The organism is Streptomyces sp. NPDC001492, assembly GCF_053597275.1.
The window spans coordinates 167,866-225,205 of record NZ_JBSFHW010000005.1; the positions used below are offsets into that span (position 1 = coordinate 167,866).

The following is a 57,340-nucleotide window of genomic DNA, read 5'->3' on the forward strand; positions in this document are numbered from 1 at the left end:
GTGAGACCGTCGGCGACCGGGATGCCGAAGTCGGGCGTGCCGTCGGCCTTCCAGTAGATCTTCTGGACGCGGGTGCGGCGGTTGGGGTCGTTGAGCGGGGAACCGCTGATGTCCTTGTAGCCGCGGTCGTGGTAGACGAGGATGTCCGACTGGCCGTCCTCGGAGACCGTGAACTGGTTGTGCCCGGGGCCGTACTGGCTGGTGGCGGCGTTGGTGGCGAAGACCGGGCCGGCGCTCTTGGCCCACGACGAGGCGCTGAGCAGGTCGGCCGAGGCGGACGCGGTCAGCATGCCCATGCAGTAGTTGGCGTCGGTGGCACTGGCCGAGAGGGTCAGGAAGACCTTGCCGCCCCGCTGGATCACGGCCGGGCCCTCGTTGACCGTCTCGCCTCCGGCGGTCTCCCACGCGGCGGTCGGCCTGCTGATCATGACCGGGGTGCCGGTGATGGTCCAGGGGCTGGACAGCTGCGCGATGTAGATGTTGGTGCCGCGGCCGACGTCCGGGTCGTTCTGCGCCCAGGCGAGGTAGCGGGTGCCGTTCACGGCGAAGGTCGTCGCGTCCAGCGAGAAGGTGTCCAGCGGCAGCGCGATACGCCCCTTCTCCGTCCAGCTCCCCGTGATCGGGTTCGCGGCGGTGCACTCCAGGACGTAGGGCCGGATGTGCCAGATGTCGTCGGCATCACCGGCGGCGAAGTAGATGTACCAGTTGCCGTCGATGAAGTGGATCTCCGGGGCCCAGATGTGTGCGCCCATCGCACCGCTGGCGTGCTTGGTCCAGATGGTCGTCTCGGTGGCCGAGGACAGCCCCTGGATCGTGGTGGCTCGGCGGAGCACGATGCGGTCGTACTCCGGCACGGTGGCGGTGAAGTAGTAGAAGCCGTCGGTGTGCTTGAAGATGTGCGGGTCGGCCCGCTGCTCGGCGATGGTGTTCGTGTACGTCACGCCTGGTGACGCGGGCACGGCGGCGTGGGCGGTACCGGCCGAGACACCGGTGATGGTGGCGGCGGCCGAACCGGCGATCAAGCCGAGGACCGATCGACGGGTGAGCGCAGGTCTCACGGATTGCTCCCTCTGGTGCGGGCGGCGCAGAGAAACCGTCCGCTCAACTTCCGGTATTTCGAACGCCGTTCGTGAATTCGGCCAGAACATAAGTCCTGCGCTCGTCCCCGTCAATGCTTTGATCAAGGAAGCGTCCGACGAGTTGGTCGACGCCCGCCACGGCGGGGGTGGGAGGTCCGGCACGCAACCAGCGGCACACGTGGCCAAACGGTGGCAGCCAGCGCTCCCGCGCGCCGGTGGCCCTCTCCCATGGCGCGGCGGTGGTGTCGACGACGGTCAGATTCGCCGGCTCGACTGATGCGATTGATACGACTGGTTCAGCCGACACGACGGAAATCTGCTCTCGCACGGGACGGCATTTCCGTTCCACCGGCGTGAGGTTCTGGCAACTCCCCTTTATTCCGGATGACTTCGTTCGGAAATCCCCCAGGGCTGGAGTTGGTCTCCACGGACAGCGGCGAGGTGTCGAGACCTCGGCGCCCGGCATGGAGGATGTCATGCCCGAGATGTATTTTCAGGTGCGCTGGCCCGATGGGGTGACGCAGCGCTGCTATTCCCCCTCCACGGTGGTCGAGGACTATTTCGTTCCCGGCGGTCAATATGCGCTCGCGGATTTTGTCGAGCGCAGCCGCACGGCACTCGATATCGCCGGGGAACGCGTGAAGGAGAAGTTCGGTTTCTTCTGTACCGGTGCCTCCGAGCAGCTCGCGCAGATCGAGCGGACCGCCGCCGCGTACGCCGCCGTCAGCGATGCCAAGGTCACGGTCGAATCCCTGACCGGGGCCGACGGGAGCACGCGGTGAGCCCGGTGGCCCCGCTCGTCGGCTCGCACTATCCGGTGGTCGTCGTCGGCGGCGGTCAGGCAGGCCTCTCGATGAGCTACTGCCTCAACCGGCGTGGTGTCGAGCACGTCGTCGTCGAGGCGAACCGGGTCGGGCACGAGTGGCGTGAGCGGCGCTGGGACTCCTTCTGCCTGGTGACCCCCAACTGGCAGTGCAAGCTGCCTGGTTATCCGTACCAGGGCGACGATCCGGACGGGTTCATGGTCCGTGACGAGATCGTCCGGTACCTGGAGGACTATGTGGCGTTCTTCCGGCCACCCCTGGTGGAGGGTGTGACGGTCACCCGGCTGCGGCGCTCGCCGGGCGGAGTGTTCGAACTGTCCACTACCGCCGGCGACTTCACCGCCGAGCAGGTCGTGGTCGCGACCGGCCCCTACCACACGCCGTCCGTCCCGCCGATGGCCCAGCGCCTGCCTGACGGCATCACCCAGGTCCACTCCTCCCGCTATCGCAGCCCCGACCAGCTCCCCGAGGGCGCTGTCCTCGTGGTCGGCACCGGCCAGTCCGGCTGCCAGATCGCCGAGGACCTCCACCTCGCCGGTCGCCAGGTGCATCTGGCTGTCGGCAGCGCCCCTCGTGTGGCCCGCTTCTACCGCGGCCGCGACTGCGTGGCCTGGCTCGACGACATGGGCCACTACGACAAGTCCATCGACGAGTTCGGCGACGCCGGCGCCGTGCGGATGCGGGTCAACCACTACGTCACCGGACGCGACGGCGGCCGCGACATCGACCTGCGCGCCTTCGCCCGCGACGGCATGCGGCTGTACGGGCGGCTCACCGCAGTCACCGGTACCGACCTGGAGTTCGCCGACGACCTGAAGGTGAACCTGGACCACGCCGACGCCGTCGCCGAGGGCATCAAGGACGCCATCGACGTCCACATCACCGCGCACGGCATCGACGCCCCGACCGAGCCCCGGTACGTCCCGGTGTGGGAGCCGAACGAGCAGCCGCGCGCACTGGACCTGGAGGCCGCCGGTATCACCTCGGTGATCTGGTCGACCGGCTTCCGGCGCGACCACCGGTGGATCGAGGCACCCGTCTTCGACGGTCGCGGCTACCCCATGCACTGGCGCGGCGCCACCAGCACGCCCGGCCTGCACTTCCTCGGTCTGCCCTGGCAGTACTCGTGGGGTTCGGGCCGCTTCGAGGCGGTGGGCCGGGACGCCGAGTTCCTCGCGGACCACATCGACGCCTCGCGCCGCCTGGCCGACGTGTGCGGCACGCTCACCGGAGCCCCCAGCGAACTCGCCTCCGCCCTGCCGATCGGCTGAGGAACCACACCACGCGGTTGAGGAACCACACCCTGCGGCTGAGGAATCCCACCATGGTCCACGACGCACACCGCCACATCGGCGTCCTGCCCGCCTATCCCTTCTACGGCGGCCCACCCGTCAACCCGGACACCACCGCCCGCGCCACCGTCAAGCAGCTCATCGCCGACCTGGACGCGGAGGGCACCGAACGGGCCCTGGTCATCCCCAACTACGGCGTCCCGGACCCCGCGATCGCCTTCTCCTTCAACGAGCTGGCGCTGGAGGCCGCGCAGAGCGACGACCGGATCCGCGCCGGGCTGTGGGTGTCCCCACGCCCGGAGGACACCCAACGCACAGACCAGGCCCTCCAGTTGGCGGGCGAGCCCGGGGTCAAGGCCCTCAAGCTGAGCTTCCTGCTGGGCGGCCGCCCCACGGACCCGGCCTGCCGCCCCCAGCTGGACCGCATCTTCGCCGAGGCCGCCCGGCACGGCCTCGTCGTCCATGTGCACACCTCTCCCGGCGCCGCCTCCGACATCGACGAGGTCGGCCATCTCGTCGACTGGTACGCCGACCAAGTGCCCGTCCATCTCGTGCACTTCGGCGGCGGGATGAGCGGCCACATCAAGCTCGTCGGCTCCCGGTTCTTCGACTGGATCAGCGCCGGCAAGCGCGTCTACACCGATCTCTCCTGGGCCATCGGCTTCACTCCCCGCTGGCTGGCCCAGGAGATCGAGCGCCGCGGCATCGGCCACGACCGGGTGCTCTTCGCCAGCGACCAGCCGTGGGGCGACTTCACCGGCGAGTACGCCCGCCTCGCCGAAGCCACCGGCGGCGGCGAACTCGGCGACCTGGTCTTCCGGGACACGTTCGCCGCGCTCTACGACTGACCGACCCCACTGTCTGACCGCCCCACTTCCTTCCCGTCCGCACAAGGAGACAGCCATGTCCGAAACCGTCGTCACCGCCGAACTCTCCGACGTCGAGCAGAAGTCCCTCGACGAGATCCCGCACCCCTCCCTCCCCGAGGGCACCAGCATCTACGGCTCCACCAAGGTCTTCCCCGACTACCAGGCCGAGAACGGCGAGACCTACTTCACCCTCGTCCACGGCATCGCCCACGAGTCGTCGGTGTCCTTCGTCGCCGTCCTCCAGGCCACCCGCGCCCTGCGCAAGGGCTTCGAGACCGCGATCTACTTCTACGGCCCCGGCTCCCTCAACTGCCTCGCCACCCGCGGCTTCCCGACCACCGGCAACTCCGCCTTCCCCGGCGAGCACAACATCAACAACCAGCTCAAGACGTTCATCGCCGAGGGCGGCAAGGTCTACTGCTGCCGCTTCGGCCTCTCCCTACACGGCGCCCGCGAGGAGGACCTCATCGAGGGCGTCATCCCCACCCACCCCCTCGACGTCCAGGACGCGCTGATCCACTACGCGCGCAAGGGCGCCATCATCAACTCCACCTACCAGCTGTAGGGAGCACGACGTGAGCGTTGGCACCGGTGACAGCGGTACGGCGGTGGACGTGCGGATCATGACCCGCGCCGAACTCGCCCTGCGCGGCGTCGCGTCGGACGCGCCCCTGCGGCGTCCGGACGGCGCGGGCCCCAGCGACGACGGACACGTCCTCGTCGACGGTGCCAACGCCGCGCTCCCACGCAACCCCGACAGTCCCTACTCCGTACGCGACGGCAAGGTGTGGCTCGGCGACGAGGACACCGGTCTCACCTACACCGCCGTACACCGCCCGAAGTTCTACGACCTGACCACGGCCGACGGTGTCCGCTACGAGCAGATCGCCCGTCTGCACGGCTCGGACGTCCTGGCCACCACCGTCGTACAGACCTGCATCCGCTACGCCGAGTCCGACCGCTGCCGCTTCTGCACCATCGAGGAGTCCCTGCGCTCCGGCGCCACCGTGGCCGCCAAGACCCCGGCACAGCTCGCCGAGGTCGCCGAGGCCGCCGCACGCCTCGACGGCGTACGGCAGATGGTGATGACCACCGGCACCACCACCGGATCCGACCGCGGCGCCCGCACCCTCGTACGGTCGGTCCGGGCCGTACTGGCAGCCGTGCCCGGCCTGCCGATCCAGGTCCAGTGCGAACCACCCGGCGACCTCGCCTGGATCCGCGCCCTGCACGACGCCGGGGCCACCGCCATCGGCATCCACGTCGAGTCCCTCGACGACGCGGTACGCCGGCGCTGGATGCCCGGCAAGTCGACGGTCCCGCTGGCCGAGTACGAGGCCGCGTGGGACGAGGCGGTGCGCGTCTTCGGACCGAACCGCGTCTCCACCTACCTCCTCGTCGGCCTGGGCGAGGATCCCGACGAACTCGTCGCCGGGGCGGGCAGGCTGATCGACCGGGGGGTGTACCCGTTCGTCGTCCCGTTCCGCCCGATGAGCGGCACCCTCGCCGCCCGAGACGGCGTCGGGGCACCGGACGCGCACCTCCTGACGTACGTCACCGAGGGCGTCGCCGCGAAGCTGCGTGCCGCGGGAATGAGCGGCGCCGACCAGAAGGCCGGCTGTGCGGCCTGCGGCGCGTGCAGCGTGCTCCGGACAGCGGGCGGGTGAGCGCCGTGAACCTCGACGGCTCCGTGACCGTGCCGACCGTGGACGCTCCACAGGACATCCTGGCCCTGCTGGGCGACCGCAACACGCTCGCCCGTCGGCCCGCCTTCCACATCGAGGAGGCGGACGGCACGGCGGACCTGGCCGCCTACCGGGAGCTGCGCCGTGCCGCCTTCGTCCAGGAACAGGGACTCTTCTCCCATCACGACCTGGACGACCACGACACCGACCCCCGCACCGTCGTCCTGGTCGCGAAGGACCCGGAGGGCACCGTGGTCGGCGGGGTGCGCCTGTGCCCGGTCGACGACGGCCCCGACCTCGGCTGGTGGCAGGGCGGGCGCCTGGTCGTCGCCCGCCGGGCCCGCGGTCCGCACGGCATCGGCGCGGCGCTCGTCCGGGCCGCCTGCGCCCGCGCCGAGGCGGAGGGCGTGCTGCGGTTCGACGCGACCGTCCAGGCACGCAACGAGGTGCTGTTCCGGCGGCTCGGCTGGCAGCGGGTGCGGGAGACGACGGTCGCGGGCGCGCCGCACGTCCTGATGCGCTGGCCGATCGGCCGCATCGCCGCCCTCGCGGCGGCCACGAAGTCCCCCCTCGGACCGCTGCTCACCGCGCTGGCACCTCCCCGTGGCTTCGTCGGTGACGACGGCGCGCCCGTCCCCGGCACCGACGTGATCGCGGCGTGCGACGCGATCGTGCCGTCCATGGTCGAACGGGACCCCGAGTGGGCGGGCTGGTGCGCCGTCCTCGTGAACGCCAACGACCTCGCGGCGATGGGCGCAGCCCCGCTCGGGCTGCTGGACGCGGTGGGCGCCCGCGACGCCGCGCACGCCGCCCGCGTACTGGCCGGACTGACCCGGGCGACACAGGCGTACGACATCCCGGTGCTCGGCGGGCACACCCAGCTCGGCGTCCCGGCCGCCCTGTCGGTGACCGCGCTCGGCCGCACCGACCGGCCGGTGCCCGGTGGCGGCGGCCGCCCCGGACACGCCGTACGCCTCACCGCCGACCTCGGCGGAAGCTGGCGCCCGGGCTACCGGGGCCGACAGTGGGACTCGACCAGCCACCGCCGTGGCGACGAACTGCGCACGATGACCGGCGCGGTGGCCGCTGCCCGGCCTGCCGCCGCCAAGGACGTGTCGATGGCGGGCATAGCCGGCACCCTCGGCATGCTGGCCGAGGCGAGCGACTGCCGCGCGGTGCTCGACGTGGCCGCCGTGCCCCGGCCGGAGGCCGCGACCGTGGGCGACTGGTTCACCTGTTTCCCGGGCTTCGCGATGCTCACGGCCGAGGAGCCGGGCGCACCGCCCCTGCCCGCCGGACCCGCCACGGGTGCGGTGTGCGGGGAGCTCACCGACGGAGAAGGCGTCGGGCTGCGCTGGCCCGACGGAGAGATCACCGAAGCGGTCATGTCCACCGTGACCGGGATGGGGGCCGCATGACCACCCTGCGCATGGCCGCCGTCGCCGCCGAGTTCGGCCGCGACCTGGAGGAGGACTTCCAGATCGCCGAACGGCTGATCAAGGAAGCCCGGGAGGAGGGCGTACGCCTTCTGGCGCTGCCCGAGGCGTGCCTCGGCGGGTATCTGCTCAGCCTCGACGATTCCACCGAACTCGACGAGGGCCCGCCCGCGCTCGCCCTCGACGGCCCCGAGATCCGCCGACTGGCTTCCCTGGCAGGGGAGATGACGGTCGTCGCCGGATACTGCGAAGCGGCCGGCGAAGCCCGCTACAACAGCGTCGTCTGCGTCACCGGCGACGGCGTCCTCGGCAACCACCGCAAGGTCCACCAGCCGCTCAGCGAGGACGCCAGCTACTCCTCCGGGGACCGCTTCCACGCCTTCGACACCCCGGTCGGCCGGATCGGCATGATGATCTGCTACGACAAGGCGTTCCCGGAGTCCGCCCGCGCGCTCGCACTCGACGGCGCAGAGATCGGGATCTGTGTCTCCGCCTGGCCGGGATCCCGTACGAACGCGGCCGCCAGCCTCGAAGAGGACCGCTGGAAACGCCGCTTCGACCTGTTCGACCGGGCCCGCGCGCTGGAGAACCAGATCGTGTGGCTGTCGGCCAACCAGGCGGGCACGTTCGGGTCGCTACGCTTCGTCGGCAGCGCCAAGGTCGTCGACCCCGGTGGCGAGATCCTCGCCGACACGGGCGTCGCGGCCGGCGTCGCCGTCGCCGAACTGAACGTCGCACAGGCACTGGAGACCGCCCGGCGGTCGATGGGACACCTGCGCGACCGGCGGCCCGAGACCTACGACATACCCACAGGAGCAGTCAGCGCATGAGCACGATCCGGATCGCGGCCGCGGCCGCCCACTTCGGCCGCGACCTGGAGTTCGACCTCGCCCGGATCGGGAAACTCATCGACGACGCACGGCGCGAGGGGGCCGGTCTGCTGGTCCTGCCCGACGCCGCGCTCGGCGGCTACCTCGCCGACCTGCGCCACCCCGACCCCGACGCCCTGCCGCCGGCCCTGAAGCCGGACGACCCGCTGATCCTCCAGGTCGCCCGTCTGGCCGCCGAGATGGTGGTCTGCCTCGGCTACTGCGAGGACGGCGGCGACGAGCGCTACAACGCCGCGGTCTGCGTCAGCGGCGACGGTGTCCTCGGCCGCCACCGCAAGGTCCACCTGCCGGCCGGCGAGGTCGCCGCCTACGCGCCCGGCGACCGCTTCGACGCCTTCGACACCCCCGTCGGCCGCATCGGCATGCTCATCGACTACGACAAGACGTTCCCCGAGTCGGCCCGTTCTCTGGCGTTGGACGGCGCCGAGATCCTCGCCTGCCTCTCCGCCTGGCCCACATCCATCACCAACCGCGCCCCGCGCATGGCCCAGGACCGCCAGGCGAAGCTCTTCGACCTGTACGACCAGGCACGCGCCGCCGAGAACCAGGTCGTCCTCGCCTCCTCCAACCAGACCGGCACCATGGGCGGCATGCGGTTTCTCGGCCAGTCCAAGGTGGTCGGCCCGGGCGGTGACATCCTCGCCCGCACCTGGTCCAAGGCCGGCCTGGCGGTCGCCGAGGTCGACGTCGCCGAGGAGATCGACCGCGCCCGCCGCATCCTGCGCCACCTCGACGAACGCCGGCCCGACGCCTACCGGGAGGACCGCACGTGAAGATCGCTCTGCTGAGCTACTCCACCAAGCCGCGCGGCGGCGTCGTCCACACCCTCGCCCTGGCCGAGGCGCTCGCCGCGGCCGGGCAGGACGTCACGGTGTGGACGCTGGGCCGTGGCGGCGACGCAGGCTTCTTCCGGCCGGTCGACCCTGCCGTACAGCTGCGAATCGTGCCGTTCCCCGACGGCCCGCCGGAGGAGACCGTCGGCGAGCGGATCCTGCGCTCCATCGCCGTCCTGGGCACGGCCTTCGACCCCTTCGCGGAGGCGTACGACATCGTCCACGCCCAGGACTGCATCAGCGCCAACGCGGTCGGCGGCCGCTGCATCCGCACGGTCCACCACATCGACCACTTCACCACCCCCGAACTGGCCGTCTGCCACGAGCGGGCCATCGTCGAGCCGTACGCGCACATCTGCGTGTCAGCGTCCGTCGCCACGGAACTGGCCGACGGCTGGGGCATCAAGGCGGCGGTCATCCCCAACGGTGTGGCCTACGACCGCTTCGCCACCACCGATCCGGCCGCCCGCGCGAACTGGCGGGCCCGTCTGGGCCGTTACGTCCTCACCGTCGGCGGCATCGAACCCCGCAAGGGTTCGCTGGACCTGCTGGAGGCGTACGCCCTGCTGCGCTCCGCGCACCCGGACGTACGGCTGGTGATCGCGGGCGGTGAGACCCTCTTCGACTACCGCGACTACCGAGCCCGCTGGGAAACGCGCACAGCCGAACTCCGCGTCGAACCAGTCGTGTTGGGCCAGGTCGCCGAGGACGAGCTGCCGCCCCTGGTGGCCGCCGCCTCCGCCTTCGCCTTCCCCTCCGTCAAGGAGGGCTTCGGACTCGCCGCGATGGAGGCACTCGCCGCGGGAGTTCCGCTGGTCGTACGCGATCTGCCCGTACTGCGCGAGGTGTTCGACAGCGCCGCCCGTTTCGCGACCACCCACCAGGCCCTGGCCGCCGAGCTCGGCGCCGCACTCACGGACGACACCCCCGCGCGCCGGGCGAGAGGCCGCCGACTCGCCGCCCGCCACACCTGGGCCAGCGCTGCGGAACGCCACCTGGCCTTCTACGGCTCCGGCCGCCACCGTGGCGCAGAACCGGTGCACGGCGTCGTCGACACAGCGGATTAGCCGGACTCGGCATTGCCACGGCTGCCGCCCATACCCTTGATCAACTCGTACAGGACGAAGGGACAGGGCCTCCGCGACAGCGACCAGACCCGTTTGCTGTCCGGTGAGAAGTGGGTGACGGCCCGCTTCTGCGAAAAGGACATCCTGTCGTCCGCACTGCGGGTCATCCAGGTCGGCGAGCACCGCTGACCGCGTGGGACAGGGTTCAGCCCCACCGCACGCCGCCGGGCGGCACCGGCCCGCCCGTGAACGCGTCCAGGAGGATCCGCCCGCCCAGCGGCCGGCCCAGTGTCACCGTCTTCCGCGCGCCGAGCAGCTGGGCGGTGCAGGGGCCGTCCTTGGTCCCGACGATGGACGCGGACAGCACGACGCTGTCGTGCGTCTCCAGGACGTGCAGCGCGGGACCGTCGTCGCAGGCTCCGTGCGCGGCGAGCACGGTGACGGTCCGACCGTCGTCGGCCACCCCCACCAGCCGCTGGAGTGGCCACAGTTCGTCGCTGGGAGACTGGGCCGCCGGTGCGATCGGGGGCTTGGGCGGCTTCGACGGACCGATGGCCACCCGCTTCAGCGGGGTGTCGTAGCCGTCGAGCGTGAACAGCCAGGCCGGGACGGTCGCCGGGCCGCGGCCGGTGGCCACGGTCGTCTCGCCCAGCCTGGCGCCGGTGACGGTGAGGCGCGGACCGTCGTCGGAGCCGCGGGCCAGGCTGTCGTAGGCCTTGCCTGCGCCCATCAGCGGCAGAGTGAGCGAGCGGCCGTCGTCCCACTTCACCACGCCGTTGGGCTCCGGGGTGTCGGGGAGGGTGGTGCGCAGCACGAAGTTCTGGGTCGTGTACGCGCGTTTGTCGGCGTCGGTGTGGAAGGCGCCGTCGGGCAGCTGGATCGCATCGCCCATGGGGTAGTAGCCCTTCGCCCACACCTCCGCGGCCTGGGAACCGTGCCAGGCGTCGGCGACCGCACGCGCGCGGGCCGTCGAGCCGCCGTGGCTGACGGCCTTCTCGCTGCCGCAACCGACGGCGGCACCGCCTGCCACGGTGAACAGGGCCAGTGCGGACAGCAGTTTGACGGCGCGTGTGGTGTGCCTGCGCATGGGTCCCCCAGGGCTGACGGTGACGAACGCGGTGCCGTTCCTGTGACGCTCCGGCACCGCGTCGCGTTCGGCCCGTCCGCCGGCAGCGGTTCCCGGGGTCACACGGGGCGGGTGCGCCCCTCCCAGTACGGGTCCCGCAGCCGTCGCTTGTAGAGCTTGCCGTTGGGGTCGCGGGGCATTTCGGTGATGAAGTCGACGCTCTTGGGCCGCTTGTAGCCGGCGAGTCGTTCGGCGCAGTGGTCGAGGATCGAGGCGGCGAGGGCTGGGCCCGGCTCATGGCCCGGGGCCGGTTCGACGACCGCCTTGACCTCCTCGCCCCAGTCGTCGTGCGGGATGCCGAAGACAGCGGCGTCGGCGACGGCGGGATGGGCGAGCAGGGCTGACTCGATCTCGGCCGGGTAGATGTTGACCCCACCCGAAATGATCATGTCGATCTTGCGGTCGCGGAGGAAGAGATAGCCGTCCTCGTCGAGGTAGCCGAGGTCGCCGACGGTGAAGTAGTCGCCGATGCGGTTCTTCTTCGTCTTGGCCTCGTCCTTGTGGTAGGCGAAGCCGCCGGTGTGCATCTTCATGTAGACGGTGCCGAGTTCGCCGGGCGGCAGCCGGTTTCCCTCGTCGTCGAAAACGGCGAGCTCGCTGATGGGCCAGGCCTTGCCGACGGTCCCGGGCTTCTTCAGCCAGTCCTCGGCGGTGGCGAAGGCGCCGCCGCCCTCGCTGGCCGCGTAGTACTCCTCCACGCTGTGGCCCCACCAGTCGATCATCGCCCGCTTCACATGGTCCGGGCAGGGGGCGGCGCCATGGATGGCGTGCCGCATGGACGAGACGTCGTACGAGCGACGCACGTCCTCCGGCAGTGCGAGCAGGCGGTGGAACTGGGTCGGGACCATGTGGGTGTGGGTGCACTTCTCCCGGTCGATCAGCCGGAGCATCTCCTCGGGCGTCCACTTGTCCATCAGGACCAGCCGGTGGCCGATGTGCAGGGACGCGCCCGCGAACTGGAGCACGGCGGTGTGGTAGAGCGGCGAGCAGACGAGGTGGACGTTGTCGTCGTACGGCTTGATGCCGAAGATGCCGAGGAAGCCGCCGAGATAGGCCTCCTCGGGGGTCTTGCCGGGCAGCGGGCGGCGGATGCCGCGCGGGCGGCCGGTGGTGCCCGACGTGTAGTTCATGACCCAGCCGAGCTCACGGTCCGAGGGCACCGACTCCGGCTGTCCGTGGAGGAGTTCGGCGTACGGGCGGAAGCCCTCGACCGCGCCGACCGCATACCGGTGGGTGCCCGGCAGGCCCGCCTCGTCGGCGGCGTGCCGCGCGGGGCCGGCGAACCGTTCGTGGGAGATGAGCACCTTGGCACCGGAGTCGGCGACGATCCAGCCGATCTCCGGACCGACGAAGTGGTGGTTGACCGGGACGAGATAGAAACCGGCCTGGCTGGCGGCCAGATAGGCGGTGAAGAACTCGATGCCGTTGGGCAGGACGACCGCGAAGGCGTCGCCGCGTTCCAGTCCGGCGGCGCGCAGACCGTGCACCAGACGGTTGGCGGCGGCATGCAGGCGTCCGGCACTCCACTGCTCGCCGTCGGGTGCGACGAGGACCGTGCGGTCGGGGTCTGCGGCGGCCTGGGCCCAGAATCCGGCGGGGGGCGTACTCGTCACTTGCCGCTCCTTCCGGCGATGCGGTTGATGCGGTCGACGGCCTGCTCGAAGCCGCGGGTGAGGTCGTCGAAGACGGCCTGGACGGTGCGTTCGCTGTTCATGCGGCCGACGATCTGACCCACGGGGGTGCCGAGCAGGGGTTCGACCTCGTACTTCTGGATGCGGGTGAGGGCCTCGGCGACCAGGAGCCCTTGCAGGGGCATGGGGAGGGTGCCGGGCCCGGCCGGGTCGTCCCAGGCGTCGGTCCACTCGGTACGGAGCTGGCGGGCGGGTTTCCCGGTCAGGGCGCGCGAGCGGACCGTGTCGCCGGAGCCTGCGGCGAGCAGTTTCCGCGTCACCGCGGGCGAGGAGAGGTCGGCCTCCGTGCAGGCCAGCCACAGGGAACCCAGCCACACACCCTGGGCACCGAGGGCGAGCGCGGCAGCCACCTGCTGTCCGCTTCCGATGCCCCCGGCTGCCAGCACGGGCAGTGGATCGACGGCGTCGACGACCTCCGGGGTGAGCACCATGGAGGCGATCTCGCCGGTGTGCCCGCCGGCCTCGTAGCCCTGAGCGACGACGATGTCGATGCCGGCTTCCTGGTGCTTGACGGCGTGCCGGGCACTGCCCGCGAGGGCCGCGACGAGCACGTTGTGCTCGTGGGCGCGGGCGACCACGTCGGCGGGTGGGGATCCGAGGGCGTTGGCGAGCAGCCGGATGGGGTAGTCGAAGGCCACGTCGAGCTGGTTGCGAGCGACCTGCTCCATCCACCCGGTGATACGCCAGCCGGAGGCCTCGCCCTCGGCCAGTTCCGGGACGCCGTACTTGGCGAGGGTGTCCTTGACGAACTGCCGGTGCCCCTCGGGGATCATCGCCTCGACGTCGGCCTCGGTCACGCCCTCCACCTTCTTGGCGGGCATGACGACATCGAGGCCGTACGGCCTGCCGTCGATGTGGGCCTCGACCCAGTCGAGGTCGCGCTTGAGCTCGTCGGGGGCGGTGTAGCGGACCGCGCCGAGCACTCCGAACCCGCCGGCCCGGCTGATGGCCGCGGCGACGGCGGGGAACGGCGTGAAGCCGAAAATGGCGTGCTCGACTCCCAGTTTCTTGCTCAGCTCCGTCTGCATGGGCGCAGGATGCCGCAGTCCTCCGGCCGACGGAAGAGCTTTTCTGATACACCGTCAGATTTATTGACCGGCAGGCCTTGTTGACATGCTTCACCACCGACACGAGGGTTTCTCGGGTGATCGACGACGCAGCGGGAAGAGACGCGAGCGACCGCCGGATGCCGACGCGTCGCCAGATCGGACGAGCCGCCCTGGCCCTGGGCGGCGCCCTGACCATCGTCCCCTTCCCCGCGGGACCGGCCGCGGCAGCCACGACCTCCGGGCACCACCCCACCCTGCGCCACGGCAGCGCGGAACGCGCCGGCCTGCTCCCCGCCCCTCTGCGTCAACTCGTCGTGGACGCCGAGGCGTTCCTCGGCCCCTCCCCCAGGCACCCCTGGTACGCGGGCGCCGTGCTGCTCGCCGGGCGGGGCGGCACCGTGGCGCTGCACCGGCCCATCGGGATGGCGGTGCGCTATGCGGCGTACGACGAGAAGACCGACACCGGAGTCGAGTTCCCGCCCGACCGGCAGATCCCCATGGCCGAGGACACCGTCTTCGACCTGGCCTCGGTGTCCAAGCTGTTCACCTCGCTGCTGGCGGTGCAGCAGCTGGAACGGGGCGCACTGGAGCTGGAGGGCAGGGTCGCCTCCTACCTCCCGGAGTTCGGCGCGGCGGGCAAGCAGGACATCACCATCCGGCAGCTCCTCACCCACACCTCGGGATTCCGCGACTGGATCCCTCTGTACAAGGCGCCGACGCACGAGGCGAGACTTCAACTCGTCCTCGACGAAGCCCCGGTCAATCCGCCCGGCACCACGTACCTCTACTCCGACCTGAATCTGATCTCGCTCCAGCTGGTCCTGGAAAGGATCACGGGCAGCACGCTCGACTCCCTCCTGCACGACGGGATCACCGGGCCGCTCGGCCTCGACCGCACCCGCTACAACCCGCCCGCCTCCTGGAAGCCGAAGATCGCCGCCACGGAGGACCAACGCGGGCCCTGGTCCGGCCTGGAGCGGGGGCTCGTGTGGGGCGAGGTGCACGACGAGAACGCCTACAGCCTCGGCGGGGTCGCGGGACACGCCGGGGTGTTCTCGTGCGCCTGGGACCTGGCCGTGCTCGCCCGGACGCTGCTCAACGGCGGCTGCTACGGCCGGACGCGCATCCTGCGGCCGGAGTCGGTGGAGCTGATGTTCACCGACTTCAACACCGCGTTTCCCGGCCACGAGCACGGCCTCGGGTTCGAGCTCCACCAGCACTGGTACATGGGTGCGATGGCCACCCCGCGCACCGCCGGGCACACCGGTTTCACCGGCACCTCCCTGGTGCTCGACCCGACCACCGACTCCTTCCTCGTCGTGCTCGGCAACTCGGTCCATCCGGTGCGCAGTTGGCGCTCGGGCTCCGCTCCCCGGGTCGCCGCCGGAAACAACCTGGCACGCGCCGTACCCGTACGGCCGGCTCGCGGACGTACGGCATGGTTCGCGGGCATGGCGAACGCCACGACCGCCACGCTCACCCTGCCCCCGCTCGACACGACGGACGGCACGGCACGACTGGCCTCCGCCCTGTGGTGGGACACCGAACCCGCGTCGGACGTCCTCGTCCTGGAGGCCACGACGGACGGCGGCGCGACCTGGCAGCCACTCCCCTTCACGACCGGGCGCCACGACGAGGAGCCGCAGGAGCACCCGTCGGGCTCGGCCACCGGCTGGTCGGGCCGCGTCTGGCACCGGATGGCAGCCGATCTCCCGGCGCACCCGCGGCTGACCCTGCGCTGGCGGTACACCACCGACAAGCTCTACGTCGGCCGCGGTGCCTACGTCGACGGAATCCGCGTCGAGACGCCGGACGCCGTCCTGTTCGAAGAGGCGCGTCCGGCGGACTCGGCGCGGATCGTCGGAGTGGGATGGGTTCAGTCGGCCGACTGACGGCGCCCCTCGCACCACACGCATCGCCACAGCGTGCTCACGGGGATTCCCCCGCCACCCCGCTACCGTGAGTGCTGATCAGCGCACGGAACGTGGGAGGCGCCGGATGGCCAGAAAGGTGACGACCGCCCTCGCGGTGGGCGTGGCGGTGATGTGCGTGGCCGGTGGGGCGGCCGCGCCCTCGGACTCCGACCTGGAGGTGGTCCGGCTCGACCCGGCGGCCGCGCCGCCCGGCGGCCGTACCGTGATGCATGCCTTCGTCGCCAACAGAGGGCCGGAGCAGACCGCGTCACCGTTCACCGTGGTGGTGAGGCTGCCGTCGGGCTTCACCGCCGAGGGGCCGTACTTCCCCGAGGGCTGCCGCGCCGAGGCCGGCGGCCGCCTGGTGCGTTGCTCCTTCGGGCCGGGTCTGGCACGGCTGCGCACGGCCACCGCGCTGGTTCCGGTGCGGGTGGACGCGGAGGTGCCCCCCGGCACCAAGGCCGAGGGGCACCTCCAGGTGGTGAGCGTCGACGACCGCGATCCGCGCAACGACCGTACGCGGTTCACGCTGTCCGTCGACTGCTGATCAGCGGTAGACCCTCACATAGTCCGCCTGCATGGTCAGCGGCGTCGAGCCGGAGGGCGCGGGGTGGTACGCGCCGGCGCTCACCGACAGGTTGAGGATCAGATACGCGGAGAAGTCGCTGCCCACGCCGTGGCCGTCGGAGTAGACCTTCTTGCCGTTGACGTACCAGTCCACGGAGCTCGCGCCGTAGTGGGTGCCGATGGTGACCCACTGGCCGGGCGCGACCGCCGCGGAGTCGGTGTAGTAGTTGGAGCCGGAGGTGACGTGGTTGGTCAGCTCCAGCAGGTTCGGGTTGTCCGGGTGGTACTCGAAGGAGTCGATCTCGCCGTTGCCGTCCTTCCAGGTCCACAGGGCCGGCCAGGCGCCGGAGCCGGAGGGCATCTTGACCCGGGTCTCGGCGTAGTCACCGGTCTTCACCTGGAAGCCGCCGCTGGAGCCCTCGGTGGTGAGCAGGCCCGTGTTCCAGGCCTGCTTGCCGTTCTCCAGGGTGTGCGAGGAGGGCTGGGCAGTGAAGGTCGCGACGCCGCCGGAGGTGGTGACCTTGCTCTGGTCCAGCCAGTCCAGCTTGTTGTCGTCCGGGTTGTGGTCGCCGTAGGCGTAGGACGAGCTGCTGTCGCCGACCCACTTCGAGCCCCAGGCGATGCCGCCCGAGAAGTCGTCGGACCAGACCACGGACTGGCCGGAGACCGGCGAGCCGCCACTGCCGGACGATGTCGCGGTCGAGGCCTTGTTGACGGTCAGCTTGTGCGAGGGCAGGTTGTGCCAGGCCCCGCCGGACTCCTGCCAGAAGCCGAAGATCGTGTAGGTGCCGGCAGACAGCGTGCGCGAGCCACTGGTGAACTTCACACCGCTCGGGCATATTCGGACATTTGAGGCGTTCCCCGGGAAGTCCAGGTTCTTTCCGGCCGCGTCCCGGACGCCGACACCGAGGGTCTTGGCCGTGAAGCAGCTGGAGGAGTGCACGGTCAGCTTGGCCGACGCGGCGACACCCGCGGTCATGGTGGTCGGCGTCACGCTGTCCTGAGTGACGGAGGGGGCCGCGAAGGCCTGGGGGGCCAACGGCAGGAGCAACAGCGCGGCTGCTGCTCCGGCGGTGCCCAGGCGGGCAGGAGACAGGGAGTGGCGCATGGTGGGGGCTTCCTCGACGGCGCCTGCGAGATGAGCTGTCCTGGGCGGACCGCTGACGTGTTTCGCAGGACTCGGCGTTCCGGCGGCGAAGGCCGCCCGGGACGGACCCCCGGAGACTAGGCAGATCCGTTGTCCACGGACAACGAGATCTCACTCACACGCTCGTGATCAACAGCCCCTCGGGGCCGACACTCCCGCTGCCCGTCGCGACGCGCTAGCCGTGCAGTTCCCGATAGGCGGCGACGGCCCCGGGGTGCAGGGGAACCACGCCGGTGGAGATCAGGCTGCGGACGTCGAGGAACTGGGTGCCGAGCGCCGTGGCGGGAACGAGGCGCGTGGCCCGCTGGACCAGTACGTGGGTGAGGGCGGCGGCGATGGGCTCGGGCAGGTCGGGGCGGCACAGGAGCAGGTTGGCCACGCCGATGGTGGCCACCTCGGGCGTTCCCCGGTACGCCCCCGCCGGCACCGTCACCGCTTCCAGCCCCGAGCCGGCCCGGCCCGGACCGGTGCGCAGCCGGGGCAGCAGGTCGGCCAGCGGCAGGAGGCGGACGCCGGGGCGCGCGTCGAGGCGTGAGAGCACGGGCAGTGGGACGCCGCCTGCGACCAGCAGGGCGTCGACGACGCCGTCCCGCATCGCGCGCGCCGCCTGCGGCATCAGCAGGTGGCGGACGTGTACGTCGGTGCCCGGGACGAGGCCCGCCGCGCGCAGCAGCCGGTCGCCGAGCACCGCACCGCCGGATGCGGGCGCGCCCAGTGAGACGGTGCGCCCCGCCAGCTCGGCGACGCTGCGGACGCTCGCGTCGGCGCGCACGGCCAGCTGGATGTAGTTCTCGTAGACCCGGCCGATCGCGCGCAGCGGGACACGGCGGCCGAACGGTGCGGAGCCGCCGTAGGCGGCCCACGCGATGTCGGCCAGGGCCAGCGCCACCTCGGTCCGCCGTGCCTCAAGCAGCCGTACGTTGGCGACACTTCCCTCGCTCTGGATCACCTGGCAGGACAGCCGGGGACAGACCGCCGTGACCTGCTCGCCCAGCAGTCGGCCGAAGGCCGCGTAGAACCCGTCCGCCTCACCGGTCGCGATGCGCACCACGCCTTCCGCGCCACGGTCGGCGTGCCGTGCGTCGGCTGCCGCGGCGCCTGCCAGCAGTCCGGTGCATGCCGTGCCGAGCGCGGCCCGCAGAGCGGTGCGGCGGGCGGTGCGGCCGTGTGCCTGCGTGCCGGGTATGCCGTTCGCTTGCTCTGCCCTCATGTCGTGGCCCCGTTCTGCTCCTTGGGGAGCACGACTCGGACCAGCAGGCCGTGCGGTTCGGCCGCCGCGAACTCGACGCGTCCGCCGCGACCGTGGACCAGTTGCCCGGCGATCGCCAGGCCGAGGCCGCTGCCGCGTACCTCACGGTGGCGCTCCGAGCGCCAGAAGCGGGTGCCCGCCCGGACGAATTCCCCGTCGGCCAGGCCCGGCCCGTCGTCGCGTACCTCGAACACCGCGTCCGCGCCCTGGGTGAAGCAGCGCGTCTCGACTCGGGCGCCGTCGCCGGCGTACTTGATCGCGTTGTCGAGGAGGATGTCGGCCACCTGGGCCAGTTCGCCCTCCGTGCAGGTCATGAGGACGGGCGGGCCGGAAGTGAACTCCAGGCGGACCCCTCCCTGTTGGGCCACCGGTTGCCACAGCCGGGCCTGGGCCGCAGCGACCGCTGTCGCGTCGCAGCAGGTGCCCCGCCCGTCCGTGACGGACAGTTCGCCGGCGCGGTGTTCGGCGTTCGCGAGCGTCAGCAGGTCGTCGAGGAGATGCTCCATGCGTTCGAGTTCGGCCGTGACTCCGCTGTAGGTGCGGGTGGCGGAGGCGGGCAGGCGGGACTGGAGCGAGTCGATGCGCAGGCGCAGTGCGGCGAGCGGATTGCGCAGCTGGTGCGAGGTGTCGGCCACCAGGCGGCGCTGCTGTTCCAGTGCGGTGGTCACCGCGTCGGCCATGCGGTTGAAGCCGGTGGCCAGTTGGCGCAGTTCCGGTGGTCCGCCGGTGCGTGCGTGCTCGGCGGGCAGCCCGGCCGCCAGCGCGCCGACCGCACGGTCGAGGCGGTGCAGGGGGCGTACGACCCACCGCGTGGCGGCGCGGGCGAGCAGCATGCAGGCCACGGCGAACAGACCCGCGCCCGCGAGGACCAGCGCCCAGCGCAGGGCGATGTCGGCGGCGGCGGCCCGGACCGAGGCGCGCAGGACGACGGCCCCGGACACCCGCGTGCCGGTGCCGACCGGGCGAGCGAGCATCTGCGCGCCATGGGACCAGGGGCGCAGCGTGCCCCCGGGCGAGACGCGCTGGTTGCGCAGCACCGCGTCGACCAGGCGGGCGACGGCGGGGTCGGCCGCACGCATGCCGCCCGTCTGCACCACCGGGGCGCGGCGGGCGTCGACGACCACCACCGCCTCGCCGTACAGCTCCGTGTAGCGGGCCACCTCGGCGGTCAGCGCGCCGGTGTCGCCGCCCTCGGCGGCCTGTTCGGCCAGCGAGGCGAAGCGGTCGAGATCGGCGGTGCGCGCCGCGACGAGCTGCTGGGTGCGCTGGGACGCCGTCACGCCCAGCAGCGGCAGGGCGAAGCCGGCCACCGCGAGCACGGCGAAGGCCAGCACGACGGTCAGTACCCGGGTACGCATGGCGGGGCCCGGCCGGCTCAACCGCCGAACCGGTAGCCGAAGCCCCGGATGGTGGTCAGCACCTCGGGGCGGCCGAGTTTGGCCCGCAGCTGGGTGAGGTGGACGTCGAGCGAGCGGGACACGGCGAGGTAGGCGTCACCCCACACCTCGTCCATCAGCTGCTGACGGCTGACCGCGGTACCGGGCCGGGCCGCCAGCGCGGCGAGGACCGCGAACTCCTTGGTGGTCAGCCGCACCTCGGCGCCGCCGACCGTCACCCGGCGTGCGTCGAGGTCGACCTCGACGTCGGCGGCGCGGACCGTGCGGGGCGCCGGGACGGCCGGCGTCGTGGCGCGGCGGGTGACGGCCTCGATACGGGCCAGCAGTTCGGCCAGCCGTACCGGCTTGACCAGGTAGTCGTCGGCGCCCAGCCGCAGACCGCGCACCACCGACCGCTCGTCGCCCCGCGCGGTGAGGACCACGACCGGAAGCCCGCTCACGGTGCGCAGCTTGCGCAGCACCTCCAGGCCGTCGAGATCGGGCAGACCGAGGTCGAGCAGCAGCAGGTCGGCCTGGCGGTGTCGGACCAGGACCTCCTCGCCGCGCCGCACCCGGGTGGGCAGGTGACCGTGCTCGTACAGGACCTCGGTCAGTGCACCGGCCACACCGTCGTCGTCCTCGGCCAGTAGCACGCGCACGGTCACCTCCTTTCGTCCCGTCGGCCCTACGACCGGGAGACTTCCTCGTCCAGCGGCGATCCGTCCGACGTCTCGCGCATCCGAATGTAGACGAGCAGCGAGATCAGCACGCAGGCGGTGACGTAGTAGAAGTACCAGCTCTCGTGCCCGGCGTTCTTGAACCACAGGGCGACGTACTCGGCGCTCCCGCCGAACACGGCCACGGTCAGCGCGTAGGGCAGGCCGACACCGAGCGCCCGGATCGAGGTCGGGAACAGCTCGGCCTTCACCACCGCGCTGATCGAGGTGTACAGCGAGCTGACGGCCAGTGGCACGACCATGAGCACGAACGCGTACACGGGATCGCTGGTGTGGGAAAGGAGGGTGAGGGAGGGCACCACCACGGCGGCGCCCAGCACCCCGAAGGCGATCAGCATCGGGCGGCGCCCCAGCCGGTCGGACAGCAGACCGACGGCCGGCTGGAGCACGACGAACACGAGCAGCGCGAAGAAGTTGATCCAGGCCGCCGTCGGCTTGGCGATCCCGCTGGTGTTGACCATGAACTTCTGCAGATACGTGGTGTACGTGTAGAAGAACAGCGTGCCGCCCATGGTCAGCCCGGCGACGGTCAGGCACTGCCGCGGGTAGGACAGCAGCAGCCGCACGCTGCCCCGCGCCGGGCCACCGTCCTCCTTCTCCTCGCCCCCGGCGGCGGCACGCTCGAAGCTCTCCGACTCGTCCATCCCGCGCCGCAGCCAGAGCACCACGACCGCTCCCGCGGCGCCGACGACGAACGCGATCCGCCAGCCCCAGGCCTCCAGTTGGGCGGTGCTGAGCACCTGCTGCAGGATGATCTGCAGGCCGAGGGCCGTCAGCTGGCCGGCGATGAGGGTGACGTACTGGAAGCTGGAGTAGTAGCCGCGGCGGCCGGGCGAGGCCACCTCCGACATGTAGGTGGCCGAGGTCGAGTACTCACCGCCGACCGAGAGGCCCTGCAGCAGCCGCGCGGTCACCAGCAACACCGGCGCGAGGGCCCCGATCGAGCCGTACGACGGGGTCAGTGCGACGATCAGCGAACCGGCGGCCATGAGGGTCACCGACAAGGTCAGGGCCGCACGCCGGCCATGGCGGTCGGCGTAGCGGCCGAGCACCCAGCCGCCGATGGGCCGCATCAGGAAGCCGACGGCGAACACCGCGGCGGTGTTCAGCAGTTGGGCGGTCTGGTCGCCGGAAGGGAAGAAGACGGCGGCGAAGTAGACGCTGAACGCGGTGTAGGCGTACCAGTCGTACCACTCGATCAGGTTGCCGATCGATCCGCGCAGGATGTTGCTGACGACCCTGCGTTCGTCACGACGCGGCTTCCGCGCGCGCCCGGTCATGCTCTGTGTGGCCATCGGAACTCCCTTGTCTGCGGCCCGGGAGCTCACAGAGTCGACGCCGGCGCAGGGCCACTCAACATCGGGAACGAAGTCCTAACAGTCCCTTAGGACTGAGGTGGACCCTGGTGCCGGTCATACGGCAGGGGGAGATGGTCTCCCGGTAGTCGTGGGCCAGGGCCGCTCGGCAGACAGGCAGGGACATCCGGCCCCGGCCTGCGCCACCGCCCCGCGAGTTGACTGAGTACCGCGAGCGCCCCACCGGACCAGGTGTCATCGGCGCCGCTCCCGCACGCCGCGCCGCCGGATCACGGCGGTCTCCGGCCCGCAGGATCCTGAACACTGCCGGCCGCCCGGGAGATCCGGGCGGCAGAACGGAGGCGCGTCATGACCGACGCCCCGCACTCGTCCCACGCCTACCTCGCCGGTGGCGGCATCGCCTCCCTGGCGGCCGCCGCCTTCCTCGTCCGCGACGGCGGCTTCCCCGGCGAGCACATCCACATCCTGGAGGAACTCCCCGTCGCCGGCGGCTCCATGGACGGCAGCGGCGGGAGCGCCGGATATGTCACCCGTGGCGGCCGGATGCTGGAGGAGGAGGCGTACACGTGCCTGTGGAACCTCCTGGAGACGATCCCCACCCTCACCGACGCGTCGGTGTCGGTGCGCCAGGAGATCACCGAGTTCAACGCCAAGTGGCCCACCGACGCCAAGGCCCGCCTGATCGGCGACGGCACCACGATCCTGGACGCCGCCGACTACGGCCTCGACGCCCGCGACCGACTGGAGCTGACCCGCCTGCTGGTGCTGCCCGAGGCGGTCATCGGCGCCCGCCGGATCGAGGACTTCTTCTCGCCGCACTTCTTCGCGACCCATTTCTGGGCGATGTGGCGCACGACCTTCGCCTTCCAGAACTGGCACAGCGCCATCGAGCTCAAGCGCTATCTGCTGCGCTTCCTGCAGGAGTTTCCGCGCATGCACACCCTGGCAGGTGTACGTCGCACCCGCCTCAACCAGTACGACTCGATCATCCGGCCGCTGCGGGCCTGGCTGGAGTCCCACGGCGTGCGCTTCGAGTACGGCGTGCGGGTCACCGACGCCGACTTCGCCACCGACGAGCGGGGCGCCCGGCGCGTACGCCGCCTGCACGTCGAACGAGACGGCCGGCCGGACACGTACGAACTCACCGACGACGACCTCGCGTTCATCACGCTGGGCTCGATGACCGCCGATGCCGCCTACGGCAACGACGACGCCGCGCCGGAGCTGATCCGCGACAAGCGCGACGGCGGATGGCGGCTGTGGGAGACCCTCGCCGCCAAGGCCGACGACTTCGGCCGGCCCACCGCCTTCAACGGCAGTGTCGACGAGGCGAAGTGGGAGTCCTTCACCCTGACCATGCACAGCCCGCTCCTGCTGCACCGGATCGAGGAGCTGTCCGGCAACCTGCCCGGCACCGGTGCCCTCATGACGCTCAAGGACTCCGGCTGGCTGATGTCGATCGTGGTGCCGCACGCCCCGCACTTCGAGGGGCAGCCGGAGGACGTGTACACGCTGTGGGGCTACGGCCTGTTCGTCGACCGTGACGGCGACTTCGTCGGCAAGCCGATGGCGCGGGCGACCGGGCGGGAGATCCTCACCGAGCTCCTCGGCCACCTCGGTCTGTCGGACATCGAGGAGCAGATCGCGGCCACCACGACGGTGATACCGGTGATGATGCCGTACATCACCAGTCAGTTCGCCCCGCGCACCGGCCACGACCGGCCGCTGGTCATTCCGCGCGGTGCGGCGAACTTCGCATTCCTGGGCCAGTTCACTGAGATCCCGGAGGACGTCGTCTTCACCGTCGAGTACTCCGTGCGCGGCGCGATGCATGCCGTGTACGGCCTCCTCGGCCTCGACGACCGCGAGATCCCCGGCATCCATCACGCCCTGGCCGACCCGAGGACCGCCTTCGACGTGCTCAAGGCCACGCTGGCCTGAGGCCCGCTCCATCCCGGGTGCGCGGCTTCCGAACACTGGATGCGGCGGAGAGCGGCCGCGACCCTCGCGGTCGGCTCCCGGCCATGCGTCCACCAGGAGTGGGGCGGTTCGTCCTCGGTCGCAGGACCCTCGGCCCCTGCTCCGGCGGGCGTCCGGCAGTGAGGCTGGAGGAGTGTCCAGGCCGGCGCTCGGATGCGCCCGAGGGCCGGCGCCGATCGCGGCGATCGCCGGAGCCCGTGGTCCTGCCCCGGAGGCCTTCGCGTCCGCTGCGTCCAAAGCCATCGGCCGGTCGAGTCGGCACAGCGCAGGAAGGGAGCGAGCCATGGCCCGCAGCGTCGGCGAGGTGATGACCCGGGAGGTCGTCGAGGCCCGCCGTGAGACACCGTTCAAGGACGTGGCACGGCTGCTGGACGAGCACCGGATCAGCGGGCTGCCCGTGGTCGACCACGACGACAAGGTCGTGGGAGTGATCTCCGAGTCCGATCTGATCCGCCGCCAGGCGGCGCATTCCGCCACCCGGGCCCGGCGGTTCCGGGTACCCGCGCTCGGCCGCTTCGGCCGTCGCGGGGCCGCCGTCGTCCGCACGGGCACGGCGGGGGATCTGATGTCGTCGCCCGCGGTGACCGTGCATCCCGAACAGCGGGTGGCGGACGCGGCCCGGGTGATGGAACGCCACGGCATCCAGCGCCTGCCGGTCGTGGACGAGGAGGACCGGCTGATCGGCATCGCCACCCGCCGCGACCTGCTGCGCGTCTTCCTGCGCACCGACGAGGAGATCCGCCGGGAGGTGACCGACGACGTGCTGACCCGCGCCATGTGTCTGCCGCCCCACACCGTGATCGCCTCGGTCCGGGACGGCATGGTCACCTTGAAGGGACAGCTGGAGCACCGCACCGACATCCCCCTCGTGGTTCGGCTGACGTATCGGGTGGACGGAGTGGTCGGTGTCGTCGACAGCCTGACCTTCCGCATCGACGACACCCGGCCGCCCGGGAGGCCGCCCTTCCCCGGCGTCCTGTACGGATGACCGGCCGCACGCGGGCCGACCGGTCCGCGGCTTCGGGGCCCATCAGTCCCTCCAGGGGACCATCGGGACCTGGGTGATCAGGCGCAGCTCAGAGAGGGTGCTGGTGGGAGCGGTACCGATCCCTCGCGGTGCCGCTCCCGTCCTGTGCCGCCGAACCGGCGGCCCCCTCTCTGCGACGGAGGCAGTCTCCCCATGACCCGCCACGACGACCGACCCCGGACCGAGGCAACAGACCCTGCCGGCGCACCGTCGGACACGGCCATCGCCGTGGACCGCCTGGTCACCAACGGGCTCAAGGCGCTGGCCGACTACGAGGCCCTCGACCAGGAGCAGGTCGACCACATCGTGAAGAAGGCGTCCGTCGCCGCCCTGGACCAGCACACGGCGCTGGCCCGGCTGGCGGTGGAGGAGACCGGGCGTGGCGTCTTCGAGGACAAGGCGGCCAAGAACATGTTCGCGTGCGAGCACGTCACGCACAGCATGGGCCCGATGAAGACCGTCGGCGTGATCGCCCGCGACGACATCGACGACATGATCGAGGTGGCCGAGCCGGTCGGTGTGGTGTGCGCGATCACACCGGTCACCAACCCGACCTCGACCACGGTCTTCAAGGCGCTCATCGCTCTGAAGACCCGCAACCCCGTCGTGTTCGCCTTCCACCCCGCGGCCCAGCGCTGCAGCGCGCAGGCCGCCCGGATCGTGCGCGACGCGGCCGTCGCCGCAGGAGCTCCGGAGCACTGCATCCAGTGGATCGAGACGCCGTCCGTCGAGGCCACCGGCACGCTCATGCGCCATCCGGGTGTCTCGCTGATCCTGGCCACCGGCGGCAACGCCATGGTCAGGGCGGCCTACTCGGCCGGCAAGCCCGCCCTAGGCGTCGGCGCCGGCAACGTCCCCGCCTATGTGCACAAGAGCGCAAAGCTGCGCCGCGCCGTCAACGACCTGGTGCTGTCCAAGTCCTTCGACAACGGCATGATCTGCGCCTCCGAGCAGGCCGTCATCCTCGACGGCGAGATCTACGAGCAGGCGCTGGCCGAGTTCCGCACCCTGCACGCCCACCTGGCCACCGCCGAGGAGAAGGCCAAGCTGGAGGCGTTCCTGTTCCCAGCCCGCCAGGCGGCGGGCTCGGGCTGCGAGCCGAAGGTCAACGCCGCCGCGGTCGGTCAGAGCCCGGTGTGGATCGCCGAACAGGCCGGATTCACGGTCCCGGACGACACCTCGCTGATCCTGGTGGAAGCCGAACGGGTCGGACCGCACGAGCCGTTGACCCGCGAGAAGCTCTGCCCGGTGCTGACCGTGCTGCGCGCCGAGGACGAGCGGCAGGGCTTCGACCTGGCCGCCGAGATGGTCGCCTTCCACGGCCAGGGGCACAGCTCGGTCATCCACACCGAGGACCGCGCGCTCGCCGAGGCGTACGGCCGGCGGATGAAGACCGTACGGATCATCGTCAACGCCCCGTCCTCGCAGGGCGCGATCGGCGGCATCTACAACAGCCTGCTGCCGTCGCTCACCCTGGGCTGCGGCTCCTGGGGCAGTACCTCGGTGTCGAACAACGTCTCAGCCGCCCAGTTGCTGAACGTCAAGCGGGTCTCGATCCGGCGCAACAACCTGCAGTGGTTCAAGGTCCCGCCGAAGATCTACTTCGAGCCGCAGGCCATCCGCTACCTCGCGTCGATGCCGGACGTCCACCGCGTCACCGTCGTCACCGACGCGACCATGACCCGCCTCGGATTCGTCGACCGCGTCAGCCGTGTCCTGCAGCGCCGGCGCGAGCCGGTGACCCTTCAGATCATCGACAACGTCGAGCCGGAGCCCAGCATCGCCTCCGTCCGCCGCGGCGCCCGCCTCATGGGCGACTTCCGCCCGGACACCATCATCGCGCTGGGCGGCGGCTCCCCGATGGACGCGGCCAAGGTGATGTGGCTGCTGTACGAACAGCAGGCCGAGGGCAGGGACGTCGACTTCGCCGACATGCGCCACAAGTTCTCCGACATCCGCAAGCGCGCCTTCCGCTTCCCCGTCCTGGGCCGGCTCGCCCGCCTGGTGTGCATCCCCACCACGTCGGGCACGGGCGCCGAGGTCACCCCCTTCGCGGTGATCTCCGACCCGGCCACGGGCAAGAAGTACCCACTGGCGGACTACGCCCTCACCCCCAGCGTGGCCATCGTCGACCCGCTGCTCACCACCGAGCTCCCGGCTGCGCTGGCCGCCGACAGCGGCTTCGACGCGCTCACCCACGCCATCGAGGCGTACGTGTCCGTCTACGCCAACGACTTCACCGACGGCCTGGCCCTGCACGCGATCCGGCTGATCGTGGAGAACATCGAGGCGGCGGTCAACGACCGCGCCGGCAGCCCCGTGGCGCGGGAGAAGATGCACAACGCCGGCACCATCGCGGGCATGGCCTTCGGCAACGCCTTCCTCGGCATCGTCCACGCCATGTCCCACACCCTCGGCGCCACCTTCCACATCGCCCACGGCCGCACCAACGCGGTCCTGCTGCCGCACGTCATCCGCCACAACGGCAGCGTCCCGGCGAAGCTGACCGGCTGGCCCAAGTACGAGAACTACCGGGCCCCCGAGCGCTTCCAGGACATCGCCCGCATGCTCGCACTGCCCGCCGCGACCCCGGCCGAGGGTGTGGAGTCCCTCGCCCGCGCGGTGGAGGAGCTGCGCGCCGCGGTCGGCATCGAGCCGACCTTCCAGGCCCTCGGGGTCGACGAGCGCACCTTCCTCGACGCGCTGCCGCAGCAGGCCCTGAACGCCTACGAGGACCAGTGCGCGCCCGCCAACCCGCGGATGCCGATGCTCGACGACATGCAGAGGCTCATGCGCACGGCCTACTACGGCGGCGAGGGAGACCGGCCGCGAGCGTAGGTGCACCGGACGGCACCCGGGTGGCATGACACCGGCCCTGGCCCCCAACAGCCCTGTTTCTGAAGGCTGTTGGTGGCCAGGGCCGGTTCTGGCGCCGTTGTCGAGGGCGGGGCCCGAGCGGTCAGTACGCGTCCAGGCCGAGCTCGCGGAACTGGTCGCGGACCCGCCCGACCAGGTCAGGGCCCGGGGTGGGCGTATGGCGCAGGCGGAAGGGGATGCCGAGGGCGTCGTACTTCGCGGCGCCGAGTTTGTGGAAGGGCAGGACGTCGACACGGTCGACGTTGCCGAGGCCGGAGAGGAAGCGGGCGAGGCCGTACACGGCGTCCGGAGAGTCGGTCCAGCCGGGCACCAGTACGTACCGGATCCACATCCGGTTGCCGAGCCGGTCCAGGCGCCGGGCGAACTCCAGGGTGGGGGTGAGTTCGCCTCCGGTCAGCTCGCGGTAGGTGAGGACGTCGAAGGACTTGATGTCCAGCAGGACCAGGTCGGTGTCGGCGAGGAGTGCGTCGCCGGCGCGGGCGCCCAGGAAGCCGGAGGTGTCCAGGGCGGTGTGCAGTCCGGCCTCCTTGCAGCGGCGCAGCACAGCGGCCGTGAAGGCGGGCTGGAGCAGCGCCTCACCACCGGTGATGGTCACCCCTCCCCCGGCCGTGGTGATGAACGCCCGGTACTTGTCGATCTCCGCCATCACCTCGTCGACCGTGGCCTCCCGTCCGTCGCGCATGTGCCAGGTGTCGGGATTGGCGCAGTACAGACAGCGCAGCGGGCAGCCGCTGACGAAGAGCACGAACCGGGTTCCGGGACCGTCCACGCCGGTGGACAGGTCCCAGGAGTGGATCCGGCCCGTTGTCCGGGCGAGTCCGGTTTCGGGGTCGAGTCCCGGCACGGTCGTCCGGTCGGTCGCGGTGCTCACAGCGATCCGTGGAAGGTGCGGCTGATCACGTCGAGCTGTTGCTCGCGGGTCAGGCGGACGAAGTTGACGGCGTAGCCGGAGACCCGGATCGTCAACTCCGGGTACTTCTCCGGGTGTTCCATGGCGTCCTCGAGGACCGCCCGGTTCAGGACGTTGACGTTCATGTGGAATCCGCCGGATGCCATGTAGGCGTCGAGGATGCCGACGAGGTGGCCCGCGCGCTCCTCGGGGACGTGACCGAGGCCCTCCGGTGTGATGGTGGTGGTCAGCGAGATGCCGTCGCGGGCCTGCTCGTACGGCAGTTTCGCCACCGACAGCGCGGAGGCGGCGACGCCGTGCCGGTCGCGGCCGTTCATGGGGTTGGCGCCCGGCGCGAAGGGCTGTCCGGCGCGGCGCCCGTCGGGTGTGTTGCCGGTGTGCTTGCCGTAGACGACGTTGGAGGTGATCGTCAGCACCGACTGGGTGTGCTCGGCGTCCCGGTAGGTGGGGTGCTTGCGCACCTTCGCCATGAACGACTCCACCAGGGCGACGGCGAGGGCGTCGGCGCGGTCGTCGTTGTTGCCGTACGCGGGGAACTCGCCCTCGGTCTCGAAGTCGACGGCCAGTCCGGTCGCGTCCCGGATGACTTTCACGCGCGCGTACTTGACGGCCGAGAGGCTGTCGGCCGCCACCGAGAGGCCGGCGATGCCGCACGCCATGAAGCGGTGCACGGGGTGGTCGTGCAGGGCCATCTCGATGCGTTCGTAGGCGTACTTGTCGTGCATGTAGTGGATGACGTTGAGCGCGTTGACGTAGGTCTGTGCCAGCCAGTCCAGGACCCGGTCGTACGCCGCCGACAGCTTGTCGTAGTCCAGGTACTCGCCGGTCAGCGGGGGCATCTCGGGGGTGATCAGGTCGCCGGTCATCTCGTCGCGGCCGCCGTTGACGGCGTAGAGCAGGGCCTTGGCGAGATTGACGCGGGCGCCGAAGAACTGCATCTGCTTGCCCACCGCCATCGCCGAGACGCAGCAGGCGATCGCGGTGTCGTCGCCGGTGCGCGGGCGGATGAGGTCGTCCGACTCGTACTGGACGGCGCTGGTGTCGATGGACGCCTGGGCGCAGAACTCCTTGAATCCCGCGGGCAGTCGGGGGGACCACAGCACGGTCATGTTCGGTTCGGGGGCGGGGCCGAGGTTGTACAGCGTCTGCAGGAAGCGGAAGGAGGTGCGGGTCACCAGCGGGCGGCCGTCCGTGCCGATGCCGCCGATCGACTCCGTCACCCAGGTCGGGTCGCCGGAGAAGAGGGTGTCGTACTCGGGCGTGCGCAGGAACCGTACGAGCCGCAGCTTGATGACGAAGTCGTCGATCAGCTCCTGGGCACGGGTCTCGTCGATGACGCCTGCCGCCAGGTCGCGCTGGAGGTAGACGTCCAGGAAGGTGGAGGTGCGGCCCAGCGACATGGCGGCGCCGTTCTGTTCCTTCACGGCCGCGAGGAAGCCGAGGTACAGCCACTGCACGGCCTCGTGCGCGGTGGCGGCGGGCCGGGAGACGTCGCAGCCGTAGGCCGCCGCCATGCGGGTGAGCTCACCCAACGCCTTGATCTGCTCGGCGAGTTCCTCGCGGTCGCGGATGACGTCCGAGGAGGAGGGCCGGGTGTCGAGCCGGGCGCGTTCGGCGCGCTTGGCCTCGGTGAGGCGGTCGGTGCCGTACAGGGCGACGCGCCGGTAGTCGCCGATGATCCGGCCGCGGCCGTAGGCGTCGGGCAGGCCGGTGATGATGCCGGCCCTGCGGGCGGCGCGCATCTCCGGGGTGTAGGCGTCGAACACGCCGTCGTTGTGCGTCTTGCGGTAGGTGCCGAAGACCTTCGTCACGAACGGGTCGGGCTCGTAGCCGTACGCCTTGAGCCCGTTCTCCACCATCCGCAGACCGCCGCCCGGCATGATGGCGCGCTTGAGCGGGGCGTCGGTCTGCAGGCCGACGACGAGTTCCCGTTCGCGGTCGATGTAGCCGGGGGCGTGCGAGGTGATCGTCGACGGAGTCGCGGTGTCCACGTCGAGGATGCCGCGCGTCCGCTCCTCGGGGAGCAGTGCGCTGACCTTCTCCCAGACGGTCCGGGTGCGCTCGGTGGGGCCGGCCAGAAAGGCCGCGTCACCCTCGTAGGGCGTGTAGTTGGCCTGGATGAAGTCACGCACGTCGATGCGCTCACGCCACCCCGTCCCGGCGAACTCCCGCCATGCGTCGGTCCGGGGGCCGCCTGTCACGGTCGCGGTCATCACAGATCCTCTCCTGTACCTGTATCTCGCCATCGATGTTCGTCGTCCGGGCTGATCGCGAGCAGTGCCGTACAGGGCACCGGACGGTCCCGTCCGGCACCGGCCTGCCGGGACCTTCGACCCACCCGCCGCGACGGGGCGCCGGTGACGGGGTCCAGGATGTGGATCCGCGTCAGGCAGTCGCCCGGCTCATGCGTGCCGATGGCCCTGGCGGGCGTTGAACTCGGCCCACGCGCGGTGGTGGCAGCGCCGGTCTTTCGGCCCGACGGTCAGGGCGACGGCCACGTGACCACGGCGGCGACCAGACCACAGGCGAGGAGGGCGGCGAAGACGTACCGGGACAAGTCCCGGCTTCGGCCGTGCTGGGGCAGGCCCAGGTCCAGTGCCGCCCAGTGCCGGGCGATCTCCCGTACCTCGTGGCGGTGTTGTGCGGCAGCACGGATCCGCAGAGCAGCCGCGCCGGCCGCACCCGACACCGCGATGGCGCAGACCGCCTGCCACGCCACGTCGGCGAGGAGCAGTACGGCGATGGCCGCGAGCGTCGTCCAGCCGGTGAGACAGGCCGCGGCCGCGGTGCGGCGGCAGTCCGGTCGGTCGGCTCCGGCGCGCAGCTCGGCGAGGGCCGGCAGGTACCAGACGCAGCCCGCGGCCGTCACCAGCCCGGCCCCCAGGGCCAGGACGCCATGAGCCACGGCTCAGCCCGCCTCGTCGAGTGCCGCGATCTCCGGGTGGTGCAGGTCGAACGCCGGGGACTCGGAGCGGATCCGCGGCAGGGAAAGGAAGTTGTGCCGCGGCGGCGGGCAGGACGTCGCCCACTCCAGCGAGCGGCCGTAACCCCACGCGTCGTCGACGCCGACCGGCTCTGCGTACTTGGCCGTCTTCCAGACGTTGTAGAAGAACGGCAGGAGCGACAGGCCGAGCAGGAACGAGCCGATGGTGGACAGGGTGTTGAGGGCGGTGAAGCCGTCGGCGGCCAGGTAGTCGGCGTAGCGGCGGGGCATGCCCGCCACGCCGAGCCAGTGCTGGACCAGGAAGGTGGTGTGGAAGCCGACCGTGAGCGTCCAGAACGTGATCTTGCCGAGGCGCTCGTCGAGCATCTTGCCCGTCATCTTCGGCCACCAGAAGTGGAATCCTGCGAACATCGCGTACACGACGGTGCCGAAGACCGTGTAGTGGAAGTGCGCGACCACGAAGTACGAGTCGGACAGATGGAAGTCCATCGGCGGCGAAGCCAGGATCACGCCCGTCAGACCGCCGAAGACGAAGGTGATCAGGAAGCCGGTGGCCCACAGCATCGGCGTCTCGAAGGACAGGGAGCCCTTCCACATGGTGCCGATCCAGTTGAAGAACTTCACTCCGGTCGGGACCGCGATCAGGAAGGTCATGAAGGAGAAGAACGGCAGGAGCACGCCGCCGGTGACGTACATGTGGTGCGCCCACACGGTCACGGACAGGCCCGCGATGGCGATCGTCGCACCGATCAGACCCATGTAGCCGAACATCGGCTTGCGGCTGAACACCGGGATCACCTCGGACACGATGCCGAAGAACGGCAGGGCGAGGACGTACACCTCGGGATGGCCGAAGAACCAGAACAGGTGCTGCCACAGCAGGGCGCCGCCGCTGGCCGCGTCGAAGACGTGGCTGCCGAACTTCCGGTCGCATTCCAGCGCGAACAGCGCGGCCGCCAGCACCGGGAAGATGATCAGGACGAGGACGCCGGTCAGCAGCACGTTCCAGGTGAAGATCGGCATCCGGAACATGGTCATGCCGGGTGCGCGCATGCAGATGATGGTGGTGATGAAGTTGACCGCGCCGAGGATGGAGCCGAAGCCGGACAGCGCCACGCCCATGATCCACAGGTCGGCGCCGAGGCCCGGTGAGTGCACGGCGTCGGACAGCGGCGCGTACAGGAACCAGCCGAAGTCGGCGGCACCGCCCGGGGTGAGGAAGCCGAACGCGGCGATCGACGAGCCGAACAGGAACAGCCAGTAGGCCAGCATGTTCAGCCGCGGGAAGGCCACGTCGGGGGCGCCGATCTGCAGCGGCATGATCCAGTTGGCGAAGCCGGTGAACAGCGGCATGGCGAACATCAGCAGCATGATCGAGCCGTGCATCGTGAACGCCTGGTTGAACTGCTCGGCCGACATGATCTGCAGGCCCGGACGGGCCAGTTCGGCGCGCATCAGCAGCGCCATCACGCCGCCCACGATGAAGAACGCGAACGCGGTGACCAGGTACATCGTCCCGATCTTCTTGTGATCGGTGGTCGTCAACCACTCCGTCCACGCCGGCCGGGCTGCCGGCCCGGCGGCCGGGACCACCTCCTCCGGGCCCGCGGAGCGTATCCGCGCCTTCGGAGCGTTCGTCACCTGTTCGATCTGTGCCTCGTCCACCGGACGATGTCCTCCCGGTCTGCTCATGTCGTCGACGAACCGGGAAGGGCCGCACCCACGGGGGAGAGCGCGGCACTTCCCGGCCGCCGCCACATGATCGTCCGTGGGGTGCGGGGTCCCGATAGGGCCCAACGGCCCCTGTGCCAGCGGGACGTAGGGGCCAACGGCCCCTCTTCGTCCCGTTGCGCCCGCACAACGGAGAAGAGCCCCTTCCGGTGTCGTGGGCTGCGGCGCGACGACCGATCAGGAGCGTCGGAAATGTCCGAATCACCACGCCCGGGTGAGGCGCCCAGCGAGGCAGACAGGCCGGCCGGGCACCCCGGCCCGCAGCTCCCGGCACACCTCCGCCCCGGCGTGATCGCCGCTGCCGCCCTCGGCCGGCCGCACGTCGAGGACCGCGACGTCCGGCCGTACCGCGGGCACCCGGGCGAGAGCCTCCCGGTCGGTCGCCGCCTCCCCCGCCTCGGCCAGGTCCGGCTCGGCCTCGATCAGGTCGCGGATGCCCCGGCGTACGACCTCGTGGTCGTCCAGCACGGACACCCGCACCGGTGCGGCCCTCGACCGGCGTTCCTCGCACGGCCGACGGCTCACAGCAGCGTCTGCCAGTAGTCCCAGAAGCGCGTGCCGATCAGCATGACGATGCTCAGGTACCAGGTGACCGGCACCGCCCAGTGGAACTCCCGCACCCCGGCCACCAGCACGCGGGGAGCGCGGATGACGCCGTGGCGGAGGTTGTGCACGGTGGTGTACCAGAACATGGCGATGGTGGCCGCCCAGGCCAGGCAGCACCACAGGCACAGCGCGCCGATCTCGTACAGCGCCTGCGTCATCAGCCACATGCAGAACCCCGCCCCGAACAGCGTGCCGAGATTCAGTCCGAGCCAGAACCAGCGGCGCAGGCGCGCCCCGGCCAGCACCGCGAAGCCGACGAAGGCAACCACCGGGTAAGTGGCCAGCCCCAGCAGCGGGTTGGGGAAGCCGAACACGGACGCCTGGCCGCTGCGCATCACGTTCGAGCACGACAGCACCGGGCTCAGGTTGCACGACGGCGAGAAGGAGGGGTCCTGCAGGAGCTGGAACTTGTCGACGGTGATGACGTAGGAAGCGAGTACTCCCAGCGCTCCCGACACGATCAGCAGCCAGGCGAAGGCTCGCGAGGCCCCTGTCGAGCCGTCGGGTGTGTTCTGTGCCGGCCGTCCGCCTTCCGGGTTTTCGGTGCGGTGGTGCGCGGTCGTGGTCGTGATCGTCCCTGTCATCGGGGTGTTGCCGCCTCGTCGGTCGTGTGGATGGGCCGGGCGCTCGCGGTGGTCGGACGGTCCCTGCCGCTGTGCGGTCGGCGGTCGCGGCCCGGACGCGCAGGGCCGGGTCTGCCCCCCGGGCCGGCATCGGGCGGCGGCACCGCGGTCAGCGGAATGCCGCGGGCGCGGGCGTAGGCCACCAGGTGCGCGGTGGCGTCGCGGCCGTCGGAGGGTGATCCGTCCCATACGGCCAGCACCTGACGGCATCCCAGGATCATGCGTTCGTCGGCTCCGATGCAGGCGTCCCGGTCGCCGGGGTCGAACTCCAGCAGGCGCACCTGCTGGGCGAGGGTCAGCAGCTCACCGAGGGCCATCCGGTCACGCCGCGGCAGCAGCGCCGGCACCATCCCCTGCGTCGGGGCGACCACGATCAGCTCCCGCCCCGATGCCCGCACGGCGCGGGCGAAGGCCACCGGCACCCCCGCTCCCGCGCGTACCAGCCCCGGCACGCCTTCGGGCAGGCGCTCCAGCACCGCACGCAGGTCGGCCTCGACCACCGTCAGCATGTCAGGGGTCAGCTCCGCGTACCCCACCGCCGCGATCATCCTGCGCCCCTTCCGGCCGTACGGTGCTCTTCGTGCTCGTTCCCGCTCGCGCGGCCCCGCCTGCCCGAAGGCGTGCCGGGGCTGTGCCACCGCCTGCGGACGGGACCGCCGGACCGAGTCCGAAGGCGGGATCCAAGCGCCACGGGCGGGACCGCGGGACCAGTCAAGTCAGCAGGCCCGGCCGATGACTAGGGTCCAACGGCCCTGGCGCAGGGTGTTCAAGGTCCTTTCCATGGAGGTCGTCAGACCTGTCGGCGGTCCCGGGCTGCGCCTCGACGCGGCGCTCGCCTGCCGGAACCGCAGCAGCCGAAGGATCATGCCCATGCCGCAACGATCGGCCCGCACTGGGGAACCACGATCGGCGGCAGGGCCGGACCGCACACCGGGAAGAAGCCGTGAAGGAGCCCGCCGCCTCGTCAGGACGTACGGGGCCATCGCGACCGTCGCTGCCGGTCCGCGCCGCCTCGTTGACCTCTCCCCCGAGGAGGCCCTCCGGCTGCTCGGCACAATGCCCCTCGGACAGCTCGTCTTCACCAGGCAGGCGCTGCCCACCGCCCGCCCCGTCAACCATGTGATCGACCGCGGGGACATCGTCATCCGCACCCATGAGGACGCCGCGCTCCTCGCGCCCGCCCAGCAGAGCCGGCCGCACGGGATGGTGGTCGCCTACGAGGCCGACGACATCGACGTCGTCGCCCGTCTCGGCTGGAGCGTCGTCGTCACCGGCTACGGCCACCTGGTCACGGACCCGGCGGAGCTGGCCCGCTGCCGGGCCCTGGTCCGGCCTTGGCTCGATCACCCCATGGACCGCGTCGTACGGATCCGTCCCGGCCTCATCACGGGCATGAGACTCGCCGATGCGACGCTGCCCCGCCCTGGGGACGCGAGAGGCCCTTGAGCGTCTCTGCATCCGGGCACGACCATCGGCACGCCCCTGCTCCGGTTTCGACGGCCCCGGGCGGAGGAGAAGACGGCTCCGCCCGGTCCGGGCCCCGCCGCAGGCCTGCGCGAACCGCGAGGAAGCCCGGGCCGACGGACTGTGGGTCCGGGCGACAGCCAACTCCCCTGTGCCTGTGCCATGAAAGAGCCGTTCGGCCTTCCTCCGGCCCGGGAAGGCCCTTGTGAGCCGCCGCGCAGAGTCGGCGGCCGGTGCTCCATGCTCGTACGGGCCACGGTTCGTGTGCCGACCGTCCCGATCGGCCGCCCCATCCGGCCTGGGCGACGCCGCGGGCGGCGGCCTCGACCGCAGCCCCCACGGGGCGACCTGCGCTGAGCCGCTGAGAGCGCCGTCAGAGCTCCCAGGAAACGACCGCACTCGGCCGTCCCTGGCGTGAGTACGGGGGTCTTGGGCCCGACCGGGGATGAAGTCTCAGGGGGCCTACGCCCGCGCAGCCAGGACAGGTTGATAGAAACCGCTGATGTCCGGCATGCGCCACGCGAGGTCGGTGAAGCCGGCTGCGGTGGCGGCATCGGTCACCTCTTCCCGCCTGATCGCCCAGGAGGTGGCGCGGCGGACCCGCACCCCCCAGCCTTCTCCTTCGGGCACGAGCTGGAAGTACTCCTGGTCGTAGCGTTCGCCGTCGTCGTGCCAGTGCCACAGCTGGAAGGTGATCGACCGGCCGTCCGTGCCGTGCGAGACCTGGGGCGGTGTGGAGGCGGGGCGGGTGCGGCGGAGGTCGTCGTAGTCCCGGAGTGTGAGCAGGAGCAGACCGTCGTCCGTCAGCACCCGTCGCATCTCGCGCAGGGCGGCCGCCACATCCGGCGCCGACAGCAGGTGGGCGAGCGAGTTGTCGGCGCATACGACCACGTCGAAGGCGCCCGGGGCGAAGGGGAGTTGGCGCATGTCCGCCGCCAGGGCGGGCAGGGCGATGCCGCGGGCCGCGGCCTCGACCGCGGCCCGCGCGGCGGCGACGGGGCTCAGGTCGCTGCCGACGACCCGGTGACCGGCGCGCGCCAGCCCGATCGCCTGGGTGCCGATCCCGCAGGCGCAGTCGAGCAACCTGCGCGGCCCGGTGCCGAGTTCGCGGCGGACGAGGGTGTCCAGGGCCGTGGCCTGGCGGGCGATGCTCGCGTCCCAGTCCGGGAAGACGCGGTGGTAGTCGGGGGCGAGTGAGTCGTAGAAGTCCCGCGCCGAGCCGTTCACTCGCCGGTCGCTTCCAGCACCGCCATGGCCGCGTTGTGCCCCGGCACCCCGCTCACTCCCCCACCCCGCACCGCGCCCGCCCCGCACAGCAGCACGTTCGCGTGCCCAGTCTCCACGCCCCAGCGGCCCGTGCCGTCCTGGGCGTAGGGCCAGGCGAGTTCGCGGTGGAAGATGTTGCCGCCGGGCAGGCGCAGGTCGCGCTCCAGGTCCAGCGGGGTCTTCGCCTCGATGCAGGGGCGGCCGTCGGCGTCGGTCGCCAGGCAGTCGGCGAGGGGCTCGGCGAGATGGGCGTCGAGTTGCGAGAGGGTGGACTTCAGGAGTTCTTCGCGCACGGAGTCGTTGTCGCCCGCGAAGAGCCGGGCGGGTGTATGCAGGCCGAAGAGCGTGAGGGTCTGGTAGCCCTGGTCGACGAGGTCGGGGCCGAGGATCGTCGGGTCGGTGAGGGAGTGGCAGTAGATCTCCGAGGGCGGCGCGGCGGGGAGCTGTCCGGAGGCGGCCTGGGCATGGGCGGCGGCGAGTTGCTGGTAGCCCTCGGCGATGTGGAAGGTGCCGGAGAACGCCTCGCGCGGGTCGACGGAGCTGTCGCGCAGCCTCGGCAGCCGCTTGAGGAGCATGTTCACCTTGAGCTGGGCGCCCTCGGCGGGGGCCGGGGGCGTGTCACCGGTGAGTTCGGCGAGGGCCTGCGGGGAGGCGCCCACGAGGACGTGCCGGGCGGCTGCGACGCCTTCCCCGTCCGCCGTGCGGTAGGTGATCTCGGCGGTACGGCCGTCGGTGTCGATGCGGACGGCCTCGTGTCCGGTGGCGATGACGGCGCCCGCGTCCCGGGCCGCGGCGGCCAGGGCGTCGGTCAGGGCGCCCATGCCGCCCACGGGGACGTCCCAGGCGCCGGTGCCGCCGCCGATGACGTGGTAGAGGAAGCAGCGGTTCTGGGCCAAGGAGGAGTCATGGGCGTCGGCGAAGGTGCCGATGAGGGCATCGGTGAGGACGACGCCCCGCACGAGGTCGTCGGTGAAGCGGTCCTCGACCGCGGCGCCGATGGGCGCCTCGAACAGCGTGCGCCAGGCCTCCTCGTCGTCGATGCGGCGGCGCAGCTCGTCGCGGGTGGGCAGCGGTTCGGTGAGGGTCGGGAAGACCCGCTCGGCGACTCGGCCGGTCATGCCGTAGAAGCGCTGCCAGGCCTCGTACTCGCGGTCGGAGCCGGTGAGCCGCGCGAAGGCCTCCCGGGTGCGCTTCTCGCCGCCGCCGACCAGGAGCCCGGTGGGGCGGCCGTCCCGTTCCACGGGGGTGTACGAGGAGATGGTGCGGGCGCGGACGCGGAATTCGAGACCGAGATCGCGCACGATCTTCTTCGGCAGCAGGCTGACCAGGTAGGAGTAGCGCGACAGCCGTGCGTCGACGCCGGCGAAGGGGCGCGTCGAGACCGCGGCACCTCCCGTGTGGTCCAGCCGCTCCAGGACCAGTACGGACCGGCCGGCCCGGGCCAGATAGGCGGCGGCGACGAGGCCGTTGTGGCCCCCGCCGACGATCACGGCGTCGTATGTCCGGTGTCCCTCGTGTGCAGCCATGGTTCTTGGTAACACGCGATGATCGTCAACGGCCAGGGGTGTACGGCGACGGGGTCAGCACCCGCCGGACGCGCACTGCCGGCGCAGCACCACCACCCGGCGGTACAGCTCGACGGCCTGGGCAGCACGGGCGGGCTGTCCCGCCGTAGCCCGGCGAGCATGCGGGGGCGGCCGTGGCCCCGGACATGGTCGCGGGCGGCAGCCACACCACGGTGCACAGCCCAGCGACCCGGCCGGCCGAGGCCCACGGCTGCCAGGCGCCCAACCACAACCGGCCCCGGAGTCCCCGAAGCGCTTCAGCGCCCGCCCGATGCGCACTGCCGGCGCAGCACCACCACCCGGCGGTACAGCTCCACAGCCTCGGCGCCGCAGCCAAGCTCTCCCGCCGTGCCTGGCGAGCATGCGGGGCGGCCGGGACCCCGGACATGGTCGCGGGCGGCACCCACGCCGCAGTGCTCGGTCCTCCCACCGACCCGGCCGGCCGAGGCCCACCGCAGCCCAGTCGCCCAACGACAACCGCCCCCGAAGATCCCGACGCGCCTCATCGCCCGCCCGACGCGCGCTGCTGGCGCAGTACCGCCACCCGGCGGTACAGCTCCACGGCCTCCGCGCCGCGGCCGAGTTGTTCTAGGCAGTGGGCCTCGTCGTTGCGGCTGGCGAGGGTGTCGGGGTGGTCGGGGCCGAGGACGCGTTCGCGGGCGGCGGCCACGCGGCGGTATTCGGTCAGGGCGTCGGACCAGCGGCCCAGCCAGCCGAGGCCGACGGCGACCTCGCGGCGGCTGACCAGGGTGTCGGGGTGCTCGGGGCCCAGCACCCGCTCGCGGATCGCGCAGACGTCGCGGGACTCGGCGAGGGCCTCCTCCCAGCGGCCCAGACGGCCGAGGTTGACGCCGAGGCCGTGGCGGGCGCGCAGGGTTTCGGGGTGGGTGGGGCCCTGGACGCGGGTACGGTCCTCGATCAGGTCGCGGTAGAGGGTGAGGGCCTCGGTGCTGCGGCCGAGGCGGCCGAGGCTGATGCCGACCTCGTAGCGGGCGGCGAGGGTGTCGGCGTGGTCGGGGCCGAGGGCCCGGGCGCGGGCCTCGGCGACCTCGCGGTAGGTCTGCAGGGCCTCCGGCCAGCGGCCCAGCTGGCCCAGGGCGTAGGCGACCTCGTAGCGGGTGACGAGGGTGTCGGGGTGCTCGGGGCCCAGCACGCGGGCACGGGCGGCGGCCACGTCGCAGGCCATGCGGTACGAGTCCTCCAGGCGGCCGAGTCTGCTGAGGTTGAAGGCGAGGTTGTGGCGGCAGCGCAGGGTGTCGGGGTGGTCGGGGCCCATCCCGCGCTCCCGGGCGGCGAGCACGGAGGTGTACACCTGGTGGGCGTCGAAGTGGCGGCCCAACTGGCCCAGCACGTACGCCATTTCCTGGCGGGCGGCGAGCGTGTCGGGGTGGTCGGCGCCGAGGGCCCGGGTTCGCGCGGCGGCCACGAACTTGTACTCCTGCAGGGCGTCTGCGGCGCGGCCGGTGCGGCTGAGGGTGAAGGCGACCTCGTAGCGGCTGGCGAGGGTGTCGGGGTGCTCGGGACCGAGCAGATGGGCGCGTTCGGCGGCGACCGCGCGGTGCACCTCGCCGGCCTCCTGCCAGCGGCCGAGCCGGCCCAGGCTGAGCCCGGCGTTGTGCCGTCCAGCCAAGGCGGCGAGGGTCTCCGCGGAGGGGGCGGGGTCCTCGCTCGGGCCGCCGGCGGGCCGGGGAATCCATTCGCCCGTGAGGCCCGCTCCGGCGTCCGGCGGTGTGGTGCCGAGACCAGCGCCGGTGGCCTTGTGACCGGTGGTCATGCCGCGCGTCCAGGAGGGCAGACGGGGCTCGCGGGAGGGCACCTGCTCCGGCGGTCGCAGTGCCGGCTGCGGGGTCACGACGGTCGGTACGTACGCCGGTGTCGTCCGGCCCGCAGTGAGACGGCGGCCCAACTCCCGGGCGTCGTGCGGGCGTTGCTCGGGGAGCTTGGCCAGCAGGTCCAGGATGATCTTCTCGAGGTACTCGGGGAGTTCGGCTCGGTGGCTGCGCGGCGGGCGGGGCGGGGTGTCACGGTGGCCGACGAGGATCGCCCAGGCGTCGTCGAGGTCGAACGGCGGGGCCCCGGTGGCGATCTCGTACAGGACGCAGCCCAGCGAGTACAGGTCGCTGCGCTGGTCGACCTCCGAGCCGCCGATCTGCTCCGGCGACATGTAGTGCGGGGTGCCCATGGCGATGCCGGTGCCGGTGAGGCGCGAGGTGAAGCCGATGTCGTGGCCTAGACGAGCGATGCCGAAGTCGCAGATCTTCACGGTGCCGTCGGCCAGCCGCATGATGTTGGCGGGCTTCAGATCGCGGTGCACGATGCCCTGCTGGTGGGTGTACGCGAGGGCGGAGGCGACCTGCTCGGCGATCTCGACGACGTCGCCGACCGGCAGCGGGTGGTGCTTGTTGTCCTCAAGGAGCTGGGAGAGGTTGCGGCCCTCCAGGAGTTCCATCACCAGGTAGAGGATGCCGTCGGACTCGCCGAAGTCGTGCACGACGGTGATCCCGCGGTGCTGGAGGGCGGCGGCCACGCGGGCCTCGCGGCGAAAGCGCTCCCTGAGGACGCGGGTGAAGGACTGGTCGTGGTGCGGACCGAGGGGCTTGAGGCACTTGACGGCGACATGCCGGCCGAGCGACTCGTCGCGCGATCGCCACACCTCGCCCATACCGCCCCGCCCGATCAGGTCGAGCAGCCGGTACCGGCCCTGGATCAGCCTGCTGTCCCCCATCTGCTGCGATCGCCCCCGTAACTTTCCGTCCCGGCCACCCCTGGCTCGTCCAGTATGGCGAGCTATCGTCCGAGTTTGTACGGTGCCGGGCGGGAGCCGGGGCCGAGCCGTGACATGGCGCGCAGGATGTGTTTGGGCGGGAGTTGCCAGCGCAGACGTGCGGGAATGCAGCGAAGCACGTTGCCTGTGGCGCGCAGTTGCAGGGTGACGGTGTCGGGTTTCGGGGCGGGTCGGCCGTACAGCTCATGGGCGTACGGCGGCAGGGCGGCGTACGCCAGTCGGGCCACGCGCCGCCACAGCACCTCGCGCGCGGGGACGAGGAGCGGGTGCGTCGGCGGGCGGAGCAGGAAGTCGTCCACTTCGCGCGCCTCGGGTCCGACGGCGAGCTCGGGCCGCACCTTCTCGAAGTAGGCGGCCAACTCCTCCTGGTCGGCCGGTACGGCGTCGGGGTCGAGCCCGACCAGGCGGGCACCGGCACGCTGTTCACCGATGTAGCGGTCGGCCTGCGCGTCGGTGAGCGGGAAGCCGGAGCGGCGCGCGACCTGCAGATAGGAGTCGATCTCGGCGCAGTGCACCCACAGCAGCAGCTCGGGTTCGTCGACGCCGTACCGCTCCCCCGTGTCCGGGTCGGTCGCCGACAGCATGGTGTGGATCTTCCGGACGCGGGCGCCGGCCCGCTCGGCGGCCTCGGTGGTGCCGTAGGTGATGGTGCCGACGAAGTTGGCGGTGCGCATCAGCCGGCCCCAGGCATCGCGCCGGAAGTCGGAGTTCTGCATGACGCCACGCACGGCCCGGGGATGCAGCGCCTGAAGGTAGAGCGCGCGGACTCCGGCGACCCACATCATCGGGTCGCCGTGCATCTGCCAGGTCACCGAGGACGGCCCGAAGAGCCCGGGGTCACCTGCGTGGATGTCCCTCACCCTTGCAGGCTAGCGCCGCACCCTGGGCATCCCCAGACCGATCCACGAGATGATCTCCCGCTGGATCTCGTTGTTCCCGCCGCCGAAGGTGAAGATCACGGCGGAGCGGTAGCCGCGCTCCAGTTCGCCGTGGAGGACGGCACCGGCGGAGCCCTCCTTCAGCGCGCCCGCAGCGCCGACGATCTCCATCAGCCAGGCGTAGGCGTCCCGGCGCGCCTCGGAGCCGTAGACCTTGACCGCGGAGGCGTCCTGGGGGGTGAGGGTGCCGTTCTGGACGGCGTGCACCATCCGCCAGTTGAGCAGCTTCATCGCATCCAGCCTGGTGTGGGTCTGGGCGAGCCGGCGGCGCACCCAGGGCAGGTCGACGACGCGGCGGCCGTCGGCCAGCTTGGTCTCCATGGCCCAGCGCTGCACGTCCTGCAGGGCGCGGATGGCCATGGTGCCGTGGGCGGCGAGGGTGACGCGCTCGTGATTGAGCTGGTTGGTGATCAGCCGCCAGCCCTGGTTCTCGGCGCCGACGCGGCGGGAGACGGGGACGCGGATGTTCTCGTAGTAGCTGGCCGTGGTGTCGTGCGAGGCAAGGGTGTTGATGACGGTGCAGGAGTAGCCGGGGTCGGTGGTGGGGACGAGGAGCATGGTGATGCCCTTGTGAGGCGGTGCCTCGGGGTCGGTGCGGGTCGCGAGCCACACCCAGTCCGCGGTGTCGCCGTTGGTGGTCCAGATCTTCTGCCCGTTGACGACGTACCCGTCGCCGTCGAACACCGCGCGCGTCTTCAGGGACGCGAGATCCGTCCCCGCGTCGGGCTCGCTGTAGCCGATCGCGAAGTCGATCTCGCCGGCGAGGATCTTGGGCAGGAAGTACGCCTTCTGCTCCTCCGTGCCGAACTGCATGATCGTCGGCCCGACGGTGTTCAGCGCCATCAGCGGCAGTGGTACGCCGGCCTGGGCGGCCTCGTCGAAGAAGATGAACTGCTCCATCGCGGTCAGACCGCGCCCGCCGTACTCCTTCGGCCAGCCCACGCCGAGCCAGCCGTCCGTGCCCAGGCGCCGGATGGTCTCGCGGTAGAAGCGTTTCTGGGCGGCCGGGTCGCCGTGCCGTGCGTAGGCGTTGTCCGGCACCAACTCGGCGAAGTACGCGCGCAGTTCGGTGCGCAGCCGCTGCTGCTCGGGCGTGTATTCGAGGTGCACGGCGCCTCCAGGCTTCCCAGGCCGGTCCTGACGGCGCACACCGTAGAACGTGTTCCAGAAATTGGGAATGGCGAGGGACAGGGAAAGGGCCCCCGGTCGTCGACCGGGGGCCCTTTGCCGAGTGAGCCGGCGGAACCGGTCAGGGGGCGACGGGAGTTGCCCGGGTGGCGCCGTCCACCCGCGCCGGTTTCGGGGCGAGCACCCGCTCCGCCAGCACCCCGAAGACCAGCCCGAAGGAGGTCCACAGGGTCAGCTGGACGGCCAGGGCGGCCAGTCGGAACTGCCAGAGCAGGGTGGCGGAGAAGTCCTTCGGGACCTCGTTGACGGCCGGCAGGAACGCATACGCGAGCCCGACGGCGAGGAGGAAGAACGCGCCCGCGGCGAGCGTCGCGTTCCAGTTGCCCAGGCGCGGCGCGAGGCGCTTGCCCAGGATGACGGTGGCGACGGCCAGCAGCACGCTGAGCACCATCATCAGGAAGTACAGCGTGGTGCGCTTGCCGATGGTGCCCGGGTCGCCGACGGACGGCGGGTTGGCCGGGTACTTCAGGAACGGCACGACGTACACGGCGATCAGACCGGCGGCCGCGAGGAGCAGCGCGCTCGCGCGCGGCCCGAAGCGGCCGATGCGGCCGAGCGCGAAGCAGTACGCGAGAGCGGCGATGCCGCCGAACGCGACGCCGTAGACCAGGACACCGGTGGACAGGCCCGCGGTGGACTGCATCGTGCGGCTGACGACTTCCATGCCGTGCTCGTGCGAGTGAGCCTCCTCGTAGGCGATGGCCGCGTCGACGCGCGGTTCACCGAGGAAGTAGGCGACGACCAGGGCGAGCAGGCCCGCGGCGAGTCCCGCGAGCATGCCGCGCACCAGGAGGTTGCGGACGGTTGCCGAGTTCATGAGCGGCTGTGCTTTCTCGCCGCCCTCAGTGGCAGGGGAAGCCGAGCAGGTGACGGGCGTCGTGCACCCACTCGTGCACGTCAGATCCGTTCATCACGGAGGTGGCGCCCTGCTCGGCGCCGACGAAGTAGAGCAGTACCAGCATCAGGATGCCGAAGAAGACCGCCCAGGGGACGATCGCGCCGATCGGCAGCTTTGCGGGTACGGCGGTGGGGGTGGTGGTCGGCTGAGCGACAGACTGCGCCATGGCAGGCCCTCCTGGGGGAACTCGCGTCCCGTCTCGGTGGTGCACGCGACGACGGGGCGGGTCTGACTCACCCGGTGCGCACCCAGGGTGCGTACCGGACTTACAGTGGCGCGACCGTGCCGGACTTCCACCGGCTTCCGCTGTGCCGTCGTCAATATCCACGAGAAGGTACCGCGAAGCAGAGTTGCGGCCAAGAGCGCACGGATCGGCGGCGAGCGCCCCTGGTGAGCCGTTTCAGCCGTCGGATCAAGGGATTTGAGGGAATGTCGAGGGCGGGGACGGACGTATGACAAGCCGAGTGATCTTGGTCTCACCTGCGCTCACCGCGGCGCTCAGGGAGGCGCGCTTCGACGACGGCTGCCCGCTCGACGCCTCGGGGCTGCGGCAGGCACGGGCGGCCGCCGGCACGCTCCCGGCGGCGGAACGGGTCCGGGTCTCCCCCACCGTGCGCTGCCGCGAGACGGCGCAGGCTCTCGGTCTCGACGCCGTGGACGCGCCGGAGTTGGCGGCTCTGGACGCGGGCCGCTGGCGCGGTGCGACGCTGGCGGAGGTGAGCCAGCGCGAGCCGGAGGCGCTGGCCCGCTGGCTGTCGGACCCCGCGGCCGCGCCGCACGGTGGGGAGTCGGTGACGGCGCTGTGCGACCGGGTGGCGGGCTGGCTGGAGGCGGTCGCGCGGACACCGGGCCGGACGCTCGCCGTGGTCGAACCCGAGGCCGTACGGGCCGCGGTGGTGCGGGCGCTCGGGGCGCCGGAGTCGGCGTTCTGGCGGGCGGATGTCCCGCCGCTGACGGCGATCGAGCTCAGCGGCAGGTCCGGGCGCTGGAACGTGCGGCTCGGGCAGCCGGTCGGCGCGCCGTGAGCGTCAGTTCAGGGTGACGAGGAATTCCGTGCACGCCTCGGCGCACTGCCGGCAGGCCTTGGCGCCGTCCTCGGCGCCCGGCAGCCGGTCGAAGGCGTGCGCACCCTCCAGGCACACGGTGCGGCACCACTCCACCTGGATGCGGATGGCGGCCTCGTCCAGGTGGTTCTGCTCGGACAGCACACGGCAGGTCGCGTCGCACACCTCCGCGCACATGATGCCCTTGCGTCGTACGAGTTCCTGCTCCTCCGTGCCGTCCGGATCCACGAGGCTTGCGCGCAGAGCACACGCGCGTGCGCACTCGGTGCAGGCCTGCGCGCAGGCGAAGCGGTCCTCCAGGAACCGGAAGAGCTCCTGCTGGGTCGTCGAAGTCACACCTGGCGGGTTGCCGTCGTCGATCGCCTCAAACACCGGGAACCGCGGTCCGGCCGACTTCGGCCGGGTCGGTTCGCACCGGGTCCCATGGGTACCCGCGAGCCCATGAGCACCTCATGGATGGACATGAACATCGCCGCAGGTCGCGGCGCACTCGGAATCGGCCTGGTCGTCGTGGGGGTGGCGGTCGTGGCCCTGCTGATCGGTGCCTTCTTGCTGGGCGCCCGCATCCGTCGCCGCGAACCCGCTCCGCCGCGCCCGGAGGATCAGCCGCGGCTGCCGGACGACGGCCCGGTCCGCGAGGTACGGGAGAACCGTGAGCCCGCCGAGATACCCCGCAGCGACCACCGGCTGACCCCGCACGAGCTGCCTGGTCACGGCAATACGCCGAGCAGGACGAGCGGGTCGCAGCGGCCCAAGCGCTGGAGCGAGGGCAGCAGCGGGTCGTTCGGGAGCGGCGGGCCGGGGAGCCGCTGACGCCGGGCACGTCCGCGGGCGACGCCGGGAGGACGTGAGAGTCAAGACCGACCCCGCCCGCGGCACCCTGCCGCTGCCCGACTACGACCACCTGCCGACCGGCGGGCTCGAGAGCCCCCAGCAGCGGGAAACCCTCGCCCGCCCGAGGTCATCGACCCCATACCGGTCATCGAGTCGCGGCCAGCTCCCGAGGGGCGCACGGTGTTTCGCGTCGGCCCGAGGGTGCGCGGGACATGACGTCGACGTCGAGTTTGCGCTCGGCCCTGGGGTGGTCGAAGCACGGCGCTCCGGAGCGCAGCGGCCGGGCTGGCGGAGACGAGCCGGTGGTCCAGGAAGGTGGCGGCCCTCGCTCACCGCTGCGATCCGCCGGCTTCTGCTGACAGGCTGCGCGGCTCGGACGGCGCGTTCAGCCTCTGCACGCTCGTATACGTCTATACGTCGATGCCCTCGCGAGCCGGCCGGCTCCGGGCGATGTCCCGCAGACCTTCACCCAGTCCCGCTCATGAGGGCTCGGACGCGCCTGGACGAGGCGCTCGACCGGCCGCCGGCTCACCGAAAGCGGGGATGCTCGGCCCCTGCGGAAGCAGCTGAACCACGACGAAGGACACCACGGCGGCCAGCACCACCAGCGCCACCGTGTCCACGTTGCCCAGCAGGAGCACGACCAGGACCACGCTGCTCACGGGCACCCGCAGAGCGGCGGTCACCGACGCCGCCATCCCGACCGCCATCGCCGGCACCAGCCCCAGACCGGGCAGTGGGGCCAGCAGGACACCGGCCGCCCCGCCCAGGAACAGGGCGGGGAAGACGGGGCCACCGCGCAGGCTGCCCAGGCAGAAGGTGTACGCGAGGGCCTTGAACACCAGCACCGCGACAAGGGCACCCACCGACCAGGCGTGCGGGTGCTGCGCCAGGCCGGCCAGGGCGTTCTCCCCCGACATGGCGGCGTCGGCCGGCGAACGGCCGGTGGCGACCGCGTAGAGGCTGATGGAGGCCGCCGCCCCCAGCGCGCACAGAATGGTGTTCCGTACCGTCCGGGTCGTCACGAAGCCGGCCACGAACCTGCCGCCCACGAACACCCAGTGGATGAGGAAGGCGAGGGCCGGCGCGATCAGCAGGACCCACAGGACGTCTGCCCAGTCGAGCGGCGGCGGCTTCGGCAGCCCGATGTCCAGGCTCCCGGTCTCCAGGCCGGTCCAGTGCACGAACCCGGTGAAGATCAAATCCCCGACTCCGCTGGCCAGCAGGGCCGGCAGCATCACCGCGAACAGCTGCGGCCCACCCATCCCGGCCACCTCCATCAGGAGTACGGCTCCCACCACGGGGTTCCCGAAGAGCGCCGAGATGGCCGCCGCGGCCCCGGCCGCGCCGAGCAACGCCGTGCTCGCCTCGGTCTGCGGCGCCCGGACCAGGCTCGCGAAGAGCAGCGCCAGACCGCCGCCCAGGGCGATCAGCGGCGCCTCGGGACCCAGTACGACCCCGAGCGGCAGACCGACCAGAGCGGCGACGAGGACACCGGGCAGCGCTTCCTTGGTGACCCCGCCGGCATGCAGACCGCCCGCCGGGATGTGCCCGCCCCGCCCGGGAAGCCGGGCGACCACCAGACCTACGACCAACCCGGCCACCGCCATCAGGGGCAGCGCCCACCACCAGGGAGCCTGCTTCCAGCCCAGGTCCTTGGGCCAGTCGGTCCAGATCAGCTGCTCCAGCTGGTGGAGCGCGACGAGGAACCAGAAGGCGAGCAGTGCCACCGGAACACCGATCAGCCCGCAGAACACCAGCGCCTTGCGGTATTCGGGGCGGCGCAGCATCTTCTGCAGCTGGTCGGCCTCAGGGGGCTGATTCGCCTGCGCGGACACGGCCGCTCCCGATCTCGTCCCGGTAATGGGGTCCTCCCGAGGTCAGGACACGACAGGTGATTCAACCCATAACGGGCCAATTTTATCCAGCCGGTTGTCCATTGCCCGTCGCCACGCTAATGGGGACCAGAATCGGCTCGATGCGACCGAGGTCGAGTTGTGATGGCGACGCGTCGGGGCCATCTGTCCGTCAGGCCCCGTGCAGCGGCGTCCGCTGCACGTCGCACGCGCCGTCTGCGGCCCATGACCGCGTAGTCACTTGGCCTGCGTCGACTGAAGACACTCCAGGGGTGACGGACTCGGTGAACGTCCGCCCGCTGGGGGCTACGTCGAGCGGGGCTGAGTCGCCGGGATCCGGTGGGTGAAGAACATCGCGAGGAGCGAGGTGAGGGCGAGGATCGCGAGTGCGGCGCGCAGGCCGTCCAGCCGTGCGTCGGCGTTCGCGTCGAGTGCCGCCTGGGTCACCTTCGTGCTCGTGCCTGCCTCGTCGAGGGCGGCCTTGAGCTGAGCGTCCGACAGGAAGGGCACGCCGCTTTCGAGTTCGACGCTCGCCTCGCTCTTGACCTGGTCGGGGATCTCGGGGTTCTGCTCGACGTTGGCGAGGAACGAACTGGTCAGCGCGGCGATCAGGACCGATCCGGCCAGTGCCGTACCGATCGAGGAGCCCAGGTTGGTGACCGCGTTCTGGACGCCGCCCACTTCCGCGCTCCGCTCGTCCGGCACCGCGGACACGGTGACCGAGCCGAGCTGGGACGCCAGCGCGCCCATGCCGAGCCCGATCAGCAGAAGGGGAATGGTGACGACTTCCGCACCGGCGTCGGCGTCGAGCGCGGCCATCAGGACCACCGCTCCCGCGAACAGCGAGAGGACCCCGAGCCGCACCACCCGCCGCGGCGAGACATCCGGGAGGAAACGCGGGATGAGGATCGCGGCGGCCAGCAGCGTCAGCGAGAGCGGCAGGATGCGGGCGCCGGTCTTGAGCGCGGACAGGCCGAGGGCGACCGACAGATAGAGGGGTACGACGAAGAAAACCCCCATCTGCACGAGGTACTGGAAGAAGAACATCGTCAGGCCGCCGGTGAGTTGCCGGTTCTGAAGGAGGGCCGGGTCCACGAGTGGTTCCCTGCGCCGCTCCACGAGGCGTGCCTCCCAGCGGAGGAACAGCCAGATCAGGAGCAGTCCCGCCAGCATCAGCCAGACGACCAGTGAGATTCCGAGCCAGGTGGGCGCGTCGGGCTTCGGCTGGAACCAGCCCCATTCGTCCGAGCGGAGTACGCCGTAGACGAAGATCCCGAGCCCGGCTGCGGACAGCGCCGTGCCGACGAGATCGATGCGGGAGCGGCTTTCGGCCGGTGCGTCGGCGATACGGCGGCCGAGGGCCAGGATGGCGAGAACGATCGCGACTTCACCGGCGAACACCCAGCGCCAGGAGAAATATGTGGTCGCGACACCTCCGACAAGCGGACCGAGGGCGATCGCAACGGCTCCTGCGGCTGTGACCAACCCGTAGGCGGCGGGGCGGCGTTCGACACCGAAGTTGCCGGCGACGAGCGCCACGATCGCGGGCAGGATCAGCGCCGCCCCGAGGCCTTCCAGGAGCGACCAGCCGATCAGGAGCACCGGCAGGTTCGGGGCCAGGGCCGTGGTCAGGGATCCGCACCCGTAGACGGCACAGCCGATCATGAAGGCGCGTTTGTGACCGATCAGCGCACCGACCTTGCCGCCGGGGATCATGAACATCGCCATCACAAGGGTGTAGGCGGTGATCGCGCCCTGGACGCCGGTCACCGTCGTGCCCACGTCATCGGCCACCGTTGCGATCGAGACGTTCATGACAGAGCTGTCCAGGGCCATCAGGAACTGGCCGGACGCGAGTGTCAGCAGGACGAGCCGCGTGGCTGCCGAACTCTCAGAGCCGGTTTCCCGTGGTGCCATGCGCGTATCGTCTCAACGGCCGTGGCGATCGGCCGTCGACCCGCCACGGAGGTCGACCGATTGGCGGTGCGTCGGCCGAAGCTCGGGTGGGCGGTGTCGGCATGCGTCATGAGTTCCGCGGCGACGCCAGTCACCACCCACGGGAGCCCCGGCGGATGCGTCACCGGCTGTCGCTGATACCGGTGGTGTTCATCAGGGCCGCACGGCCCGCCTCGAGCCGGGCCGCCGGGATCCGGAACGGCGAGCAGGAGACGTAGTCCAGTCCCACGCGGTGGAAGAAGTGGATGGAGTCCGGGTCGCCGCCGTGTTCGCCGCACACGCCTGTCTCCAGGCGGGAGTTGACCGCGCGGCCCGCCTCCACGGCCAGCTCCACGAGCCGCCCGACGCCTTCTTGGTCGATCGAGTCGAACGGCGAAACGGCGAAGACGCCCTTCTCCAGGTACAGCGGGAAGAACGACGCCTCCGCGTCGTCGCGGGACAGACCCCAGGTGGTCTGGGTCAGGTCGTTGGTGCCGAAGGAGAAGAAGTCGGCCGCCTCGGCGATGCGTGCGGCGGTGAGCGCGGCGCGCGGCAGCTCGATCATCGTGCCGATCGGGCAGTCGAGGGTCAGACCGGTCTCGCTCTCCACCTCGCCGAGCACCAGTTCCGCCTCGGAGCGGGCGAGCCTCAGTTCCTCGACCGTGCCGACCAGCGGGATCATGATCTCGGCGCGCGGGGTACCGCCGTCGCGCAGTCGCTCGACCACGGCCTCGGCGACAGCCTGCACCTGCATGGCCATCAGGCCCGGTACGGCCAGGCCCAGGCGGACCCCGCGCAGGCCCAGCATCGGGTTCTGCTCGTGCATCCGCTCGACGGCGGCGAGCAGTTCCCGGTCGTGCGGGGCAGGGTGCTCGGTGCGGGCCAGGCGGACGGCCAGTTCGGTGCGGTCGGGCAGGAACTCGTGCAGCGGCGGATCGATCAGCCGGATCGTCACCGGCAGCCCGTCCATCGCCTTGAGGATGGCAGTGAAGTCGGCCCGTTGCAGCGGCAGCAGGGCGTCCAGGGCCCGTTCGCGTGCGAGGTCGTCACGGGCCAGGATCATCGCCTCGACCAGTTCCCTGCGCTCACCGAGGAACATGTGCTCGGTGCGGCACAGACCGATCCCCTGCGCACCCAGCGCGCGGGCGCGGACGGCGTCCTCGGGTGTGTCGGCGTTGGCCCGCACCTGCAGGCGGCGCCCCGAGTCGGCGCGGGCGAGAGCGCCCAGCACGGCCTCGGTGAGCGTGTCCGTGGCGGTTCCGGTCTCCAGCGCGCGTCCGACGGGGGACGCGGTGAGCGGCAGGGCGCCGAGGTGCACGGTGCCCGCCGTGCCGTCGACGGAGACGACGTCGCCCTCGCGGACCACGGCTCCGGAGGGAGCGGTGAACTGCCGTGCGAGCGGGTCCACGGCCAGCTCCTCCGCGCCGCACACGCACACCTTGCCCATGCCACGCGCGACGACCGCGGCATGGCTGGTCTTGCCGCCCCGGCTGGTCAGGACGGCCTGTGCGGCGATCATCCCGGGCAGGTCGTCGGGGGTCGTCTCACGGCGGACGAGGACCACCTGCTCGCCGGCCGCGGCACGCCGTACGGCCTCGGCGGAGTCGAAGACGACGGCGCCCACCGCGGCGCCCGGCGAGGCGGGCACGCCGTGGGCGAGGGGCACGTCGGCGGTCTTCACGTCGAAGCGGGGAAACATCAGGCGGGTCAGCTGGGCGCCGTTCACACGGGCCAGCGCCTCGTCGGCGCTGATCGTCCCTTCCTCGCGCAGGTCGTGGGCGATGCGGAAGGAGGCCTCGGCGGTGCGCTTGCCCACCCTGGTCTGCAGGATCCACAGCTTGCCGCGTTCGACGGTGAACTCGACGTCGCACAGGTCGCGGTAGTGCTTCTCAAGGGTGCGCAGATGGTCGCCGAGCTCGACGTAGGCGCGGGGGTCGAGCGCCCTGAGCTCGCGCAGGGGCAAGGCGTCGCGCACGCCTGCGACCACGTCCTCGCCCTGTGCGTCGGGCAGATAGTCGCCGTACATGCCGCGTTCTCCGGTGGCGGGGTCGCGGGTGAAGGCGACACCGGTGCCGGAGTCGTTGCCGAGGTTGCCGAAGACCATGGCCTGCACGTTGACGGCGGTGCCGAGATCCTCCGGGATGTGCTCGCGGTGCCGGTAGACGTGGGCGCGTTCGGTGTTCCAGGAGTCGAAGACCGCGCGGACGGCGCGGGCGAGCTGGTCGGCCGGGTCCTGCGGGAAGTCCTCGCCGGTTGCCTTGCGGATGATGGCCTTGAACTCCTCGGTGAGCGCCATGAGTTCACCGACGTCGAGGTCGTGGTCGTCCGACTTGTGCGCCGCGATGGCCTGTTCGAACAGGTCGCCGTCCACGCCCATCACGGTGTGCCCGAACATCTGGATGAGCCTGCGGTAGGAGTCCCAGGCGAAGCGCTCCTGCCCGGAGGCCTTGGCGAGCCCGTTGACGGACTGGTCGTTGAGCCCGATGTCGAGGATGGTGTCCATCATGCCGGGCATGGAGAAGCGGGCGCCCGAGCGCACGGACACCAGCAGCGGGTCGTCGGGGGCGCCGAGGGTCCGCCCCATGGCCCGCTCCAGGCCGGCCAGGGCCCGGGCCGCCTCGACACCGAGTTCGGGCGGTTCCTCGCCCGTGGCCAGGTAGACCTTGCAGGCCTCGGTGGTGACGGTGAACCCGGGCGGGACGGGCAGGCCGATCCGGGTCATCTCGGCGAGTCCGGCGCCCTTGCCGCCGAGCAGGGCTGCCATGTCGCGGCCGCCCTCGGCGAACCCGTACACGTACTTCGTCGGCTTGGTCATCGCAGCCTCTCAGTCATGGGGTACGACGGCCACGGGGCAGCCGACGTGGTGGATGGCGGCGTGGGCGACGGGGCCGGTACGGGGGACGGTGGGCCGCCCGGTCCTGCGGCGGCCCACGACGAGCAGGCTCGCGCCGGACGCGGCCCGCACCAGCACGGAGGTCGCGCGGCCCTCGGTCACGGTCTCGACGACCCGGACCTCGGGGTACTTCTCGCGCCACACCTGCAGGACGGCGGTCAGGAAGCCGAGCCACTCCTCGGCCCGGTCCGGGCGGTTCACCAGGCCGATGTCCCCGGCGCCGAGCCCGACGGGTGAGGGCTGCTGCCAGGCGTGCACGACCTTCAGCCGCGAGCGCCGCAGCCGGGCCTCCTCGAAGGCGAACTCGATGACCTCGTCGCAGGGGTCGGCGAGGTCGATGCCGAGCACGACGTCCCGGTACCCGGTGCGGGTGGACTCGGCGCCGTCGTCGTCCAGCAGATGCTCGTCGGCGGCCTCTTCACCGGACCGGACGAGGACGACCGGCCGGGCCGCCCCTGCCACCACGCCGAGGGCGACCGAACCGACCAGGAACCTGGTGAAGCCGCTGAGGCCGCGCGATCCCACCACCAGCAGGTCGGCCTGCTCGGCCGCCTTCAGCAGGGCGGCGGTCGCGGGACCCTCGACCTGCTCCTGGTCCAGCTTTACGGCGGGGCAGGTGCGCCGGATGCGGTCCTCCGCCTGGCGCAGGGACCGCCGGGCGAGGTGGCGCTGGGCGGCCGTGGCGATCTCGCCGTCCTCCTGACGAGGGTGCCAGTTCCAGGCGTGCACAAGCCGTAGCGGCCGGTCGCGGCGTACCGCCTCGCGGGCGGCCCACTCGGCGGCTGCGAGACTCTCGGCGGATCCGTCGACTCCGGCGATGACGGGCGGAAGCATGGTGCGCACCTCCTGCGCTCGGTCTGCTCCTCACCACCAGCTTCGTACCGCGGCCTACCGGCAGGTATGGGCCGCCAGGTCTCCAAGCGGGTCCGTTCGGCCCCTGCGCACGACGGGGGCGGGCGGCGATCGTGGAAGGACCCCGGCCAGAAGGCGGCACACCATGCAACGAGTGATCATCGCCGGTGTCGACCGGTCGGCACGCAGTCGAGCCGCGGCGGACTGGGCCACACGCGAGGCGCTGCTGCGCGGACTGCCCCTACGGGTGGTGCATGTGGTACCGCCGGCCCCGTTGGATCCGGTGGAGCAGTGGCCGTACCGTCCGGCGGCCGTGGCGGACCATGTGGTGGCCGAACTCGTCGAACGGCACCCGGCGTTGCATGTGCGCGGTGAGAGCCACACCGGGATGCCCGCCCCCGTCCTGCGCGCCGTGGGCGAAGAGGCGGAGCTGGTCGTGCTCGGCCTGCGCGGCGAGGGCGGTACCGCGGGGAGCACGATGGGCGCCACCGCCGCGGCCCTGGCGGAGGGGTCCGCCGGGCCGGTGGTCCTGGTGCCCGGCCCGCTCGTCGGCCAGGGCCCGCCGCGCCCGTCCGCCGGCGTGACCGTCGGCGTCGACGTCCGGGACCCGGTCGGCGGCGCGCTCGACTTCGCCTTCGACGCGGCCCGGCTGCGCGGTGCACGTCTGCATGCGGTGTACGCCTGGAAGCTGCCCGCGTCCGCCGCCGCTTCGCCCTTCCCGGTCCTGGAGGAGGACCGCGCCACCTGGGAGGACCACGAGGTGCAGCTGCTGTCCGACGTACTGCGGCCGTGGCGCAGGAAGTACCCCGATGTCGACGTCCTCGAGGACGTCATGCTGTTCCCCCCGGTGGAGGCCCTGGTCCATGCCTCGGAAGGTGCCGAACTGGTGGTGGTCGGGCGGCGTTCCGCCTCGGGTGCCACCCTCCGGGAGCTGCTGGAGCGCTCCCGTTGCCCGGTGGCCGTCGTCCCCGCATGATCGGGGGAGGGTCGGCCCCGGCGGTTGGGTCGTTCGGCCCCTGTGGGGCCGGATGGCCTCGGCGCAGGGTGAGGACCATGAGGACGCGTACTCGGATCGCCGTCATCGGCGTCGGCAACGAGTTCCGGCGCGACGACGGCGTGGGCTGGGCCGTCCTCGCCCGGCTGCGGGAGCGGGCCGCGCAGCGGCCGCTGCCGCCGGACACCGTGCTCGCCACCTGCGACGGTGAGCCCGGACGGCTGATCGGGCTGTGGGAGGACGCGGATCTCGCGGTGGTCGTGGACGCCGCCCATGCGCACCCGGGCGAGCCCGGCCGCGTGCACCGCCTCGAACTCTCCGGCGGACTTGAGGCACAGCCGCAGACGACCAGCTCGCACGGCCTCGGTCTCGGCGAGGCCGTCGAACTCGCCCGCGCTCTGGGCGTGTTGCCCCAGCACCTCGTCGTGTACGCGGTGGAGGGCGCCGAGAGCGCGCTGGGCACCGGCCTCTCCCCTGCCGTCGAGGACGCCGTGGAACCCCTCGCCCGGGCCGTCGAGTCCGAGCTCGCCCGGCACCGGGAGACCGCCGCCGGGAGGCCGGCATGACCGTGCGGCGCTTCCACGTGGAAGGGATCGTCCAGGGCGTCGGCTTCCGCCCGTTCGTGTACCGCACCGCATCTGCGCTCGGCCTGGACGGCTGGGTGGCCAATGTCAACGGGCATGTGGAGGGCGAGGTCGCCGGACCGCTCGGCACGATCGACGAGTTCGCCGCCCGGTTGCGCAGCGACGCGCCGGCCCTCGCCCGGGTGCGCCGCGTCCGGCTGACCGGCGGCACGCCCGAGCAGGCTTATGGGCAGGGGTTCCAGGTACGGCACAGCGCGCCCGCCGGTGGGGACACCGCGCCGTGCGAGATCCCGCCCGACGCGGCGATCTGCGAGGCCTGCCTGGCCGAGTTGCACGACCCCCGGGACCGCCGCCACCGCTACCCGTTCATCAACTGCACGGACTGCGGGCCGCGCGCCACGATCATCGAGGACCTGCCTTACGACCGGATCCGCACCACCATGCACCGCTTCCCGTTGTGCGCCCGGTGTGCCGCCGAGTACGCCGATCCGGGCGACCGGCGCTTCCACGCCGAGCCCGTCGCCTGCCCCCTGTGCGGTCCCCGGCTGGCCTGGGAGGACCTGCGCGGCGAGGAGGCGCTGCGGGCGGCGGTGAAGGCCGTCGAGGCGGGCGGGATCGTCGCGCTGAAAGGCCTCGGCGGCTATCAGCTCGTGTGCGACGCGGGCGATCCGGCTGCCGTGTCGGAGCTGCGGCGCCGCAAGCACCGTCCTACCAAGCCGTTCGCCGTCATGGTCCGCGACCTCGATTCGGCCGCCCGGCTGGCGCGGATCGGCGCCACCGAGCGGCAGGCCCTGACGTCCCCGGAACGCCCTGTGGTGCTGCTCGCCCGGCGCCCGTGGCACGGCAGTGCCCCGCTCGCCCCCGAGGTGCACCCCGGTCTGACCCGCGTCGGCCTGTTCCTGCCCACCACCGGCCTGCACCACCTCCTCCTCGACGAGCTGGCCCGCCCTCTCGTGGTCACCAGCGGCAACCTCAGCGACGAGCCGATCGCCGTCGAGGACACCGAGGCCCGGCGCGCGCTCGCCGGTGTCGCGGACGGCTTCCTCACCCACGACCGGCCCATCCGCTCCCGCTACGACGACTCGGTGGTGCAGTTCGCCGGGCGGACCCGGATCACGGTGCGCCGGGCCCGCGGGCTCGCTCCCGCCCCCTTGCCGCTGTCCGTCCGTGAACCGGTCGCCGGGGCCGGTGCCCAGCTGAAGCACACCTTCACCCTGGCCGCCGACGGCCGGGCCCATCTCGGCCCGCACACCGGAGACCTGGCCGACCTGGCCGTCAACGAAGCGTTCCTGGCCTCGTACGAGCACCTCAAGCGGCTCACCGGCATCGAACCCGCAGTCCTCGCCCACGACCTGCACCCCGGTTATCTGTCCACGCAGT

At 71.6% G+C, this 57,340-nt stretch carries 49 protein-coding genes, 1 pseudogene and 1 riboswitch (2 of these 51 running past the window's edge); of the genes and pseudogenes, 21 read left to right on the forward strand and 29 right to left on the reverse strand.

Translation table 11 applies throughout. The annotated features are described in order from the left end of the window. Positions 1–1,022, reverse strand: the 5' portion of a protein-coding gene (locus tag ACWC1K_RS08505; protein ID WP_450829837.1) for a family 43 glycosylhydrolase. Its footprint begins 403 nt before the window's first position; the window shows 1,022 of its 1,425 coding nt (coding positions 1–1,022); it begins with the start codon at positions 1,020–1,022; its stop codon lies beyond the left edge, outside the window. Between the two features lie 79 nt (positions 1,023–1,101). Next, positions 1,102–1,407 carry a hypothetical protein gene (locus ACWC1K_RS08510; protein ID WP_450829544.1) on the reverse strand — a complete coding sequence of 102 codons (306 nt, stop codon included), beginning with the start codon at positions 1,405–1,407 and terminating at the stop codon, positions 1,102–1,104. 148 nt (positions 1,408–1,555) lie between these two features. Here ACWC1K_RS08510 and ACWC1K_RS08515 point away from each other — a divergent pair, with 148 nt between their 5' ends. The 10 genes from ACWC1K_RS08515 to ACWC1K_RS08560 are packed head-to-tail and all read left to right on the forward strand — an operon-like array spanning position 1,556 to position 10,164. Then, a complete protein-coding gene (locus ACWC1K_RS08515; protein ID WP_450829546.1) occupies positions 1,556–1,861 on the forward strand; it encodes an MSMEG_0570 family nitrogen starvation response protein in 306 nt (101 codons plus the stop codon). Then, the gene (locus ACWC1K_RS08520) at positions 1,858–3,174 is read left to right on the forward strand and encodes an MSMEG_0569 family flavin-dependent oxidoreductase (protein ID WP_450829547.1); all 1,317 of its coding nucleotides are present in this window, start codon (positions 1,858–1,860) and stop codon (positions 3,172–3,174) included. The genes ACWC1K_RS08515 and ACWC1K_RS08520 overlap by 4 nt, the downstream gene beginning before the upstream one ends. Before the next feature lie 53 nt (positions 3,175–3,227). Beyond that, complete coding sequence (locus tag ACWC1K_RS08525; RefSeq protein WP_450829549.1) at positions 3,228–4,043, forward strand: amidohydrolase family protein; 816 nt, start codon at positions 3,228–3,230, stop codon at positions 4,041–4,043. Between the two features lie 55 nt (positions 4,044–4,098). Next, on the forward strand, positions 4,099–4,629 hold the full coding sequence (locus ACWC1K_RS08530) for an MSMEG_0572/Sll0783 family nitrogen starvation response protein (RefSeq protein WP_381333770.1): 531 nt from the start codon (positions 4,099–4,101) through the stop codon (positions 4,627–4,629). Between the two features lie 10 nt (positions 4,630–4,639). After that, the gene (locus ACWC1K_RS08535; protein ID WP_450829551.1) at positions 4,640–5,731 is read left to right on the forward strand and encodes an MSMEG_0568 family radical SAM protein; all 1,092 of its coding nucleotides are present in this window, start codon (positions 4,640–4,642) and stop codon (positions 5,729–5,731) included. Beyond that, positions 5,728–7,167, forward strand: coding sequence for an MSMEG_0567/sll0787 family protein (locus ACWC1K_RS08540; protein ID WP_450829552.1), 1,440 nt, complete (start codon positions 5,728–5,730; stop codon positions 7,165–7,167). The genes ACWC1K_RS08535 and ACWC1K_RS08540 overlap by 4 nt, the downstream gene beginning before the upstream one ends. After that, positions 7,164–8,015 carry a carbon-nitrogen hydrolase family protein gene (locus tag ACWC1K_RS08545; RefSeq protein ID WP_450829554.1) on the forward strand — a complete coding sequence of 284 codons (852 nt, stop codon included), beginning with the start codon at positions 7,164–7,166 and terminating at the stop codon, positions 8,013–8,015. Before ACWC1K_RS08540 ends, ACWC1K_RS08545 begins: the two co-directional genes overlap by 4 nt. Then, positions 8,012–8,848 (forward strand): carbon-nitrogen hydrolase family protein, encoded by an 837-nt coding sequence (locus tag ACWC1K_RS08550; RefSeq protein ID WP_450829555.1) that lies wholly within the window; start codon positions 8,012–8,014, stop codon positions 8,846–8,848. Before ACWC1K_RS08545 ends, ACWC1K_RS08550 begins: the two co-directional genes overlap by 4 nt. Then, positions 8,845–9,975, forward strand: coding sequence for an MSMEG_0565 family glycosyltransferase (locus ACWC1K_RS08555; protein WP_450829556.1), 1,131 nt, complete (start codon positions 8,845–8,847; stop codon positions 9,973–9,975). Before ACWC1K_RS08550 ends, ACWC1K_RS08555 begins: the two co-directional genes overlap by 4 nt. 36 nt (positions 9,976–10,011) lie before the next feature. After that, entirely contained in the window at positions 10,012–10,164 is a 153-nt protein-coding gene (locus ACWC1K_RS08560) for a hypothetical protein (protein ID WP_450829862.1), read from the forward strand. A gap of 16 nt (positions 10,165–10,180) precedes the next feature. Here the strand turns inward: ACWC1K_RS08560 and ACWC1K_RS08565 are convergent, their stop codons facing one another. The 3 genes from ACWC1K_RS08565 to ACWC1K_RS08575 form a co-directional block, all read right to left on the reverse strand. Beyond that, positions 10,181–11,062, reverse strand: coding sequence for a hypothetical protein (locus tag ACWC1K_RS08565; protein WP_450829557.1), 882 nt, complete (start codon positions 11,060–11,062; stop codon positions 10,181–10,183). 98 nt (positions 11,063–11,160) lie between these two features. After that, positions 11,161–12,714, reverse strand: a complete 1,554-nt coding sequence (locus tag ACWC1K_RS08570; RefSeq protein ID WP_450829559.1) for an acyl-CoA synthetase — start codon at positions 12,712–12,714, stop codon at positions 11,161–11,163. After that, complete coding sequence (locus ACWC1K_RS08575) at positions 12,711–13,820, reverse strand: NAD(P)H-dependent flavin oxidoreductase (RefSeq protein ID WP_450829561.1); 1,110 nt, start codon at positions 13,818–13,820, stop codon at positions 12,711–12,713. The genes ACWC1K_RS08570 and ACWC1K_RS08575 overlap by 4 nt, the downstream gene beginning before the upstream one ends. Before the next feature lie 158 nt (positions 13,821–13,978). Here ACWC1K_RS08575 and ACWC1K_RS08580 point away from each other — a divergent pair, with 158 nt between their 5' ends. Both ACWC1K_RS08580 and ACWC1K_RS08585 read left to right on the forward strand, forming a co-directional pair. After that, positions 13,979–15,733, forward strand: coding sequence for a serine hydrolase (locus tag ACWC1K_RS08580; RefSeq protein ID WP_450829838.1), 1,755 nt, complete (start codon positions 13,979–13,981; stop codon positions 15,731–15,733). A gap of 106 nt (positions 15,734–15,839) precedes the next feature. Beyond that, positions 15,840–16,301 (forward strand): hypothetical protein, encoded by a 462-nt coding sequence (locus ACWC1K_RS08585; protein ID WP_450829562.1) that lies wholly within the window; start codon positions 15,840–15,842, stop codon positions 16,299–16,301. On the opposite strand, the gene ACWC1K_RS08590 is transcribed toward ACWC1K_RS08585, so the two are convergent. The 5 genes from ACWC1K_RS08590 to ACWC1K_RS08610 form a co-directional block, all read right to left on the reverse strand. Continuing rightward, complete coding sequence (locus ACWC1K_RS08590; RefSeq protein WP_450829564.1) at positions 16,302–17,429, reverse strand: glycoside hydrolase family 16 protein; 1,128 nt, start codon at positions 17,427–17,429, stop codon at positions 16,302–16,304. It lies immediately after the preceding gene. 214 nt (positions 17,430–17,643) lie between these two features. After that, entirely contained in the window at positions 17,644–18,678 is a 1,035-nt protein-coding gene (locus tag ACWC1K_RS08595; RefSeq protein ID WP_450829566.1) for a TAXI family TRAP transporter solute-binding subunit, read from the reverse strand. Continuing rightward, positions 18,675–20,075, reverse strand: a complete 1,401-nt coding sequence (locus tag ACWC1K_RS08600; RefSeq protein WP_450829567.1) for an ATP-binding protein — start codon at positions 20,073–20,075, stop codon at positions 18,675–18,677. Before ACWC1K_RS08600 ends, ACWC1K_RS08595 begins: the two co-directional genes overlap by 4 nt. A gap of 17 nt (positions 20,076–20,092) precedes the next feature. After that, a complete protein-coding gene (locus tag ACWC1K_RS08605; protein ID WP_450829569.1) occupies positions 20,093–20,752 on the reverse strand; it encodes a response regulator transcription factor in 660 nt (219 codons plus the stop codon). A gap of 26 nt (positions 20,753–20,778) precedes the next feature. Then, on the reverse strand, positions 20,779–22,125 hold the full coding sequence (locus ACWC1K_RS08610) for an MFS transporter (RefSeq protein ID WP_450829570.1): 1,347 nt from the start codon (positions 22,123–22,125) through the stop codon (positions 20,779–20,781). Positions 22,126–22,494: 369 nt separating this feature from the next. On the opposite strand from ACWC1K_RS08610, the gene ACWC1K_RS08615 reads away from it, so the two are divergent. The 3 genes from ACWC1K_RS08615 (at position 22,495) to adhE (ending at position 27,991) form a co-directional block, all read left to right on the forward strand. Continuing rightward, positions 22,495–24,087 (forward strand): oleate hydratase, encoded by a 1,593-nt coding sequence (locus ACWC1K_RS08615; protein WP_450829572.1) that lies wholly within the window; start codon positions 22,495–22,497, stop codon positions 24,085–24,087. Between the two features lie 322 nt (positions 24,088–24,409). Then, positions 24,410–25,114 carry a CBS domain-containing protein gene (locus ACWC1K_RS08620; protein ID WP_450829573.1) on the forward strand — a complete coding sequence of 235 codons (705 nt, stop codon included), beginning with the start codon at positions 24,410–24,412 and terminating at the stop codon, positions 25,112–25,114. 192 nt (positions 25,115–25,306) lie between these two features. Further along, the gene (gene adhE / locus ACWC1K_RS08625; protein ID WP_450829574.1) at positions 25,307–27,991 is read left to right on the forward strand and encodes a bifunctional acetaldehyde-CoA/alcohol dehydrogenase; all 2,685 of its coding nucleotides are present in this window, start codon (positions 25,307–25,309) and stop codon (positions 27,989–27,991) included. 121 nt (positions 27,992–28,112) lie between these two features. On the opposite strand, the gene pflA is transcribed toward adhE, so the two are convergent. The 7 genes and pseudogenes from pflA to ACWC1K_RS08660 form a co-directional block, all read right to left on the reverse strand. Further along, entirely contained in the window at positions 28,113–28,874 is a 762-nt protein-coding gene (gene pflA, locus ACWC1K_RS08630; protein ID WP_450829840.1) for a pyruvate formate-lyase-activating protein, read from the reverse strand. Positions 28,875–28,897: 23 nt separating this feature from the next. Beyond that, complete coding sequence (gene pflB, locus ACWC1K_RS08635; protein WP_450829576.1) at positions 28,898–31,153, reverse strand: formate C-acetyltransferase; 2,256 nt, start codon at positions 31,151–31,153, stop codon at positions 28,898–28,900. A gap of 269 nt (positions 31,154–31,422) precedes the next feature. Then, a complete protein-coding gene (locus ACWC1K_RS08640) occupies positions 31,423–31,845 on the reverse strand; it encodes a hypothetical protein (protein ID WP_450829578.1) in 423 nt (140 codons plus the stop codon). A 3-nt stretch (positions 31,846–31,848) separates the two neighbouring features. Then, positions 31,849–33,477, reverse strand: coding sequence for an aa3-type cytochrome oxidase subunit I (ctaD, locus tag ACWC1K_RS08645; RefSeq protein WP_450829841.1), 1,629 nt, complete (start codon positions 33,475–33,477; stop codon positions 31,849–31,851). 381 nt (positions 33,478–33,858) lie between these two features. Continuing rightward, positions 33,859–34,155: pseudogene (locus ACWC1K_RS08650) on the reverse strand (DNA-binding response regulator); the annotation flags it as partial. Next, complete coding sequence (locus ACWC1K_RS08655; protein ID WP_450829580.1) at positions 34,137–34,805, reverse strand: vitamin K epoxide reductase family protein; 669 nt, start codon at positions 34,803–34,805, stop codon at positions 34,137–34,139. The pseudogene ACWC1K_RS08650 and the gene ACWC1K_RS08655, both read right to left, overlap by 19 nt. Beyond that, entirely contained in the window at positions 34,802–35,392 is a 591-nt protein-coding gene (locus ACWC1K_RS08660) for a hypothetical protein (RefSeq protein ID WP_450829582.1), read from the reverse strand. The genes ACWC1K_RS08655 and ACWC1K_RS08660 overlap by 4 nt, the downstream gene beginning before the upstream one ends. A 322-nt stretch (positions 35,393–35,714) precedes the next feature. Here ACWC1K_RS08660 and ACWC1K_RS08665 point away from each other — a divergent pair, with 322 nt between their 5' ends. Further along, on the forward strand, positions 35,715–36,290 hold the full coding sequence (locus tag ACWC1K_RS08665; RefSeq protein WP_450829583.1) for a pyridoxamine 5'-phosphate oxidase family protein: 576 nt from the start codon (positions 35,715–35,717) through the stop codon (positions 36,288–36,290). Between the two features lie 480 nt (positions 36,291–36,770). Here ACWC1K_RS08665 and ACWC1K_RS08670 read toward each other — a convergent pair whose 3' ends face one another. The 7 genes from ACWC1K_RS08670 to ACWC1K_RS08700 all read right to left on the reverse strand — a co-directional run bounded on the left by ACWC1K_RS08670 (position 36,771) and on the right by ACWC1K_RS08700 (position 45,114). Further along, the gene (locus ACWC1K_RS08670) at positions 36,771–37,535 is read right to left on the reverse strand and encodes a class I SAM-dependent methyltransferase (protein WP_450829584.1); all 765 of its coding nucleotides are present in this window, start codon (positions 37,533–37,535) and stop codon (positions 36,771–36,773) included. Continuing rightward, the gene (locus tag ACWC1K_RS08675) at positions 37,532–39,100 is read right to left on the reverse strand and encodes a phytoene desaturase family protein (protein ID WP_450829586.1); all 1,569 of its coding nucleotides are present in this window, start codon (positions 39,098–39,100) and stop codon (positions 37,532–37,534) included. Before ACWC1K_RS08675 ends, ACWC1K_RS08670 begins: the two co-directional genes overlap by 4 nt. A gap of 541 nt (positions 39,101–39,641) precedes the next feature. After that, a complete protein-coding gene (locus tag ACWC1K_RS08680) occupies positions 39,642–41,864 on the reverse strand; it encodes a tetratricopeptide repeat protein (protein ID WP_450829588.1) in 2,223 nt (740 codons plus the stop codon). 62 nt (positions 41,865–41,926) lie between these two features. Continuing rightward, entirely contained in the window at positions 41,927–42,724 is a 798-nt protein-coding gene (locus tag ACWC1K_RS08685) for an oxygenase MpaB family protein (RefSeq protein WP_450829843.1), read from the reverse strand. Between the two features lie 69 nt (positions 42,725–42,793). Then, complete coding sequence (locus ACWC1K_RS08690) at positions 42,794–43,972, reverse strand: acyl-CoA dehydrogenase family protein (RefSeq protein ID WP_450829589.1); 1,179 nt, start codon at positions 43,970–43,972, stop codon at positions 42,794–42,796. A 139-nt stretch (positions 43,973–44,111) separates the two neighbouring features. Further along, positions 44,112–44,867 (reverse strand): CbtA family protein, encoded by a 756-nt coding sequence (locus ACWC1K_RS08695; protein WP_450829591.1) that lies wholly within the window; start codon positions 44,865–44,867, stop codon positions 44,112–44,114. A gap of 25 nt (positions 44,868–44,892) precedes the next feature. Beyond that, entirely contained in the window at positions 44,893–45,114 is a 222-nt protein-coding gene (locus ACWC1K_RS08700; protein ID WP_115912179.1) for a CbtB domain-containing protein, read from the reverse strand. A 3-nt stretch (positions 45,115–45,117) separates the two neighbouring features. Then, a riboswitch (cobalamin riboswitch) is annotated at positions 45,118–45,300 on the reverse strand. Between the two features lie 100 nt (positions 45,301–45,400). Between ACWC1K_RS08700 and ACWC1K_RS08705 the strand changes: the two genes are divergently transcribed. After that, positions 45,401–45,973 (forward strand): histidine phosphatase family protein, encoded by a 573-nt coding sequence (locus ACWC1K_RS08705; RefSeq protein ID WP_450829592.1) that lies wholly within the window; start codon positions 45,401–45,403, stop codon positions 45,971–45,973. Positions 45,974–45,976: 3 nt separating this feature from the next. Here the strand turns inward: ACWC1K_RS08705 and ACWC1K_RS08710 are convergent, their stop codons facing one another. Further along, positions 45,977–46,348, reverse strand: coding sequence for a ferredoxin (locus tag ACWC1K_RS08710; RefSeq protein WP_450829593.1), 372 nt, complete (start codon positions 46,346–46,348; stop codon positions 45,977–45,979). Positions 46,349–46,453: 105 nt separating this feature from the next. Between ACWC1K_RS08710 and ACWC1K_RS08715 the strand changes: the two genes are divergently transcribed. Beyond that, a complete protein-coding gene (locus ACWC1K_RS08715; RefSeq protein ID WP_450829595.1) occupies positions 46,454–46,825 on the forward strand; it encodes a DUF6479 family protein in 372 nt (123 codons plus the stop codon). 500 nt (positions 46,826–47,325) lie between these two features. Here ACWC1K_RS08715 and ACWC1K_RS08720 read toward each other — a convergent pair whose 3' ends face one another. The 4 genes from ACWC1K_RS08720 to ACWC1K_RS08735 all read right to left on the reverse strand — a co-directional run bounded on the left by ACWC1K_RS08720 (position 47,326) and on the right by ACWC1K_RS08735 (position 54,364). After that, entirely contained in the window at positions 47,326–48,636 is a 1,311-nt protein-coding gene (locus ACWC1K_RS08720; protein ID WP_450829845.1) for a chloride channel protein, read from the reverse strand. A gap of 372 nt (positions 48,637–49,008) precedes the next feature. After that, positions 49,009–50,619 (reverse strand): MFS transporter, encoded by a 1,611-nt coding sequence (locus tag ACWC1K_RS08725; RefSeq protein WP_450829597.1) that lies wholly within the window; start codon positions 50,617–50,619, stop codon positions 49,009–49,011. 160 nt (positions 50,620–50,779) lie between these two features. Further along, positions 50,780–53,452 (reverse strand): pyruvate, phosphate dikinase, encoded by a 2,673-nt coding sequence (gene ppdK, locus ACWC1K_RS08730; protein ID WP_450829599.1) that lies wholly within the window; start codon positions 53,450–53,452, stop codon positions 50,780–50,782. A 9-nt stretch (positions 53,453–53,461) separates the two neighbouring features. After that, a complete protein-coding gene (locus ACWC1K_RS08735; RefSeq protein WP_450829600.1) occupies positions 53,462–54,364 on the reverse strand; it encodes a universal stress protein in 903 nt (300 codons plus the stop codon). 163 nt (positions 54,365–54,527) lie between these two features. Between ACWC1K_RS08735 and ACWC1K_RS08740 the strand changes: the two genes are divergently transcribed. The 3 genes from ACWC1K_RS08740 to hypF all read left to right on the forward strand — a co-directional run. Further along, complete coding sequence (locus ACWC1K_RS08740) at positions 54,528–55,358, forward strand: universal stress protein (protein ID WP_450829602.1); 831 nt, start codon at positions 54,528–54,530, stop codon at positions 55,356–55,358. Positions 55,359–55,435: 77 nt separating this feature from the next. Then, the gene (locus ACWC1K_RS08745) at positions 55,436–55,942 is read left to right on the forward strand and encodes a hydrogenase maturation protease (RefSeq protein WP_450829603.1); all 507 of its coding nucleotides are present in this window, start codon (positions 55,436–55,438) and stop codon (positions 55,940–55,942) included. Then, on the forward strand, positions 55,939–57,340 hold the 5' portion of the coding sequence (hypF, locus tag ACWC1K_RS08750; RefSeq protein ID WP_450829605.1) for a carbamoyltransferase HypF. The gene runs 887 nt beyond the window's last position; the window shows 1,402 of its 2,289 coding nt (coding positions 1–1,402); the start codon lies at positions 55,939–55,941; the stop codon falls past the right edge of the window. The genes ACWC1K_RS08745 and hypF overlap by 4 nt, the downstream gene beginning before the upstream one ends.

Excerpts from the sequence above, each read along its gene's own strand:
- ACWC1K_RS08715 (WP_450829595.1), top strand. The coding sequence starts at position 46,454 with ATGAGCACCTCATGGATGGACATGAACATCGCCGCAGGTCGCGGCGCA.
- ACWC1K_RS08610 (WP_450829570.1), bottom strand. The coding sequence starts at position 22,125 with ATGGCCACACAGAGCATGACCGGGCGCGCGCGGAAGCCGCGTCGTGAC.
- ACWC1K_RS08735 (WP_450829600.1), bottom strand. The coding sequence starts at position 54,364 with ATGCTTCCGCCCGTCATCGCCGGAGTCGACGGATCCGCCGAGAGTCTC.
- ACWC1K_RS08545 (WP_450829554.1), top strand. The coding sequence starts at position 7,164 with ATGACCACCCTGCGCATGGCCGCCGTCGCCGCCGAGTTCGGCCGCGAC.
- ACWC1K_RS08530 (WP_381333770.1), top strand. The coding sequence starts at position 4,099 with ATGTCCGAAACCGTCGTCACCGCCGAACTCTCCGACGTCGAGCAGAAG.
- ACWC1K_RS08620 (WP_450829573.1), top strand. The coding sequence starts at position 24,410 with ATGGCCCGCAGCGTCGGCGAGGTGATGACCCGGGAGGTCGTCGAGGCC.
- adhE (WP_450829574.1), top strand. The coding sequence starts at position 25,307 with ATGACCCGCCACGACGACCGACCCCGGACCGAGGCAACAGACCCTGCC.
- ppdK (WP_450829599.1), bottom strand. The coding sequence starts at position 53,452 with ATGACCAAGCCGACGAAGTACGTGTACGGGTTCGCCGAGGGCGGCCGC.
- ACWC1K_RS08700 (WP_115912179.1), bottom strand. The coding sequence starts at position 45,114 with ATGGCGCAGTCTGTCGCTCAGCCGACCACCACCCCCACCGCCGTACCC.
- pflB (WP_450829576.1), bottom strand. The coding sequence starts at position 31,153 with ATGACCGCGACCGTGACAGGCGGCCCCCGGACCGACGCATGGCGGGAG.
- ACWC1K_RS08720 (WP_450829845.1), bottom strand. The coding sequence starts at position 48,636 with ATGCTGCGCCGCCCCGAATACCGCAAGGCGCTGGTGTTCTGCGGGCTG.
- ACWC1K_RS08725 (WP_450829597.1), bottom strand. The coding sequence starts at position 50,619 with ATGGCACCACGGGAAACCGGCTCTGAGAGTTCGGCAGCCACGCGGCTC.
- ACWC1K_RS08515 (WP_450829546.1), top strand. The coding sequence starts at position 1,556 with ATGCCCGAGATGTATTTTCAGGTGCGCTGGCCCGATGGGGTGACGCAG.
- ACWC1K_RS08745 (WP_450829603.1), top strand. The coding sequence starts at position 55,436 with ATGAGGACGCGTACTCGGATCGCCGTCATCGGCGTCGGCAACGAGTTC.
- ACWC1K_RS08590 (WP_450829564.1), bottom strand. The coding sequence starts at position 17,429 with ATGCGCCACTCCCTGTCTCCTGCCCGCCTGGGCACCGCCGGAGCAGCA.
- ACWC1K_RS08595 (WP_450829566.1), bottom strand. The coding sequence starts at position 18,678 with ATGAGGGCAGAGCAAGCGAACGGCATACCCGGCACGCAGGCACACGGC.
- ACWC1K_RS08575 (WP_450829561.1), bottom strand. The coding sequence starts at position 13,820 with ATGCAGACGGAGCTGAGCAAGAAACTGGGAGTCGAGCACGCCATTTTC.
- ACWC1K_RS08740 (WP_450829602.1), top strand. The coding sequence starts at position 54,528 with ATGCAACGAGTGATCATCGCCGGTGTCGACCGGTCGGCACGCAGTCGA.
- ACWC1K_RS08660 (WP_450829582.1), bottom strand. The coding sequence starts at position 35,392 with ATGATCGCGGCGGTGGGGTACGCGGAGCTGACCCCTGACATGCTGACG.
- ACWC1K_RS08680 (WP_450829588.1), bottom strand. The coding sequence starts at position 41,864 with ATGGGGGACAGCAGGCTGATCCAGGGCCGGTACCGGCTGCTCGACCTG.
- ACWC1K_RS08695 (WP_450829591.1), bottom strand. The coding sequence starts at position 44,867 with ATGAACTCGGCAACCGTCCGCAACCTCCTGGTGCGCGGCATGCTCGCG.
- ACWC1K_RS08525 (WP_450829549.1), top strand. The coding sequence starts at position 3,228 with ATGGTCCACGACGCACACCGCCACATCGGCGTCCTGCCCGCCTATCCC.
- ACWC1K_RS08665 (WP_450829583.1), top strand. The coding sequence starts at position 35,715 with ATGCCGCAACGATCGGCCCGCACTGGGGAACCACGATCGGCGGCAGGG.
- ACWC1K_RS08615 (WP_450829572.1), top strand. The coding sequence starts at position 22,495 with ATGACCGACGCCCCGCACTCGTCCCACGCCTACCTCGCCGGTGGCGGC.
- ACWC1K_RS08685 (WP_450829843.1), bottom strand. The coding sequence starts at position 42,724 with ATGCACGGCGACCCGATGATGTGGGTCGCCGGAGTCCGCGCGCTCTAC.
- ACWC1K_RS08565 (WP_450829557.1), bottom strand. The coding sequence starts at position 11,062 with ATGCGCAGGCACACCACACGCGCCGTCAAACTGCTGTCCGCACTGGCC.
- ACWC1K_RS08705 (WP_450829592.1), top strand. The coding sequence starts at position 45,401 with ATGACAAGCCGAGTGATCTTGGTCTCACCTGCGCTCACCGCGGCGCTC.
- ACWC1K_RS08580 (WP_450829838.1), top strand. The coding sequence starts at position 13,979 with ATGCCGACGCGTCGCCAGATCGGACGAGCCGCCCTGGCCCTGGGCGGC.
- ACWC1K_RS08655 (WP_450829580.1), bottom strand. The coding sequence starts at position 34,805 with ATGACAGGGACGATCACGACCACGACCGCGCACCACCGCACCGAAAAC.
- ACWC1K_RS08600 (WP_450829567.1), bottom strand. The coding sequence starts at position 20,075 with ATGCGTACCCGGGTACTGACCGTCGTGCTGGCCTTCGCCGTGCTCGCG.
- ACWC1K_RS08585 (WP_450829562.1), top strand. The coding sequence starts at position 15,840 with ATGGCCAGAAAGGTGACGACCGCCCTCGCGGTGGGCGTGGCGGTGATG.
- ACWC1K_RS08675 (WP_450829586.1), bottom strand. The coding sequence starts at position 39,100 with ATGGCTGCACACGAGGGACACCGGACATACGACGCCGTGATCGTCGGC.
- ACWC1K_RS08550 (WP_450829555.1), top strand. The coding sequence starts at position 8,012 with ATGAGCACGATCCGGATCGCGGCCGCGGCCGCCCACTTCGGCCGCGAC.